We start from the raw sequence: 52,773 nt of genomic DNA on the forward strand, positions 1-52,773 counted from the left end.
GCGGCGGGGTCGGCACGTTGCCGGGCAGCATGGTGACGGCGGGCGGTGTGAGGCCCGGCTGGCGCGCCTGGGCAAGCGCCGCGGGATCGCGGGTGCCGGCCGGCGCGCCGCGCATGGTCAGGTCGAGCACATAGGTGCCCTCCTCCCGGAAGGCTCTCACGTCCGCCTGCGGCGACACCGCCATGCGGAAGACGAGCTCGTCGGTGCCGGTATCGGCCTCGATCTCGCCGACGAAAGGCGGCAGCGCGTCGCGCACGTGCCTGAGGTCCGAGGTGAAGGGCTTGGCGACGCGCAGCGTCAGCCGGTCACCGTTCCGGTCGATGGAGACGGCCGCCGGCTCGGGCAGGGAGAACACGAAGCGGGAGAAGGTCGGATGGTTGCCGACGCGCACCGTCACCGGCGGCATGGTGCGCGCCACGCGCTGGGATTCGGCGAGACGGGCGCGACGCTCGGCCTCGCGGGCCCGGCGTGTCAGCTCTTCCACCACGTCCACGGGGAGGCCCGGGGGCAGGCCCCGCCAGTTGTCCGGCATCATGTCGACGAAGAGCCGCTCGCCGGCCTCCATCGAGTTGACGGTGACGCGCTGGGCGAGCGCGAAGCGCAGCGACTTGCCGTCGGGGTCGCGGCGGACGGCGGTGACATAGTCGCGCAACAGGGTCGTCAGCTGGTTGACCTGCACGTCCACCGGCTGGGCGAAGGCGATGACGAGCACGCCGCCGGTGATCTTCACGTCGGCGGGGATCTGCTGGTCGAAATGGAAGACGAGGCGGGCGAAGCCGCCGGTGGTCGTTGCCGACAGCTCGGCCTTGCCGGCCGCGGCCCTCGCCTCACCGGCCGCGGGGGCGACGGCGGGCGCCTGCGCGACGGCGGGAGCCAGGGAGACGTGGCAAAGCAGGGCGGCTGCAAGGCCGGCCCGCGTCACACGCCATACGCACCACGCGTTCCCGTCCATGGGATCGCCACTCGCACCTTCCGCCGGCCCCGAGGGACCGGCTTGCGGCAGCTCCGTGCCACCGCTCGGACGGCATCATGGGCAATCGTGATTAACACGGCGTTTCGCCTCAGCGGCTCGGCCGGCCCTCGATCTTGGGCAGCGTATCGGGCGAGACGGCGCGCGGATCGGCGGCGGCCTGCTGGTTCGGGCGGCGGGCGAGTTCCGTCGTCAGGCGCTTGGCCTGCTCGGGCTGCATCTGGGCGATGACGTCGGCGAGCTTCGGCGGCCGCATGGCGCGCGCCACCTCGATCAGGACGCTCATGTCGAGACTGTCGAAGATGCGCGCCGCATCCTTCGGCCGCATGGATTCGTACATGCTGACGACGCCGCGGAAACGCGCCTGCTCGGCCTCGTCGCGACGCTGCTCCAGGCCGGAGATGCGCGTCTCGAGCTCGCGCAGCTCGTTGGCCCGCTGCTCCATGCGCCGCTCGGTGGCGCGCAGGAGGTTCTCCCGCATGTCGAGCTCGCGCTGGCGGGTGTCGAGCTCCTGGCGGCGCTCCTGCAGGCGCTCGAGGATCGCCCTCTCCGAGGCGGAGATGGCGGGTGCCTGCGGCTGGGTGGAGACCGGCGTCGGCTGCGGCGGGCGGGGGGCGGCAGCCGGCTGGGCCGGCGGCGCGGCGGCGGGGGTCGCACCCGTGATCAGGTTGGCGTCGCTGGGCGATTCGATGCCCGGGATGATGGTGTCCTGCGCCCGCACCTGGCGCGGTCCGGCGAGATCGCCGCTGAGCAGGCCTACCGCCTTCAGGAACAGGAGGCCGCCGGCCGCGAAGGTGACGATGGGAAGGAGGCGCAGGTCCCGCATCTGGCTCTCCCGTCAGGCCGCGCGCGTCTGCATGCGCGCCGCGAAGGCCTTGGCCGCCGCCAGCGTCGAGGCGGCGCTCGCATGCGAGGCCTCGCCGGGCTCGCGGACCATCACCGGCACGATGGGCTCGACGGCCGGGATCGGCGGGATGCGCGGCTTGCCGGCGTCCCGCGCGGCTTCCGTGATCCGGCTGATGCGCTCCACCACCGTCTCGCCCGCTTTCACCTCGCGCTCGATGTCGACGAGGAAGCGCTCGGCGGTGCGCAGGCGCTCCCCGAGGGTGCCGTCGCATTCGCGCACCGTCACCTTAAGGCCCTGGATGGCGCGCTCGGCGATCTCGGTGGCGGTGATGAGCTCGGCGATCGTCGCCTTCAGCGACTGCTCGTCCGAGCGCAGGCGCGTCAGGCGGCGGTTGAGCGTGATGCAGTAGCCGATGGTCGCCGCGAGAAGCCCGGCGACGAGGAGTTCGACCACCATGGACACAGTGAAGCTGGTCATCATTGCTCCTGTCCGCCTGACGAGATCTGCTCGAATTGCGTCATGCTCGTCCGCCCGCGCCTGAGCGGCTTCTGGATCCGGATGGCGACCTTGTCGCCCACCCGCCCCATCCGCCCCTCGGTGAGCGTTTCGTCTCCGCATCGCACCTTCACGAGCGCGTCCGGCTTCATGTCCAGCACCAGCGTGTCGCCGACCTTGAGGTTCATCAGCTTGCGCAGCGGGAACTTGTTCTCGTAGAGCACCGCCTCCACGTGGGTGCGGGCCTGGAAGATTTCGGTGGCGAGGTGCCCCTCCCAGACCGGATCGCGGCCGAGCTTCTCGCCGACGAAGGTCTGCATCAGGCGATCGCGGATCGGCTCCAGCGTCGCATAGGGCAGCAGCATCTCGATCGAGCCGCCGCGCTCTTCCATGTCGATGCGGAAGCGCACCAGGATGGCGGCGTTGTTGGGGCGCGAGATGGCGGCGAAGCGCGGGTTGGTCTCCAGCCGGTCGATCTTGAAGGTCACCGGCGAGATCGGACGGAAGGCGGCCTCGGCGTCGGCGAGGATCACCTCGATCATCCGCTTGACGAGGCCCATCTCGATGGTCGTGTAGGGCCGGCCCTCGACGCGGATGGCGGTGACGCCGCGGCGGCCGCCCAGCAGCACGTCGATGATCGAGTAGATGAGGCTCGAATCGACGGTGGCGATGCCGAAATTGTCCCATTCCTCCGCCTTGAAGATGGAGAGGATGGCCGGCAGCGGAATGGAGTTCAGGTAGTCGGCGAAACGGACGGCGTGGATGCGGTCGAGCGAGACCTCGACGTTGTCGGAGGTGAAGTTTCGCAGTGACGTCGTGAGCAGCCGCACCAGGCGGTCGAACACGATGTCGAGCATCGGCAGTCGCTCGTAGGCGACCATCGCCGAGTCGATGATGGCGCGGATGCCGCCGTTGTCGGAGAGCGCCAGATCCTCGATGGAGAAGCCGAGGAGGTTGTCGATCTCCTCCTGGTTGAGGATGCGCTCGGCGCCGCCCTTGGAGCCGGCACTGACATGCGCCATGCCGTCTTCGCCGACGGATTCCCATCCCTGCTCGGCATCCGACCCCGAGGAGCCCTGCTCCTCCAGCGCCATGCCCCATTCGGCGGCGAGGGCGTCCTGATCGATATCGCCAGCCATGTCAGACCGTCACTGCACGACGATTTCGCGGAACAGCACGGCATTGACCCGTGCCGGATGGACCGCGGTGTTCACGCGCCGGGTGAGTTCGTCGCGCAGCCGGAAGATGCCGGCCGAGCCCTCGATGTCCGAGGGGCGCATCTCGCGCAGGTAGAGCTGGAAGGCGTCGACCACGCGCGGCATGATCGGCTTGATCTGGTCGGCGACCTTGGAGTCGGTCACCTCCAGGGCGACCTTGACCCGCAGGTACTGCGGACGGTCCTGGCCGACCGACAGGTTGACCGTCATGTCCGGCAGGTCGACGAAGGCCGCGGGCTTTGCGGCCTCGACCGCCGGCGCGGCAGTCGTCTCCGGCTTCTTCTTCATGAAGAAGAACCAGCCGCCGCCACCCAGCGCGAGCACCGCGACGGCAGCGCCCGCCATCATGATCATCTTCTTCTTGCCGCCGCCGGCCTCGGGGGCAGCGCCCTCCTCGGCGTCATCGCCGTCGGCCTCAGGCTTTTTCGGTTTCTTCGCCATCACTTAGCGCCCCGGATTCTCTGAATGGGACATTGCCGCCCCAATGGTTAACGGGTCGTTTATTTTCGTTAAGCGCACGGCAAGATTTGCCGGGACGAAACCGCCGGGCTGACCTTTCGTGCCGCCCGCCTCGCTCCCTGCGATCATGGTTAACCAATTGATATTGCTTGCACAGGCCACTTGGCACGAAGGGTGCGAGGTGTTCTGCGGTCGCCCGGCCCGTTTGGGAGAACGAGCCTCAAGGCGACCGATGGGGAGCACCGCCTCGAAAGACCGTCTTGGGAGAGACGATCGGCGAGGCGGACACGAAGGGACTGGTCCGATGGAGAACATTGGTCTCGTCGGTCTCTCGCGGCAGGTCGCCCTGCAGCGCGAGCTCGATGTCATCGCCAACAATCTCGCCAACTTGAACACCACGGGGTTCAAGCAGGACGACGTTGTCTTCCAGGAATATCTGATGCCGGTCGCGCGGGACGATACGTTCCAGCGCGGCGCCGATCGTCGCATGTCCTTCGTCTGGGACCGGGCGACCACCACCAACCTGACCCAGGGCGGCATCACCCAGACCGGCAATTCGCTCGACGTCGCCATCAACGGCCGCGGTCTCTTCGTGGTCCAGACCCCCGAGGGCGAGCGCTACACCCGCAACGGCTCCTTCGAGCTCAACGCCCAGAACCAGCTCGTCAACAAGCAGGGCCACCTGGTCCTCGGCGAAGGCGGCCCCATCGCCTTCGAGGCCAACGACGTCGGGATCACGATCGGCCGCGACGGTTCGGTCGCCTCCTCCGGCGGCGCCCGTGGCCGCCTGCGGGTGGTGGACGGCAGCGCCCCGCGCGCCTTCGAAAAGGCCGGCGACAACCTCTTCCGCCTGCGTGACGGCACCCAGGCGGTGACCGTTCCCAACTCCGACATCCGCCAGGGCGCGCTGGAGAACTCCAACGTCACCCCCGTTCTCGCGCTGTCGCGCATGATCGAGGTGACGCGCTCCTACCAGTCCCTGGCCTCGAGCCTCGAGAAGCACGACCAGATGCGGCGGGACGCCATCCGTTCCCTCGGCAACCCGACGACCTGAGGAGGCTGAACCATGCGCGCGCTCCACACCGCCGCCAGCGGCATGAAGGCCCAGGAGCTCACCGTCGAGGTGATCTCCAACAACATCGCCAACATGCGCACCACCGGATTCAAGCGCCAGCGCGCCGAATTCCAGGACATGCTCTACGACCACCAGCGCCGGGCCGGCACGCAGAACTCGCAGCAGGGCAACCTGCTGCCGGTCGGCATCTCCATCGGCTCCGGCGTCAAGGCGGCCGGCACATCCCGCATCATGACCCAGGGCAACGTCCTCTCCACCGAGAAGGACTACGACGTCGCCATCCGCGGCGAGGGCTTCTTCCGCATCCAGCTGCCCGACGGCCGCACCGCCTACACCCGCGACGGCTCCTTCGAGCGCAACGCCGACGGCCAGCTCGTCACCGTCGACGGCTACCAGATCGAGCCGGGCATCACCGTGCCGAACAACGCCACCGCCGTGACCATCAGCTCGGCCGGCGTCGTCCAGGCGACGCTCCCCGGCCAGACTGCGGCCCAGACCATCGGCCAGATCCAGCTCTCCCGTTTCGTCAACAAGGCGGGCCTGGAATCGATGGGCGACAACCTGTTCCTCGAGACCGCCGCCTCGGGCCAGGCCATCACCACCACCCCCGGCAACGAGGGCATGGGCTCGCTGCTGCAGAAGAACCTCGAACAGTCGAACGTCACGGCGGTCTCGGAGATCTCCGACCTCATCGCCGCCCAGCGCGCCTACGAGATGAACGCGCGCATCATCTCGGCGGCGGACCAGATGCTGCAATCCACCTCGCAGTTGATGCGGTGAGGCTGATCATGTCCCGCGCCAGTCGCCTCCTCCTCGCCAGCCTCATCTGCGGCATCGCCCTGCCGGCGATGGCCGAACCGGCCCGTCCGGTCCTGCGCCTCGACGTCACCGTCGCCGGCGAGGTGGTGCGCCTCGGCGACCTCTTTGAGAATGCCGGCCGCCACGCCGACGTCGCCGTCTTCCGCTCTCCCGATCCCGGCCATACCGGTCAGGTCCCGGCCTGGCGGATCGTCGAGGCGGCGCGCCGCGCCGGCCTCGAGCCGGACTCGGCCGACCGCAACCGCGAGGTCACCGTCACCCGCGACGCCCGCATCGTGCCGCTCGCCGAGATGGAGGAGAAGATCGCCGCGAGCCTCGCCGGCACCCTCGGCCTCAGCGATTCCAGCCGCGTCCAGGTCGTCTTCGACCGCGGCACCCGGCCGATCACGGTGGAGCGCGAGGCCTCCGGCCAGATGGACATCCTGCGCATCGACCACGATCCCCGCAGCGGCCGCTTCGACGCCGTCCTCGGCATCCGCGGCTCCGGCAGGTCCGACCGCACCGGCGGCGCGCGCGTCGTCGGCACGGCGAACGAACTGGTCGAGTTCATCGTCCCCGCCCGCACCATCGGCCGCGGCGAGGTGGTGCGCGCCAGCGACCTCGTCGTCGACCGCAAGCCGCGCAACGCCCTGCCCGGCATGACGGCCGACACCGTCGTCAGCCTCGCGCAGGCGGTGGGACTGGCGGCCCGCCGTCCGCTCTCGCCCGAGCGCCCGTTCCGCACCGTCGACCTGATGAAGCCGGAGCTGGTGGAGCGCAACGCCAACGTCCTGATCGTTGTCGAGCTGCCCGGCCTGTCGCTGACCATGCGCGGCAAGGCGCTCGAGGCTGGCGCCGAGGGCGACGTCATCCAGGTCGAGAACATCCAGTCGCGCAAGAAGCTGCAGGCCGTGGTGACCGGCTTGAACCGCGTCTCGCTGGCGGCGCGGCCCGCCGCCCTCACCACCGCGGCGAGGGCCCCGTGATGGCCCGCCCGTCCTCTCCTCCCCCGTCCCGTTCCGTGTCAGGTCCCGCCATGCGAACCGCCCGTCCGCTCCTCGTCGTTCTCGCCGCCCTGACGACGGCCGCCTGCGGTGCACCGGATCGCCTGCGCAACGTCGGCCAGGCTCCCGCGCTCTCAGCAGTCGACAACCCGCAGACCCGCCCCGGCTACCGGCCCGTCTCCATGCCCATGCCCGAGCCGCAGCCGATCTCGCACAACCCCAACTCGCTCTGGCGCAACGGCTCGCGCGCCTTCTTCCGCGACCAGCGGGCCCAGCGCGTCGGCGACATCCTGACCGTCAAGGTCAAGTTCCAGGACCAGGCCAACATCCAGAACACCACCAACCAGTCGCGCACCGGCTCGCAGACCATGGGCACGCCGAGCCTCTTCGGCGCCGAGCGCCTCATTGCCCGCACCGGCGCGGATCCGTCGAGCCTCGTCTCCACCACCGGCACCAATTCCAACGAGGGCAAGGGCACCGTCACCCGCTCCGAAACCCTGACCACCAACGTCGCGGCCGTCGTCATGCAGGTCCTGCCCAACGGCAACCTGGTGCTCGAGGGCAAGCAGGAGATGCGCGTCAACTTCGAGGTGCGCGAACTCATCGTCGCCGGCGTCGTCCGCCCGGAGGACATCGAGAGCGACAACACCATCGATTCCAACAAGATCGCCCAGGCCCGCATCGGCTACGGCGGCCGCGGCCAGATCACCGACCAGCAGCAGCCGCGCTACGGCCAGCAGGTGCTCGACGTGCTCCTGCCCTTCTGACGATCCAGAGAGCTCCCAGCCGTCCCCGCTCCCCAGCGACCACGGCAAGTCCGGCGCCGTCCGCGTTCTCCCGACGCGGGCGGCGTCGGCGTTGGGGGAGGCCGAAGTGTCAAAGGCTGGCAGGAACGCCCCACCCGCACCCTCCCCGCGCTGCGCGCGGAGAGGGGACTTCGACCTCCCGCCCGATCATGACGCAGAATGCCGGGCACGACGCCGACAGATGGGCGGGCCAGATGCCCCGTCACCGGCGAAGGGCGACGCCGTCGTCCCCCTGCCCTCGCCCCGCGAGGGGAGGGTAAGGGCGGGGCCTTCCGTCTCTGTCGCACAGGGCCGGACGGGCCGCCCCAAAATGAAACGGCCGCCCCGAGGGGCGGCCGGATTGTCCCGACGCGGTGCGGCGGTCTACTCGTCGCGATAGACCCGCTCGCGGCGCTCGTGCCGCTCCTGGGCCTCCAGCGACAGCGTCGCGATGGGGCGTGCCTCGAGGCGCTTCAGCGAGATCGGATCGCCGGTCTCCTCGCAGAAGCCGTAGCTGCCGTCCTCGATCCGGGCGAGGGCCGCATCAATCTTGGCGATCAGCTTGCGCTGGCGGTCGCGCGCCCTGAGTTCGATCGCGCGGTCCGTCTCGGACGATGCGCGGTCGGCGATATCGGGATGGTTCTGGTTCTCGTCCTGCAGGTTCTGCAGGGTTTCCTTGGCCTCGCGGAGGATGTCGTCCTTCCAGGCGAGAAGTTTCTTGCGAAAATACTCTTTCTGCCGCTCGTTCATGAACGGCTCCGAGTCATTCGGGCGGTAGTCCGCTTCCAACTCCAACGTCATGCACCGAACCCCTCATGATTCACGGATGCAGGCCCCGTGTTTCGGCGCGCTCATAGCACTCGTCCCGGGGCCGTACAACCTGAAACCGGGTCATCCGGCCGTCATGGACGGGCAAGCGCACGACCCCGAAAGGCAGGAACCGTGCCAGAGGGGATGTTTTCCGGGAGTTTCAGGGGCTTGGCCAGAGGTGCCGGGGAGTTCACGCCTTGGCGGCGGCCTCGCGCTTGGCGAGTTCGACCTGGGCCCGGAGGTCGATTTCGGCGAGCACGCCGTCGAGGCCGGGATCGCCGGACTCCTCGAGGTTGCCGGCGGTCAGGCTGCGCAGCTTCAGGAGCACCGCCGGCAGCGGTTCGCCGGCGAGGAGGGACAGCTTCAGGTCGTCGAGGAGATCGAGCGATTGGCGCCCCCGCTGCATCGCGCGACGGCGCTTCTCGCGACGGTCCTCCGGCTGCATGCCCTGCACGGCCAGAAGCGTCTCGAGGCCGGCCGCAGCCATGGCGGGACGGGCCGAGGTGCCGGCAGGCGTCTCGGTCCGCGCACCGGGCAACTCGAACGCGGCGCGCGGCCGGTCGGCCTTCTGGGCCGGCTGGCCGGTGGTGACGGCTCCGATGGCAGGCGGCGTGATGATCCGCATGGGTCCCTCTCCGGAACGGCCGCTTCAGCAAGGCGCAACAGGTCTTTCGATGGCGTTAAGAAAGCCACGCCATGGTTAAGGGGCGGTTAATGCCCGGCAAGACTTGCCGGGCGGCAGCCGCGACGCCCCCCGCGGCTCGCCTTTCCCGAGAAAACTTCTTTTACGGATCAATGACTTGATACCGGCGCAGAGCTTGGCACGGCGCGTGCTGGTCTCATGCCTCATCAGGGGTATTCCATGATCCGCCGCCTCGTCCTACTTCTGAGCCTCCTCGCCCTGGCCGCACCGGCCGCGGCGACGACGTCGCGCATCAAGGATCTGGTCGATGTCGAGGGCATCCGCGAGAACCAGCTGATCGGCTACGGCCTGGTCGTCGGCCTCAACGGCACCGGCGACACGCTGAACAACTCGCCCTTCACCCGCCAGTCCATCCAGTCGATGATGGAGCGCCTCGGCGTCAACACGCGCGGCATGAACCTGCGCACCGCCAACGTCGCGGCGGTCATGGTCACCGCCAACCTGCCGCCCTTCTCCACCCAGGGCACGCGCATCGACATCAAGGTCTCGGCCATGGGCGATGCCCGCTCCCTGCAGGGCGGCGAGCTCCTGGTGACGCCGCTGGTCGGAGCCGACGGCGAGGTCTACGCGGTCGGACAGGGCGCCGTCGCCATCGCCGGCTTCCAGGCCCAGGGCGCCGCCGCCTCCATCACCCGCGGCGTACCGACCGTCGGCCGCGTCTCCAACGGCGGCATCGTCGAGCGCGAGGTGGCCTTCTCCATCAACCGCATGGCGTCCCTGAAGCTCGCCCTGCGCAATCCGGACCTCACCACCGCCCGCCGCATCGCCGCCGCCATCAACGACTTCATCGGCGCACCGACGGCCGAGCCGACCGATCCCGCCACCATCCACCTCAAGGTGCCGGCCCGCTTCGAGGGCAACATCGTCGCCCTCCTCACCGAGATCGAGCAGCTCCGGGTGCAGCCCGACCAGGTCGCCAAGGTCGTCATCGACGAGGCCTCCGGCATCATCGTCATGGGCAAGGACGTGCGGGTCTCCACCGTCGCCATCGCCCAGGGCAACCTCACCGTCACCATTTCCGAGCGGCCCCAGGTCAGCCAGCCGAACCCGCTCGCCCAGGGCCAGACGGTGGTTACTCCCCGCACGCAGATCCAGGCGACCGAGGAGGGCAAGCGCCTCGCCCTGGTCCGCGAGGGCGTCTCGCTCCAGGAGCTCGTCGACGGGCTGAACGCACTGGGCATCGGCCCACGCGACATGATCGCCATCCTGCAGGCCATCAAGGCGGCCGGCGCCCTCCAGGCCGAGATCGAGGTCCTCTGATGCGCAGCCAGACCCCCGAACGTCCGGCGATTAACGCCACCACGCCCGCCGCCGCCCGCGTCGCCGGCTCGCGCGAGCAGCGCGCCTGGTCGCAGGCGCAGAACTTCGAACAGGTGTTCCTCAACACCATGTTCTCGCAGATGTTCACCGGCATCGGCACGGAATCGCCCCTCGGCGGCAAGCAGAGCGAGGCCTGGCGCGGCATGCTCGTCGACGAATACGCCAAGTCCGTCACCGGTCAGGGCGGGGTCGGCCTCGCCAGCCACGTCTATCGCGAACTGATCGGCGCGCAGGAAGCCGCGCCGCGCCGCCTGCCGGCAAGGAACTGAGCCATGCAGCAGCCCGCCACCCGCCCCTCCCCGCCGCCCTTCGCCAGCCCGGCCGAGGCCCTCGCCTTCGTCGACGGGCTCCGCCAGACCATGGCCGAACTGCGCTCCGTCCTGATCGAGGAGACGGCGCTGGTCCGCGCCGCCAGGATCAAGGCCGCCCGCCCCTTCGAGCTGCGCAAGACCGAGCTGTCGCACCGCTATCTCGCCGACCTCACCCGCCTGAAGCTCCATGGCGCCGCCCTGCGCGCCCATGCCGGCTCCGCGCTCGCGGGCATCGAGGTCGAGCACGAGGCGCTGCAGGAGGCGCTGCAGGTCAACCTCGCGGTGCTCGCCACCGCCCACGCCGTCGCCGAGGGCATCATCCGCCACGTCTCGCAAACGGTGCAGGCGCGCCGCGCGCCCGCCGGCTACGGCGCCAATGGCCGCGCCCATGCCCCAGCCCCGCACGCCGCCGCCCCGGTTGCCGTGGTGCGCAGCCTCTGACGAGGCGTGGAGAGTCTTCGGCATTTTTTACAAGATGTCGCGCTGCAACATTTACCATATGTCCTAACGTGAGTTTAGGACTTCATCGTCATGCTCCGGCACTTGGGAGAAGAGGGATCATGAGGTTCCTCCCCCACAGGGAGTACCGGTCATGGACATTCCGTCCTCACGACCGGCCGTCGGAACGATTTCTACCGGGCGGCCGGATACCGTCCAGTACCGCGAGGCGGTACGGACGGAACTTCCCCGCGCCCAGCGGGTGACACAGCCTCCATCCAACGCCGCCGGCACCGCCGTCGACGACCGGCGGACCGGCGACATGGCGTCGCGTGACGATCGCATCCTCGCCGACCGTCGCGCGCGGATGGAGCGGATCGCCGACACGATCCGGGAATCCCTTCAGCGACGGATCGAGAAGGACGAGGCCGCCGGCCTCCTCGTCTACCGCACGGTGGACAAGGAGACGGGCGAGGTCATTCGTCAGTTTCCCGACGAGATGGTGCTGAAGCTCAAGGCCTATGCGCGCGAGATGGCGCGCAAGGAGGAGAGCGAGGCCGCCGACACGCCGCGGGTCGAACGGGTCGCCTGATCCATCGCCGCCCGACCAATGCCCGCAACCGCCCCCGAGGGCGGCTTTTGCCGTTGGCGCTCCGTCATGCCCGGACGCGCTTCGGCGCCAGAAGGATCAGCGCGACGCCGGCAAGCACAACCGCTGTTCCCGCGATCATCCGCATGTCGAAACTGTCGCCGGTGATGAGCACGCCGAGCCCGATGGCCATGAGCGGGCACATCAGCGTCAGGGTGGAGATGAGGTTCGCCTCGTATTTCATGATCAGCCTGAAGAACAGGCTGTGTCCCAGCAGCGAGACGAACATCGCCGTGTAGATCAGCGCGCCGAGGAAGGGCCAGCCGGCATGGGCCGCCCGCTCGAGCTGGTTCGTCTCCAGCGCCAGTGACCCGAAAGCCAGCGGAATGGCCGAGGCAAACCCCACCCAGGCCTGGAACTGCAGCGGCTGCACGTTGTGCATCTTCTTCATCAGGACGACGCCGAAGGCCGAGGCGAAGGCGCTGGCGAGCACGAAGACGAGACCGACCGACAGCACGAAGCCCTTCGGGTCGTACATGACCACGACCGCGCCGGCGAAGGCGAGCGCGATGCCGAGGCCGCGCCGCCAGTCGATCCGCTCGCCCAGCATCAAGACGGACAGCAGCGCCGTGATCGGCACGCCGAGCTGGGTGACGACCGCAGCGCTCGACGGGGTCGCCGTCATCAGGCCGATCGAGACGAGGCCGAAGCCCCCCGCCCCCATCATCAGCCCGACCACTGCGATCCGCCAGCGCGGCCGCGGCCAGGGCAAGAGCCAGGGCAGCGCCACCAGCAGAACCAGCACGAAGCGCAGCGAGGAGAACAGCAGAGGCGGAATGTCGAGATGGACGAGCGACAGCTTCGTCACGACGAAGTTGGTCGCCCAGATCAGGCAGACCAGCATCAGGAGGGCGAAGTCGCGAGCGAGCATGTCTCCGCTTGCGACAGCCCGGCGTGCGGCGCAACAGGCGCAGCCGCGCGGCAGTCATGCCGCGCCGGCCACGGATGGTAACGGGATCAGCCCGGCGCGATCATCTTGCGCGGATCCACGAGCAGATCGTAGTCCTCGGCGCTGACGAGGCCGGTCTTCAGCGCCTCTTCCTTCAGGGTCGTGCCGTTCTTGTGCGCGGTCTTCGCGATCTTCGCCGCATTGTCGTAGCCGATCTTCGGCGCCAGCGCCGTGACCAGCATGAGCGAGCGCTCGACGCCGGCGCGGATATTGTCCTCGCGCGGTGCGATGCCGACGACGCAGTTGTCGGTGAAGGACACCGCCGCATCCGCCATCAGCCGCACCGACTGGAGGAAGTTGTAGGCCATGACGGGATTGAACACGTTCAGCTCGAAATGACCCTGGCTTCCGGCGAAGGTCAGCGCCGCGTTGTTGCCGAAGATCTGCACGCAGACCTGCGTCAGGGCTTCGCACTGGGTCGGGTTGACCTTGCCGGGCATGATCGAGGAGCCCGGCTCGTTCTCCGGCAGGGCGAGCTCGCCGAGGCCAGCGCGCGGGCCGGAGCCGAGAAAGCGGATGTCGTTGGCGATCTTGAACAGCGAGGCCGCCACCGTGTTGATCGCCCCGTGCGAGAAGACCATGGCGTCGTGGGCGGCCAGCGCCTCGAACTTGTTGGGCGCCGAGGTGAAGGCGAGACCGGTGATGGCGGCGATGCGCGCGGCGACCTCCTCGGCGAAGCCGACCGGGGCGTTGAGGCCGGTGCCGACCGCGGTGCCGCCCTGCGCCAGTTCCATCAGCGCCGGCAACGTCTGCTCGATGCGGGCGATGCCGTTGGCGACCTGCTGCGCATAGCCGGAGAACTCCTGCCCGAGGGTCAGCGGCGTCGCGTCCTGGGTATGGGTGCGGCCGATCTTGACGATGTCGGCCCAGGCCTTCGCCTTCGCGTCGAGGGCGCCGTGCAGGTGTTTCAGGGCGGGGATGAGCCGGTGGACGATCTCCTCGGCGCAGGCGACGTGCATGGCCGTCGGATAGGTGTCGTTGGACGACTGGCTCATGTTGACGTGGTCGTTGGGATGGACCGGCTTCTTCGAGCCCATCTCGCCGCCCGCCATCTCGATGGCGCGGTTCGAGATCACCTCGTTGGCGTTCATGTTGGACTGGGTGCCCGACCCCGTCTGCCAGACGACGAGGGGGAAATGGTCGTCGAGCTTGCCGTCGATGACCTCCTGCGCCGCGGCGACGATGCCCTGCCCGATGACGGGGTCGAGGCGGCCGAGCGACATGTTGGTCTCGGCCGCGGCGCGCTTGACGATGCCGAGGGCGCGCACGATGGGCGCCGGCTGCTTCTCCCAGCCAATCTTGAAATTGCCGAGGGAGCGCTGGGCCTGCGCGCCCCAATAGCGGTCGGATGCGACCTCGATCGGGCCGAACGTGTCGGTTTCGGTGCGGGTTTTCGCCATGGGTCATTCCCTCCGGAGGCGTCCGGGCGTCGGACGGGCCATCGACGTCGCGGAGGCCCCGCGCGGTCTCGATCTGCCGGCCGGGATAGACCCGAAGCGCCCGCCGCGCAATCGACCGGGCGGTCGCAGACGCCCTCCCTCGACCACCCGGCAAATCCTGCCGGTTAACTCTTGCCGTGTCGGGGAGGACACACCCTCCCCGCCCAACCCTTTCAGAACACGCGAGATTTTGCCCGAGAGACGGAAATTAACCTTTGATTAGGGTTAACGGGGCAGGGTGCGTCAAAGGCCCGTGAGAATCGTCGGGCCCGGCCGAGGACCACCCATGAGCGACATCGTCCTTTCAAAAGGCATTCGCGGCAATCTTCTCTCGCTGATGAGCACCGCCGACCTGCGCGACCGGACGCAGTACCGTCTGTCGACGGGCAAGAAGGTCAACACCGCGCTCGACAATCCCGGCAACTTCTTCTCCGCCGCGATGCTGAATTCGCGCGCGACCGACATCACCAACCTGCTCGACGGCATCGGCACCGCCATCAAGACGCTGGAAGCGGCGGACAACGGCATCCGCTCCATCGTCCGCGTGGTCGAGAACGCCCAGGCCCTGGCCCGCCAGGCCCAGGGCTCGGCGGCCACCACCGCCCGCCTCGGCGGCGTCCTGCCCATCGTCGGCGGCGCCCAGGGCGCCATGACCATGCAGACGCCGCTGACCGACCTCGGCTTCGCCAATACCGAGACGATCACCATCAACACCGGCACCAACCGCTCGACGACGCTGACGATCGGCGCGGGCATGACGGTCGGCGACCTCGTCAACGCCATCAACGACAACACCTCGCTGACCCCCGCGAGCGGCGCCGGCGTCACGGTCGGCACCACCTCGGGCGCCGATGCCCGCGCCCTGCTCTCCCCCGACGGGCGCCTCGTCATCGAGGCCATCGGCACCCAGCCGATCACCCTGTCCTCGTCCAACGCCGGCGCGGCCCTGGACAACATGGGCTTCCGCCTCTCCGACCGGTCGAAGCTCGCCGGCGAGCTGAACGTCACCCGCTCCAACATCGCCGCCCAGTTCTCCGAGCTGCGCCGCCAGATCGACCAGCTCGCCAAGGACGCGGGCTTCAACGGCGTGAACCTTCTGAACGCCGACACGCTGCAGGCCATGTTCAACGAGCGGCAGACCTCCTCGCTGACCATCACCGGCGTGCGCTTCTCGGTGGAAGAGGATCTGGCCATCCGCGACCAGATGAACAACTTCCAGACCGACCGCGACATCAACGTCGCCATGCAGGACCTGTCGCAGGCCATGGCGAAGCTGCGCTCGCAGTCGAGCGCCTTCGGTTCGAACCTGGCCCTGGTGCAGATCCGCCAGAAGTTCACCCAGGAAATGGCGAACACGCTGAAGACCGGCGCCGACAACCTCGTCCTCGCCGACATGAACGAGGAAGGCGCCAACATGCTGGCCCTCCAGACCCGCCAGCAGCTCTCCACCCAGGCCCTCTCGCTCGCCAACCAGGCCGACCAGAGCGTCCTCAGCCTGTTCGGCTGAGGCGTCAGGCGGGCAATTGCATGCCGTGACCATCGGGCGTGGTATCGGCGACGGTACCGACGGTCGAGGCCGGCCAGTGGGTCTGGATGATCTGCATCATCCCCCGACCGTGCGGACCGGCGAAATCCGTGCCCAGCTCGGTCAGCGCGTTCAGCCAGCTCACTGGAACCGCTCCGGCCTGGATCAGGCGCATGATCGCCGCATCTTCCGCCAGCTTGCTGTTGGTGCTGGAAACATCGACGACGACGAAGACGCCGTAACCGTTGCGCAGCAGGTCCAGCGAGGTGTGCAGCGTGCAGTTGTCGATGGAAATCCCGCCGATCAGCACGTTCGTGCGCCCGGTCTGGCGCAGCCATTCCGCCAGTTCGGCCGTGTAGCCGGTCGGCGTCGACCGCGACTGGAACGTGCGCGCACCGGCGTCGATGAGCGCTTTGATCTCGGGCAGGAACGTCCCGTAATAATCGTTCTCCTCGCCCAGCACCCCCGTCGGCAGCCCGAACAGGCCGCTGAACTTCGCGAAGGCCGCGATGTTGTTGCGGTATTGTTTGCCGGGGATCGTCGTCATCAGGTTGTCGAGCCCGGTGACGTAGTCGACGTAGATGAGCGCGGTGTCCGCTGGGGTGAACCCGGCGAGGGCGGCGTTCTTCGGGGGCGTGGTCATGGCGGGGGGCCTTCTGTCCTGAGACGACGATGCTGCAGGAGATAGCTGGACCGTCCGTCCCGGAAAGTGCTTGGTTGGGTAACGTCATGTCCCATGAATGGAACGATGATGAATGCCGACGACCTCGTTCTCTTCGATGCGATCGTTGCTTCCGGAGGTGTGTCGGCTGCGGCGCGCCGGCTGGGACTGCCGAAGACGACGGTCAGCAGGCGCCTGGTACGCCTGGAGGCGACCCTCGGAATCGCCCTGTTCGACAGGACGGGCCGCAAGCTGCGGTTGACCCGGGCCGGTGAGACGCTGCGCGCTCCCGCCATGGCCGCCGGCCTCGCGCTGGCGGAGGCGCATGCGCTGGCTCTGGCCGAACGCGGGACGCCGCAGGGCGTCCTGCGGATCGTCTCGCCATTCCTGTTCGGACGGCTGATCCTGTCACCCTATCTCGGCCGCTTTCTGGCAGCAAACCAGGAGGTTACGGCCATCGTCAGGTTCGACAACGCACCCCTCGATCCGTTGCGCGAAAACGTCGACGTGGCGATCCGGATCGCCGAGCCGACGGAGCCCTATCTGATCTCGTCAAGGCTGGCCGAAGCCGAACTGAAGCTCTACGCCCCGGCCTCCTTCGCCCTGGGGATCGCGCGCCCCGCGGACCTCACCCCTCTGCGGCTGATCCAGGTCGCCAACCAGCACAGCCCCGAAGTCGTCCTGCGGCTGACGGGCCGCGGCGCCACCCATGAGATCCGGGTCAGGGTCGGCGTCACGGTCAACGACCCGGAAGCGGCCTGCACCATGGCCGCCGGCGGCGGCGGCTTCGCCGTCCTCCCCTCGTTCCTCGCCGAGGACTTCGTCAGGAAAGGCGCCCTCGTTCCCGTCCTGCCCGGCTTGGTCGCCGGACAGGTGGCGATCTTCGCGCTGCTCCCTCCGGGACGAAACGCCATTCCGATCGTCGCGCATTTCCTAAAGGGGTTGCGGCGGCAACTTGCGGACCAGCGGTTCGGCAAGTCACCGACGCCCTGAACATAGCCGCGGACCGCCTCGAAACGGGATCGACATGGCCGCCCGGAGTCGGACATGCTGGCGCGACAGGTTGACCTGTCATGATCTGCGCATGTGATAGCATCGCGTGTTGACGAATCGTGCGGAGGTGGGAATGGCGCTGAAGGTCGAATTGAAGCCCGGCGAGAAGTTCATTCTCGGCGACAGCGTCATCGTCAACGACGACCAGCGCACGCGGCTGACCATCGAGGGCGAGGCGCCGATCCTGCGCGAGAAGGACGTGATGACGGTGGAGGCCGCCGACACGCCCTGCAAGAAGATCTATCTGCTCGTGCAGCTCATGTATCTGTCCCGCGATCCCGCCCGCCACCACAAGATGTATTTCGACCTGGTCAACGACGTGGTGAAGGCGGCGCCGTCGACTCTCGGATTCATCGACGACATCAACAATCACATATTAACCGGTTCGCTGTACAAGGCTCTAAAGGCCACGAAGGGCCTGATCGAGTACGAAGGGACTCTGCTGGGTCATGCATCACGGAGCAGCGGCGTACGCGTCGACCGCTAAGGTCACGGCAACGACCAATCCCCGCGACCTGGAGGCGAGCCTGCTCTTGAAGGCGGCAGCCAGGCTGCAGTCGGTCAAGGACAATTGGGAGACGGGGCGCGGCGAACTCGGCCATGCCCTCGCCTACAACCGCAAGCTCTGGACGATCCTGTCGACCTCGGCGACCAAGCCCGAGAACCCGCTTCCGCTGCCGATCAAGAACAACATCGCCAATCTCGGCCTGTTCATCTTCCAGCGCACCATCGACATCGAGATCGAGCCGGCTCCCGAGAAGCTCGGCATTCTCGTCTCCATCAATTCCAACATCGCTGCGGGTCTCGCCGGTCGCGGCTGACCCCTGCCGCCGGGGCGGCGAACGAGAAAGGGCGCGGCCTCGACGGCCGCGCCCTTTCTCGTTCCGGGCCGCGCGGGGACGCGGCGCTACATGTAATTGACGATGGTGAGCTTGGAGAGCATCGAGCTCGTCTGGTAGCTCGCCTGCAGGTTGGTCTGCAGCGCCAGAATCTGCACCGTCACCTCGTTGTCGTCGACGCCCTCGATGTCGGCGAGAAGCCCGCCCAGCATCGAGCGGCGGTCGGAGTGGCGGGTCTTGGCTGAATCGGCCGCGGTATTGGCCGCGGCGATCTCGATCTGGATCGACTGAACCGTCTGGCTCGCATTGTCCATGCTGAGCCCCGAGACGACGCGTGGCGTCAGCGCCTGGAAGCGCTCGAGGCCGTTGGGGTCGCTCTCGCTGAAGCGCAGCGAACTCGCCACCGCCATATACTGGACCGCGGTGCGCAGCGCCTCCTCGTCGGCGCGCACGCCGTAGAAGACCGACTGTGAATTGTCGACCTCGGCCGACGCGGTCGCCCGCGGATTGGGCGAGACCCGGTCGCCCTGGTACCAGCGCACGGTGCTCGCTTCCGCATTCTGCGGCGTGTCGTAGGCGACGGCGTCCGCCATGGTCCCTGAGACACCCGGCACCAGGCGCTTCGGCACACCGGGTTCGATCACCGGCGGGCCGGCGAGCGCCGCCGCATTGGTCTCGCCGTGGAAGAAGTCGTCGCCGGCCTTCACCGCGGATGCGGCGGCGAGCTTCGAGCCGACCATCCGGCTCATTTCCGTCCCGAGCGCCGTGCGCATGTTGTCGAGCGTCTCGGCGGAAGTGGCCCCGACCCGGAACTGCCCCGCCGCCAGCAGATCGGCGTCGGCGGCGACGGCCGTCAGGGTGAGGTTCTCGACGCTACCGTCCGGCAGGGTGAACCCGACGGTCAGTGCCTGGTTCGGCGAGGCGTTGCCGGCACCGGCGGCAATCGAAAGCGAGGCCGGCGGCCCGGCCGTCTTCGTCGCGGTGATGCCGTCGACGGCGCCAGAGATGAGGCCGATCTTCAGGCCGAAGGCATGCGCACCGTCCTCGGCGAGCACGACGGGCTGGGTGCCCTGTGCCGTGACGGTCAACCGCCCGGTCGCGGCGGAGTTCGCCTCCGGATTGGCGCCAGCAACGCCGAGGTCGGCCTGCATGCGCTCGAGCAGGACCGTCTTGAACCCGTCCTTGGAATTGTCGCCGCCGAGGAAGATGGAGGGATCGAGCACCGGCGGCGTCGCCGACTTGCGCCCGCCGAAGACGTAGCGGGTGCCGTCGTTGGCGTTGAGCATGGAGACGACCGCGTTCAGGCCGTCGCCCGCCGCGACCTGACCGATGGTACGGCCCGAGGACAGCTTGTACTCGTTCGGCTGCAACGAGGTCTTGGTCGAGGAGACGGTCTTGGCGATGCCCGTCAGCGAGGTGTCGATGATGGAGATGCGGGTCGTCACCAGCGAGATGGACTGCTGCCAGGCGTCGATCTGGCTCATCGAGGCGCGGAAGGCGAGCGAGAAGCCGCGCTCGGGGCCGAGGCCGCCATAGGTTTCCGACTTCTGGCCCGAGCCGAGCTGGCGTTGCAGCTCGGAGAGCTGCGTCTTCATGCGCATGAAGTCGCTGGCGTTCAGTCCCGACAGGATTCCCGAGGTGCGGATGGACATGACGCGGCCTTACATTCTCTGGAGCACGTCCAGCATCTCGCGGACGGCGCTCATCACGCGCGCATTGGCGCCGTAGGCGGTCTGGAGCTGGATCAGCAGGGTCATCTCGTCGTCGATGTTCACCGCCGCGACGCTGTCGAACCGGGCCTGGAGCTGCGTCACCACCGCCTCCTGGCCCTCGGCCACCTGCAGGGCGCTGGCGGCGTCATTGGTCTGGGTGACGATGACGGAGCGGGCATAGGAGAGCACGGAACCCTGGAACGGGTTGGTGGTGGTGCCGAGGCTGCCGGCGGGGGCGAAGTAACGATCCGTGCTGCCCAGCGCCTTCACCAGGAACGAGGGGCGCGTCTCGTCGGATTCCAGCGTCGTCGCGTTGATCTTGACCAGGGCGCTCGGGTCGGCCTTGAGGGCGGCATTGACGTCGATGCGCGAGGCGAGGCCTAGATACTGCTTCCCGGCCCCGGAGATCTGATCGCTGTAGAGACCGCCGGCCGCCGCCGTATCGACGAAGAAGGGCAGCGCGCTGCCGCCGTCGGCAAGCGTCCGGGCGGTGACGTTGGCGGCGGCGCGGCCGACGCTGGCCCCGCCCGTGACGGTCGGGTCGGCGAGGACGCGCAGGTTCGTTCCGCTGACGGAGACACCGAATGCGCCGGCCGGTGCGCCGGCGCTGGCGGCCCACGTGTCGATTGCCGCCTGCATCTGGCTGGCATGGCCCGCGGCCGAGGAACCGGTGAGACGGAACACGATGTCGTCGGGATCGGCCGTCATGTCGTCGGACATGGGCACCGACGTGTCGTCCACCCGCTTGAACGTGATCTTCTTCGTCACGCCGTTGGCGGTGAGTTCGAGGGTCACCGTGTCGCCGTCGACCAGGCCGCTGCCGAGCGCCGTGTCGTAGCCGGCCGTCGGTCCCGGTCCGGTCACGGTGACGGGCGTCGACGTCGCGGTATTGCCCAGCGCCTGGGCGAGATTGGCGGCGATCTGGTCGAGCTGCGCCTGGGTGGCCGGCAGCGCCTTGTCGCGCAGTTCGATCAGGGCGGCGATCTTGCCCGAGGTGAAAACCCCGGCCGCGATCAGATCGACCGTTCCGGACGAGGTCGACGCCGTGATCGTTCCGACGGTCCGCTTCGTCGGGTCCTCGTCGTAGACGTTGGTCGGCCCGATGATGTCGCGGGAGTCGAAGGAGAGCTCCGACCGGCTGCTCGACAGGAGCACGAAGCCCGCACCGCCATAGAGCTGCACCGCGCCGCGATCGTCATAGACGGTGCGGACCTGCACGTAGTCGGCGATCTCCGACACCATGGCGTCGCGCAGGTCGAGGAGGCCGACCCGGCTCTCGTCGGTGAAGGCCACCGACAGGCGGGCGTTGATCTTGGACAGGTCCGTCAGCAGCGTGTTGAGACGCACGGTGGCGTCTGCGAGGCCGCTCTCGGCGTCGAGACGCATGTCCTGCGTGGCGCTGGACAGGCTGCGCAGGGTCTGCGCCACCACCGTCGCCGAGTTGATGACGCCCGACCGTGCCGTGTCGCTCTCCGGCGAGGTCAGCAGCGTCTGGAACGAGGACGAGAAGGTGTTGAGGACCGTGTCCAGCGCGCGGGCCGAGCCCGGCGCACCCATCATCTGGTCGAGCCGGGAGAGGAACTGCGAGCGCGTCGAGGCATAGCCGGCGTTGGAGCGCTCGCCGACCAGCTGGCGCTGCACGAAGGCGTCGTACTCGCGCCGGATCGAACCGACGGCGACGCCGGCGATCTGGTCGCCGGCGAGCGCGTCGACCGGATCGATCAGCTTGCGCGTGTAGCTCGGGTTCCCCGCATTGGCGATGTTGGCGCTGGTCAGCGCCGTCGCCGTGGAGGTGAAGCGCAGGCCGGACAGCGAATTGCTGAGGGCGCTGGTCAGGGTCATGCCCGGTCACTCCTTGCCGTGCGTCACGATCCGCTTCAGCGGATCATGTTGATCGTTTCCTGCAGCATCGAATTGGACGTCGTGACGATGCGCGTGTTGGCCGCATAGGCCTGCTGGGTGATGATCAGCTTGGTGAACTCTTCCGAGATGTCGACGTTCGAGCTCTCGAGGCTCTGCGAGACGATGCGGCCCGAGGCGCCGAGGATCGGCGGGCCCGAGCTGGACGTCTCGGAGAAGGCGCCACCGTCGAGGCGCTTGAGCATGTTGTCGCCGTTGAAGCTCGCGAGCGGGATGGAGAACAGGTCCACCGACTGGCCGTTGGAATAGTTGCCGCGGACGCGGCCGGCGTCGGTGATAGAGACGTTCATCAGCTCGCCGACGGCATAGCCGTTCTGGCCGATGTCCGTGACCTGAACGGTGCCGTCCGAGCGGGCATACTGGGAGAGGCCGTTGGTGCCGATGTCGAGCGTGACGTTGCCGACATTGGTGCCGTTGACGGTGAGGTTCGAGATCGTCGGGTTGGACGTCGGCGAGGTCAGCTGGCCCGTCGAGGAGAAGGTGAAGTTGCCACCGATGCGCGTCCAGGTCTCCGCGCCCGTGGCCGAGGAGGACTGGTAGTAGGCGCTCCAGGTGTCGGACACGGCGGGCGGGCCGGCGGCGGCGTTCGCCGTCTTCGCCCAGCGGACCTGCACGTTCACCTCGTTGCCGAGCGCGTCGTAGACGGTCTGCGAGCCGCCGGCGATGGAGGTCGCGACGAAATTGGCGGCGTCCGCCGAGCCGATCGTCGCCTGCCCGATGAGGGAGGTCTGCATCAGCTCGCTTCCCGGCGTGCTGTTGGCATTGGCGGTGGCAGGCGTCGTCGGAAGGCTGGCGCGGTACTTCAGGTTGTCGGTGGCGCGCGCCGGAATGACGTCGTTGGTGATCTGGATCGGCACCGGCGAGGATCCCAGCGGATTGCCCGTGGTGCGGTCCAGCGGCAGGCCGCGCAGATAGTAGCCGGCGCCGTTGACCATGTAGCCGTTGGCGTCGACCGTGAAGTCGCCGCGGCGGGTGTAGGCGTTCGAGGTCGAGAACGTCGGCTGGCCGTCGACGAAGCCCGACGGCTGCTGCACGACGAAGTAGCCGTCGCCGTTGATCGCGAGGTTGGTGGTGATCGAGGTCGCCGAGATCTGGCCCTGGATCGTGTTGGTGGCGCGCGAATAACCGGTGACGGAGCCGGAAAGCTCCCGCTTCGGCCCCGAGTCCGGGATGAGGTCGACGAAGCTCGTCTCGATCCGCTTGAAGGCAGTCGTCTGCGAATTGGCGATGTTGCCCGAAATGTTTTCCAGCGCGTAGGCCTGGGCGGAAAGGCCGCTGACCGCCGTCGTCATTGCACCGAAGATACCCATCGAACTTCCCTTCGCCGATGCCGGCGGTCCCGATCGCGACGGAACGCCGCCGCACTCTGTAACGATCTGTGCAGCCGCCATGCCAAAGGGCGCGCCGGGAAAACTGTCGATTTTCCAGTGCCTTGAATGGTTTACGAGAGGTTTACGCCGGCTGCCCGGCATAAACGCCTGTGCCGATCGGCATATTCTGCCGGGTGTTGCAGGCGTCAGGGCTCCCCCCTACCCTGCGGGCCGACCGTGGAGGCCGTCGCCTCCGCCACCCATCAGGACATGAGGCACATCACATGGCGTCCGGGCGTTTCGAGGGGACGAGCGGCTATGTCGCGACCGACGATCTCAAGGTGGCGGTCAATGCCGCGATCACGCTCCAGCGCCCGCTCCTGGTGAAGGGCGAGCCCGGCACCGGCAAGACGGTCCTCGCCATCGAGATCGCCAAGGCCATCGGCGCGCCGCTGATCGAGTGGCACGTGAAGTCCACAACCAAGGCGCAGCAGGGCCTCTACGAGTACGACGCCGTCTCGCGCCTGCGCGACAGCCAGCTCGGCGACGAGCGCGTCAAGGACATCGGCAACTACATCAAGCGCGGCAAGCTCTGGGAGGGCTTCACCGCCCCCGTGCGGCCGGTGCTGCTCATCGACGAGATCGACAAGGCCGACATCGAGTTCCCGAACGACCTCCTGCAGGAGCTCGATCGCATGGAGTTCTTCGTCTACGAGACCGGCGAGACGATCAAGGCGGACCAGCGGCCCATCGTCATCATCACCTCCAACAACGAGAAGGAGCTGCCGGACGCCTTCCTGCGCCGCTGCTTCTTCCACTACATCAAGTTCCCCGACGCCGAGACGATGCAGGCCATCGTCGACGTCCACTTCCCCGGCATCAAGCAGAAGCTGGTCGCCGAGGCGCTGCGCATCTTCTACGAGGTGCGCGATGTGCCGGGCCTGAAGAAGAAGCCCTCCACCTCCGAACTGCTGGACTGGCTGAAGCTGCTCATGGTGGAGGACATCTCGCCGGAGACGCTGCGCGAGAAGGACCCGCGCAAGGCCATCCCGCCGCTCCATGGCGCGCTCCTGAAGAACGAGCAGGACGTCCACCTCTTCGAGCGCCTGGCCTTCCTCGCGAAGCGCGGCTGAGTCATGGTGCGCCCGGCGCGACTGCGCCGAGTCGCACCGGATCGAGAGAGATGCCGACCGTGACCTTCCCGGGTGTCCGTGCAGCCGTGCTGCCGGCCCTCCTGTTCCTCGCCGGCTGTTCGGCCGGTCTCGACGCGAGCCCGCCGGGCGGGGTCGAGGCTTCCGCATGGTCCATCGAGCGCCAGGTGACGCGCTGCCGGGCCACCCAGTCGGGCGGCACCCGCGCCGGCATGGCGGGCGCCGGCGGCTTCGCCGTCTTCGGCTCCGTCACCGCCGTCTCGCGCACGGGATCGGCCGAGGACTGCCCCTCCATGCTCGCCCTCACCGACGAGGACCTCGGCGAGATCCGCACCCTCCTCCTCGCCACCGCTGCCAGCGCCCGCGGCATGGAGACCAACTGGCGCAGCCGCGCCGGCGCCCGCCGGGAGATCGTGCTGTCCGTCTACCCGGTCGAGGCGAGCCGCGGCCGCCCGTGCCGCGTCGTCGCCGCCACCCTGACCGTCTTCGGACCGGCCGACGGCCTCGTCGGCGCGCCGCCGCCGGTGCCCCTCGACGAGCAGCGCTTTTGCCGCGCCGCCACGGGGGCCTGGGAGCCCTCCTGATCCCGCGACACCCGCACCCTGCCCCGCCGCCACGCGGCTGAAACACCGCCACTGTGTCGTCGGCCCCTTGCAAGGAGCCGCATGGGCATGGCCACAACCCTGACGCTGATCCTCGCCGCCGGCGGCGGCTTTCTCCTTCTCGCCTGGGTGCTCGGGGACGTCTGGCAGGGCGGCGAGGCCTCCTCCACCGATGGTGGCGGGCCGGACAGTTCCGAGGGCGATGCCGGCGGGGGAGACGGCGGCGGCGGAGGGGACGGCGGCGGTGGCGGCGACTGACGAACAGCGCGAATTCCGGGCTTTGTCTTCGCGAAACGGCAAGGTTTTCGCGGTAGCTTGCCGCGCATGGAGCTGTTCGCCGGCGTCAACCTGATCACCCTCGCGGCGACGGCCGCGCTCCTCACGCTCGTCGGCGCCCACGTCTGGTACGACCGCTGGTGCGACCGCAACGGCGTCCCGCGCCCGTCGAGCTCGACGTCGGCCGACGGCCTCTCCTGCGGCGACGGGGACGGCGGCGACTGATCCGCCCAACGGCATGGGATGACGCGCGGCGCGGAGCGCTCTAAGCTGCCGCCATGTTCATCAATTTCTTCCACGACCTGAAGAAGGCGGGCGTGCCGGTGACGGTGCGCGAATACCTGACGCTCATGGAGGCGCTCGACGCCGACATCATCGAGCGCGCTCCGACCGACTTCTACTACCTCTCCCGCGCCACGCTGGTGAAGGACGAGCGCAACATCGACAAGTTCGACAAGGTTTTCGGCGCCACCTTCAAGGGCTTCGAGACCCTCGCCGAAGGCCTCGAGGTCAACGTCCCCGAGGAATGGCTGCGGAAGCTCACCGAGAAATTCCTCACCGAGGAGGAGAAGGCCCAGATCGAGGCGCTCGGCGGCTGGGACAAGCTCATGGAGACGCTGAAGAAGCGGCTCGAGGAGCAGAAGGGTCGCCACCAGGGCGGCAACAAGTGGATCGGCACCGGCGGCACCTCGCCCTTCGGCGCCTACGGCTACAACCCCGAAGGCGTGCGCATCGGCCAGGAGGGCAACCGCAACTTCCGCGCCGTGAAGGTCTGGGACAAGCGCGAGTTCAAGGACTACGACGACACGGTCGAGCTCGGCACCCGCAACATCAAGATCGCGCTGCGCCGCCTGCGCAAGTTCGCCCGCACCGGATCGCCCGACGAGCTCGACCTCGACGGCACCATCCGCGAGACGGCGCGCCACGGCTTCCTCGACGTGCAGATGCGGCCCGAGCGGCGCAACTCCATCAAGGTGCTGATCTTCTTCGACGTCGGCGGCTCGATGGACTGGCACATCCAGCTCTGCGAGGAGCTGTTCTCCGCCGCCAAGGCCGAGTTCAAGCACATGGAGTATTTCTACTTCCACAACTGCCTCTACGAGAAGGTATGGAAGAAGAACCAGCGCCGCTTCGACGAGACCATGCCGACCTGGGACGTGCTGCACAAATACGGCAACGACTACAAGGTCATCTTCGTCGGCGACGCCTCCATGAGCCCCTACGAGATCGCCCAGCCCGGCGGCTCGGTCGAGCATTTCAACGAGGAGGCCGGCGTCACCTGGATGAAGCGCGTCGCCTCGATCTACCCCTCCATGGTCTGGTTGAACCCGGTGAAGGAGAAGCACTGGGACTACACCCACTCCATCGGCATGATGCGCGACATCATGGAGCAGCGCATGTTCCCGCTCACCCTCACCGGCCTCGACAAGGCGATGAAGGAACTGGTGCGCTAAGCCCGTTCAGCCGCCCGCCTGTTCCAGCGACCGCGTGATGTGGTCCCTGAGCCGCGCGGCGGGTGTCGCCAGCGTCGCCGCCGTCAGCAGGGCGATCTCCGTGTCGGGCAGGTTCGGCAGCCCGACGCCGTCGAGCCGGGAGAGCCCCGGCGGCACCATCTCCTTCGGCAGCACGGTGATCCCGAGACCCGCCCGCACGGCGGCGATGGAGCCGGCCAGCGAGCCGCAGGTATAGGCGATGCGCCAGGCCCGGCCGACGGTCGCGAGGGCCTCCGTGGCGCGCTTGCGATAGACGCAGGGCGTCGGCGAGACGACGAGCGGCAGGGTCTCGCGCAGGGCGACCGCGGGTCCGTTGCCGACCCAGACCAGCGGCTCGCGCCAGACGCGGGTTCCGTCCATGCGGCGCCCCTGCTCGCGCTTCACCAGCACCATGTCGAAGGCGCCGTCGCGGAAGCCGTCGAGCAGGTTGAGGGTGAGGTCGCATGTCACCTCCAGATTGACGCGCGGATGCACCTCGGCGAAGCGCGCGAGCACGTCCGGCAGGTGGCTCGTGGCGAAATCCTCCGGCGTGCCGAGCCTGACGGTGCCCGCAAGGTCGGGCTCGTTGATCCGCGCCACGATCTCGTCGTTCAGCGCCACCATCTGCTGCGCCGCCGCGCTGAAGGCCTCGCCGCGCGGCGTCAGCGTGACGGAGCGCGGCGTCCGGTCGAGGAGGCGGTAGCCGAGGCTGTCCTCCAGCCGCTTGATCTGCAGCGAGATGGTCGACTGGGTCCGGTGCAGCTCGGCGCCGGCGCGCGAAAAGCTGCGCGTCCGCGCCACGGCCAGGAAGGACCGCAGGAGATCCACGTCGAGATTGGCCAGGCGCGTCATTGCAATCGTCAATCAATGAAACCGATACAATCAATTTCACAAATCTTGACCGGTCACGCAAGGGAGGTGCGTCCAACCACGGAGCTCAGCCATGTCCATCCACACCCCCGCCGCCGCCTTCCGGTCGCCGGCCGTTCCCGGCGCAACGCCGGTGACGGTCGCCTTCGGCGACGGCATCGGTCCCGAGATCATGAACGCCGCCCTGCAGATGATGCTCGCCGCCGGAGCCCGCCTCGCGGTCGAGCCCATCGTCATCGGCGAGACGGCCTATCGCGACGGGCACGGCTCGGGCATCCCGCCCGAGGCCTGGGACAGCATCCGGCGCACCGGCCTCCTCTTCAAGGCGCCGATCACCACGCCCCAGGGCGGCGGCTACAAGAGCCTCAACGTGACGCTCCGCAAGAGCCTCGGCCTCTTCGCCAACACCCGGCCCTGCCTGTCCTACGCCCCCTTCGTTGCCACCCGGCACCCGGTCATGGACGTGGTCATCATCCGCGAGAACGAGGAGGACCTCTATGCCGGCATCGAGCACCGGCAGACCGACGAGGTCGTCCAGTGCCTGAAGCTCGTCAGCCGGCCGGGCTGCGAGAAGATCGTCCGCTACGCCTTCGACTACGCCCGCGCCAACGGCCGGCGGAAGGTCACCTGCTTCACCAAGGACAACATCATGAAGATGACCGACGGGCTGTTCCGGAAGGTCTTCGACGAGGTTGCGGCCGACTATCCCGGCATCGCGAGCGACCACATGATCATCGACATCGGAGCGGCGCGGCTCGCAGCCCGGCCGGAAGAGTTCGACGTCGTCGTCACCCTGAACCTCTACGGCGACATCCTCTCCGACATCGCCGCCGAGATTTCCGGCTCGGTCGGGCTCGGCGGCTCCTCCAACATCGGCGAGCACGGCGCCATGTTCGAGGCGGTGCACGGATCGGCGCCGCAGATCGCCGGCCAGGGGATCGCCAATCCCTCGGGGCTGCTGCTGTCGGGCATCATGATGCTGGTCCATATCGGCCAGAGGGAGGTCGCCGAGCGGCTGCACCTCGCCTGGCTGAAGACCATCGAGGACGGCATCCACACGCCCGACATCTTCCGCGAGGGCGTGTCGGCGCGCCGGGTCGGCACCCAGGCCTTCGCCGACGCGGTGATCGACAGGCTGGGACATTCGCCGCGCACCCTGACCCGGCCCGATTACGCGGCGGCGACGGCCATCGTGCCTTTCACCCCGCCCCGGCGGCCCGCAGCCGACAAGCGCCTCGTCGGCATCGACGTCTTCGTCCATGCCGCCGGGACGTCTCCCGACACCCTCGCCGCCCGGATGCAGGCGGCGGCTTCGGGCCTGCTTGCCCTGACCATGGTGAGCAACCGCGGCGTCAAGGTCTGGCCGGAAGGCCAGCCGCAGACCTTCCTGACCGACCACTGGCGGTGCCGCTTCGAGATGCCGGCGCCGCGGCAGTTCACCAAGGCCATGGTTGCCGAACTGCTGGCGGCCCTCGCCCGCGCCGGGATCGACTTCGTGAAGACCGAGCACCTGTTCACCTTCGACGGCGTGCCCGGCTACAGCCTCGGCCAGGGGCAATAGAGGTCGCGCCCGCCGCTGGCGTTCAGCGGGCTGGACAAGGCGCTGAAGGGACTGGTGCAGTAGGTCGCGGCGCCGTCAGGCGGCGCGACCACCAGACCTGCCGGACCGAGGACGCTCCCCATGCTCACGCAGACCGCAAGGCTGCTCGCCTCCCTCCGGGCGCCGCGGACGCCCAGCGGCGAGATCGAGGTGCAGGTGCTGCGCGACCTGGTGCTGCGCTTCGGGTCCGGTGCCGATGCGGACGCCGTGCTGCCCTGGTTTCTCGACACGGCCGACGCTTTCGCGCTTCCGGTCCTCGAGCGCTTCGGCTCTGCCGAGACCGGGGCAAGGCTCTTCTCGGCGATGGTCGACCGTCGGGGACTGCGGGACGACTGCCCGGCCGAGGTGCTGCAGGCGATCGGTGCCACCGGCTATGCCCCGGCCGTCCCCGCGCTCTGGACCGTGGCCAGGGAGGCGCCGCATCACGAGTCCCGGGCAGCCTGTCTCGGGCTGATGGACCTGCCCTGCGGCTCCATCGCCGGCGAGATCGCCCGGAAGATCCGCAGCCTCGACGGGCAGGGCCTGTTCCCGGAGTTTCTGCCCAGCCTGGCCTTCAAGGGGGACCAGTCAGGCCTGCTGGACCTGCTGCCAAGGCTCGCCGCGCAAACGGCGATCGACAATATCGCCGGCATCATCCTGGGCCTCGCGGCCTTCGGCGCGCCGGGCGTTCCGCATCTGCGCCCCTTTCTGTTCGACCGGCGGTGGGAGGCCTTCTGCAATGCCACCGGCACCGCGCGCCATCTGCGCATGGGCGTGCTCGGCGCCGGACTGAGGGTCATCGATCTCTATGACGCATGGCGGGCCGACGCCCTCGCCGGTGCCCGCGGCGATGCGATGCTTTACCGGCTGTCCTGCCTGCTGGCCCTGCTTCCTGGCCCGCGGCTGTCCGACGACCTGCCGATCGGCTGGCCGCGGATCCTGCAACGCCCCGGCGAGGATCATGCGGAAATCTACGACCGCCTCTTCGCCAGCCCCTGCGACGGCGGCGCCGATCTCGACGACCTCGTCGCGCGACTGGCCACCGAACGCGACGGCGGCGAGCCGTTGCCCGACCTCGACGCCGCCGAAGCCGCCCTGGCCGGGCTCATAGGCCGGGAACAGATGATGTCCAGCCTCGGGGCCCCCCACGACCAGGGCGGCTGACGACGGGTCTCCACCCCTCCCCGCGCCGCCCGGCCATGCGCGTCCCGCCCTTGCGAAACGTTTGAAGACCCCGGCATCATTCCGCCAACGGCCTTCGACAACAATGGGAGGGGAAGTCGTGAAACTCGTTCGCTATGGCGCCAAGGGCAAAGAAAAGCCTGGCCTGATCGATCCCGATGGCAAGATCCGCGATCTCTCGGGCGTGGTGCCCGACATCGCCGGCGCGGCCCTCGGCAAGAAGGGTCTCGCCAAGATCGCCAAGGCCAATTGGGAGAAGCTGCCGCTGGTGAAGGGCCGTCCGCGCCTCGGCGCCTGCGTCGGCGACGTCGGCAACTTCATCGCCGTGGGCCTCAACTATGCCGACCACGCCGCCGAGACCGGCGCCGCCATTCCCACCGAGCCGATCCTCTTCAACAAGGCGCGCTCCTGCATCGTCGGCCCGAACGACGACGTCATGCTGCCGAAGAAGTCGGCGAAGACCGACTGGGAGATCGAACTCGCCATCGTCATCGGCGAGCGCGCCCGCTACGTCTCCAAGAAGGACGCCCTCTCCGTCGTCGCCGGCTTCTGCGTCTGCAACGACGTCTCCGAGCGCGAATACCAGATCGAGCGCGGCGGCCAGTGGATGAAGGGCAAGGGCTGCGAGACCTTCGGACCGCTCGGCCCCTGGCTCGTCACCACCGACGAGGTCAAGGACGTGCAGAAGCTCGCCATGTGGCTCGACCTCAACGGCGAGCGCATGCAGACCGGCTCGACCAAGACCATGATCTTCGACGTGAAGACCATCGTCTCCTACTGCTCCGAATTCATGGTGCTGGAACCCGGCGACGTCATCACCACGGGCACCCCGCCCGGCGTCGGCCTCGGCATGAAGCCGCCGCGCTTCCTCAAGGCGGGCGACGTCATGACCCTCGGCATCGAAGGCCTCGGCGAGCAGAAGCAGAAGGTCATCGCCTGGCAGTGAGCCGGTGCGGCGGGCGCCAACGCGTCCGCCCGCCATCGCTCCGCCGGACATGAAACCGTCCATGCTGAGAACCATCGCCCTCACCGCGACGGCGATGGTCGCCTTCGCGGCCAATTCGATCCTGGCGCGCCTCGCCCTCGCGGGCGGGGCCATCGACGACATGGGCTATACCGGCTGGCGCCTCGCCTCCGGCGCCCTGGTGCTGGCGCTCCTCTCGCAGATCGTCGGCCGGCGTCCGGGCGTTCCCGCCGTGGCGGGCAGCTGGGCGCAGGCGGCCGCGCTCTTCGTCTATGCCCTGGCGTTCTCCATCGCCTATCTCTGGCTCGGCGCCGCGGTCGGCGCCATCGTCCTGTTCGGTGCCGTCCAGTTCGGCATGATGGCCCGTGCCGTCGCGGCCGGAGAGCGGCCGGGCCCGCTGGAATGGGCGGGCCTCGCCGCCGCCTTCGCAGCCCTCGTCTGGCTGGTCGCGCCGGGCGTGTCGGCCCCCGCGCCCGCCGGCGTCGTGCTGATGGTCGCGGCGGGCCTGTCGTGGGCGGTCTATTCGGGCCTCGGGCGCGGGTCCACCGATCCTCTCGCCGACACCGCCGGCAACTTCCTGCGCTGCCTTCCCGTCGCGCTGGTCCTCATGGCTTGGGGCTGGCGCGTCCATCCGCCGGACCCGGCGGGCCTCGCCTATGCCGTCGCCTCGGGGGCGCTGGCCTCCGGCCTCGGCTATGCCGTCTGGTATGCCGTCCTGCCCGCACTGCCGCGCGTCACCGCGGCCTCGATCCAGCTCACCGTCCCGGCCATTGCCGCGGCGGGCGCCGTCGTCTTCATCGGCGAGGCGCTGACGGCGCGCCTCGTCCTCGCCTCCGCCGCCATGATCGCCGGCATCGCGCTGGTCATCCTCGCCGGCGAAAGGCGCCGGCGCGGCAGCTGAATCGAAACGTGAAGGACTGGAATCTCCGCTTCAGGACGAGGGCCGAAAGCGATTCCGCGTCAGGGACTTGGGCCAGACCGATGAGACGGGGCGCAAAGGCGGCCCGTCACTCCATCACGGCGGCCTTGAGGATGCAGACCATCACAGCGTGGGCGGGCCCCGTGCCGACGTTGCGGATGACGTGGCGGCCGTCGCAGCGGTAGCGCGCGCTCTCGCCCGCCCCGACGATCTCGACCCGGTCGCCGACCTCCACCTGCAACTCGCCCTCCAGCACCGACAGGCTCTCGATGGAACCGCGCTGGTGCCCCTCGCTCTCCAGCATGCCGCCGGGGTCGCACTGGAAGTCGTACCACTGCAGCCACTCGACGGTCTTGATCCAGCCGATGATCGAAAGGCGGCACTTGCCGTCGTCGGAGACCAGCAGCGGCGTGTCGGCCCGAGACAGCTTCTCCAGGAAGGGTTCTTCGGTGGCGGTCGCCAGCACGCGTTCGATGGATACGTCGAGGGCCTGGCTCAGTCGCCAGATGGTCGCGAGCGTCGGGTTGGTCTCGTTGCGCTCGATCTGGCTGATGATCGATTTGGCGACGCCCGACTGTTCCGACAGCTCCGACAGCGACAGGTTGTAGGCCTTGCGCAGCCGCTGCACGGTCTTGCCGAGATTGCCGGACAGCACATGGGCTCCGGCATCCATCTCGATCTTCTTGGGGTCGCGGTCGGCCATTGGCAGGCGTTCGTCTCGGGCTTCGGATCGAACGAAACGTTCGTTCAGACACTCATAGGGACCCCCTCCCCGCGGTGCAAGGCGATGAGGCCGGTGGAAGCGCGACCCGAAGAAACTGCATCCGCCAAAACAATTCACATATGCTTGCATTCGGAAACATAGTGGATCACATAAGGAAACATGACACACGATTCCTTTGCCGCCGTCCTCCACCTGTTCAAGGCCCATGCCGTTCTCGAAGAGCGCATCGCCGGTGAGCTTGCCTCCATCCACGGCCTCGCCCTCAAGGATGCGCTGCTGCTGATGCAGCTCGCCCGCGCGCCGCTCGCCCGCCTGAGCCGCGTGGAACTTGCCCGACGCCTGAACGCCAGTCCTTCGACCATCACCCGGACCTGCATGCCGCTCGAAAAGCTGGGGCTCGTCGGCCGCGAGGACGACCAGCGCGACGCGCGCCTCTCCTACGTCGTCCTCACGCCGGCCGGCGCCACGCGCGTCGCCGAAGCGGAGGCGACCCTCCGGCAGAAGGCCTCGGACCTGTTCAGCGACCGCTGGAGCGCGACGGAAATCGGCACTCTCGCCGACCTTCTCGGCCGGCTGACCGTCGGCCAGCCCGGCCGTCTGTCCTGAGCCGAGGCCGCGACCGCAGCAGACCTGACGGCGCCTAGACCTCGCGGGCGCCGAGCGCCGCATGCGTCGAGATGCGCGTCCACGGGCCGATGCGCCCCTGGAAGGCGGTGTAATGGGCGGCGATCTTGCCAGCCACCGGGCTGCGTCCGGCGAGTTCGCCGAGGAGGTCTCCGGCGTGGCGGCGGGCGAGCTGCACCATCGGCGTCGGGAAGCCGCGCAGCCGGACGCCGTGGGTCGACACCATGGTCGCCAGCGCCTCCATGTTGAGGATCTCGATCTCGGCGAGCGCCACCGCCTGCTCCGCCTCGCTCGCCGCCGCCACGACACCCTTCAGGTCCGCCGGCAGCCCGTCCCACAGGGCCTTGTTGACGACGAGTTCGCTCGATCCGTTCGGCTTGTTGAAGCCGGGCGCATAGTAGAAGGGCGCCACCCGCCACAGCCCCAGCTGGATGTCGGAACCCGGCGCGGTGAACTCGGCCCCGTCGATGGCGCCGCGCTCCAGCGCCGGGTAGATGTCGCCGGGCGGCACTGCGATGGCCGTGGCGCCAAGCCGCTGGAACAGCTCCGCCCCGAGGCCCACCATGCGGATGGTGAGCCCCTTCACGTCCTCCGCCGACTGCAGCTCGCGCCTGAACCAGCCGCCCATCGAGACCCCGGTATTGCCGCCGAGGAAGGGCTTCACGCCGAAGCGCGCCGCCGCCTCGTCCCACAGCGCCTGCCCGCCGCCCTTCAGCACCCAGGCATTGTGCTCGGGCGGCGTCAGGCCGAAGGGGATGGCGGTGAAGAAGGCGAGGCCCGGCTCCCGCCCGATGGCGAAGAAGGATGCGGTATGGCCGAGTTCGACGGTGGCGTTGCCCACCGCCTCGTGGACGGCGAAGGCCGGCACCACCTCGCCGGCGGCGAAGACCTGCACCTCGATCCGCCCGCCCGACAGGAGCTTGATCCGGTCGGCGATGCGCTGGGCCGAGAAGGCGGGGCCGGGCAGGTTGCGCGGCCAGGAGGTGACCAGGCGCCAGCGCAAGGCCTGGGCCCGCGCGACGCCGGGCGCGGCAAGGACCCCGGCGGCGCCGACGGCGAGGGCGGAACGGCGATTGAACGTCATGTCACCACCAGGCGTGGAAATGATGGGTGGGCCCGTGCCCCTCGCCGACCGCGAGCCGGTCGGCCGCGGCGATGGCGGCCGTCACGTAATCCTTGGCCTCGCTCACCGCCTGCCCGAGCGGGAAGCCCTTGGCGAGCCCCGCCGCGACGGCCGAGGAGAGCGTGCAGCCGGTGCCGTGGGTGTTGCGGGTGGCGACGCGCGGCGCCTCCAGCCTGACCGCGCCCGCCGGCGAGACGAGGAGGTCGACGCTGGTCTCCCCCGTCGCATGGCCGCCCTTCATCAGGACCGCTCGCGCGCCCTGGCGGAGCAGCGCCTGCCCCTGGGCGAGCATGTCGTCCTCGCCGCGCGCCACCGGCTGGTCGAGAAGGGCCGCCGCCTCGAGCAGGTTCGGCGTGACGAGCACGCAGCGCGGGAACAGGAGCCGTCTCAGCGCCGAGACCGCATCGGGGTTGAGAAGCCTGTCGCCCGACGTTGCGACCATCACCGGATCGAGCACCACCTGCCCGACGCGGTGCCGGTCGAGCCCAGCGGCCACCGTCTCGATGACGGCCACCTGCGACAGCATGCCGATCTTGGCCGCCCCCACCTTCAGGTCGGAGAAGACCGAATCCATCTGCGCCGCGATGAAGTCCGGCGGCACGTCGTGGATCGCCTGCACGCCGCGGGTGTTCTGGGCGGTCAGCGCCGTCACCACGCTGGCGCCGTAGACGCCCAGCGCCGAGAAGGTCTTGAGATCGGCCTGGATGCCGGCGCCACCGCCGGAATCCGAGCCTGCAATAGTGACGGCGATGGCGGTCATGAAGTCGTCTCCAGCGCTTGATCGACGATGGTGCGAAGGTCGCGGGCGGCACGGGCCGGGTCCACGGCGGCCATGACGGCAGAGACCACGGCGATCCCCTGCGGCCCGGCCGACATGACCGCCGCCGCATTCCCGGCCCCGATGCCGCCGATGGCGACGACGGGCAAGGGACTGAGCGTAACGACCGAGGCAAGGCCGTCGCAGCCGATGGCGGCTCCGGCGTCCTTCTTCGTCGTGGTCGCGAAAACGGGACCGGCGCCGATATAGTCGACGGCAGCAAGATGGTGCTGCGAGGCCTGCCATTCCGCCGGTGAGCCCACCGAGAGCCCGATGATCTTGCGCGGCCCGAGCATGGCGCGGACGGTGACCGCGTCGATGTCGCTCTGGCCGACATGAACGCCGTCGGCATCGACAGCGAGCGCCACATCGACGCGGTCATTGACGAGGAGCGCGACGCCGAGCGGGGTGAGCAAGTCCTTCAGCGCGCGGGCCTCCTCGACGAAGGAGCGGCCGGTTGCCCCGGGTGAGCGCACCTGAACCAGCGTGACCCCACCGGCGACGGCCGCGGCCACCGTGTCGATGACGCCGCGGGGTCCTGCGAGGCCCCGATCGGTGACGAGATAAAGCCGGAGGTCGAGGCCGGGCGTCATGGCCGGTAGAGCTCGACGCGGGAGCGGGCGGCGATCACCGCGGCGTCCAGGCCATGCAGCGCATCGCAGAGCTCGGCCGGGAAATGGCCGGGCCCGCGGGGGCAGCGTTCCCCGGCAAGGCTCCCGGCGCTCGCATAGGCGGACAGCGCGGCGACCGTCGCCCCGAGCGGCGGCGCGACGGTCGCGAAGGCTGCGACGGTGGCGGTGAGGGCACAACCGATGGCGGTCGAGAGCGGCATCAGGGCATGGCCGCCCGAGATCGCGAAGACGTCGTCGCCGTCGGTGACGTAATCCGTCTCTCCGGTGATGGCGACGACGGCGCCGCTCGACCGCGCCAGCGCCCTGCCGGCGTCGATCGCAGCATCGGAGCCGGCCAGCGAATCGACGCCCCTGGAAGCCGCGCCGCTCGCCCCGGCCAGCGCCAGGATCTCGCCGGCGTTGCCGCGCACGATGGTCGGCCGCAGCGCCAGAAGGTCCGTGGCTGCGCGGGTTCGCAGGGTCGTCGCGCCGCAGGCGACGGGATCGAGCACCCAGGGCTTGCCGGCGGCCGAGGCGGTCGAGGCCGCAAGCTGCATCGAGTCGATCCAGGCGGGCTGCAGGGTGCCGATATTGATCACCAGGGCGTCGATGTGGCGGCCAAACTCGTCGACCTCCTCGATGCTGTGCACCATGGCCGGCGAGGCGCCGAGCGCCAGCAGCACATTGGCCGAAATCGTCATGGCGACGTAATTGGTGATGTTCTGCACGAGCGGGCGCTTGGCGCGGAGGGCGTCTTGCAGGGCGGCGATCTGGTCGGGGGTGACGCTGGCCATCGACGGTCTCCGGTCTCACCGGGTAGGCCAGGCAGAGAAAATGGGGTGGCGGCCTTAGCCGCCTCGTCATCCCAATCCCTCCGCCGGCATAATCCGGATCAGGTTCGACGGGTTGACCGTGACCGGCCTCTCAGCCCCGAGGGGCACCCCGATGAGATGGTCCAGAGTTACGCGAGGCCCCTCGCCGGCGCAAGCCGGCCAAGCTCGGCCTTCGGGGGGATGACGCGCGCGCCCTTTGATGGCATGGGAAAGGCCTGCATGCCGCGAGGGTCCCCATGATCGCCTTCTTCGTCCAGATCAAATGCCAGCTCGGCAAGGCCTATCAGGTGGCCGCCGCTCTCGCCGACCGCGAGATCGCTTCGGAGATCTATTCCACGGCAGGCAACTTCGACCTGCTGGTGAAGTTCTACGTCGAGCCCGGCACCGACATCGGCCATTTCGTCAACGAGCAGGTGCAGCTTATTCCGGGCATCCAGGACACCCACACGATCATCACCTTCAAGGCCTTTTGACCGTTCACTTCTGCCGCTGCTTCCAGATCTGGAAGACGCCGAAGGCGAGGGTGATCATGCCCGCATACCAGAGAACCGGCACGTAGCGCGGGATCGACCCTCGGATCTGGGCCTGGAAGAAGGCGCATTCCGGCGTCGCAAAGCCGATGCACGCGAGCTTGAGGCCGAGAAGGCCGAAGGCTCCGCCGTACTGTGCATAGTAGGCGAACCACCAGGCGGCGGAGGCCAGGCAGAAGGCGAGGCCGAGATAGACGGCGGGGGGCGTGGAGGACGGCTGCTGCTTCACGCGACGCGGGTCATCCGGCCCTGGGGAGAAGCCGCAGCGAGCGGACGAACAACGAGCCGCCGTCGAGGACGCTGCCTTCAACGGCGACCGGCAGAGCCATCGACGCCATGTCGGGGGTGCCATTCGCCCGCTTCGTTGGAACCCGGAACAGGGCCTCGGCCTTGGCACTGAACGCGCCTTCGCGATCGAGAACGAAAGCATCGGAGCTGACCGACAGCGCGAAAGGCTCGATTTCGGGATAGAGCATCGCGAGCTCCAGCCAGATCGAGCCGTCCGCCTTGAGAAACTGCCGCAGCAATGCGAGCCCCTGAACCCTTTCGGCTGCAGAAGCGTCGTCGGCGATCGGCGTCAACACGTCAGAATCAGGATAGCCCATCTGATGAGAACGCTCAGCGCTAGCGGAAGGTTGCGATTCGCCGACGGCAGATGCGGAGAGAGCGAAGGACATCATGGCACTCACCTCAGAGGTTGTTGATATAGGCCCAACCCAACGCACTGCACAATCCATCGAGGTCCACCATCAACCGGTGGCGCTCGAACCCGACCTGGTAAAGAGCCCTCCGGAAGAAGCCTTTGGACGCTCCGGGTATAACGAAATGGTCGTGAATCATCCCTGAAGCCGCCGGGACCCAGGGAGTGGTGGGACGACAATGGACGGAAAAAAGACCCTGTTGGGCCGTGATCCGGGCAGCAACCGCCGGCACCCTCGCGAGGAATGGGTCAGTCGTCCCGGTGAAGAGACCGGGCATGGGCCGTGCCGGATCCTCCTCGTCGAAGATGTCGTCGGGATCGACTTGAATCACGTGCACGACGGCATCGACATCATCTTTGGCGTTCACCGCATACCACGCGGCGGTGAGGGGGTTGGTGGTCCAGTCGAGCAGACGGGTGGGCAATCCGTGGTGCTGGGCCAGCGCAATCCACGCCAGGTCAGAGAAGCCGAGCCCTGGCTCGTACCGCCGCGCCTCCCGTTTAAAAGATAGAAGAAGCTCCCGTTCGGCGGCCTGTGACCAACCGCCGGGTGGCGTGCGGTCTGGTCGTCCGATTCCGGGAATCAGGTCGTAGGAAGCGTCCGCGTGGCCCCGGAAATAAACGTACCGCTGGTTCCTGAGAGCTGCGAAGTCGAGAAAATCGAGCCATACGGGGTCCGTAGTCGACATCGGAGCAGCCAGGGAGGGGAGACATTCAGAGGGGGAAACAACCTTCGCGCGCAACGAACGCAACGTCAACCTCTGAGCCCTGTCGCGTCAACCTTCGAGCCCTTTCAGCCATGCGCCGGCCGGCGGCGCCCCTGCTGATGGCAAGGCTTGCCTCGCAGCCTCGAAGCGTTCCATTCTGCGCCCCGAGTTCCCCGGAGCACGCGACATGACGCCGACGAAATTCGGAATGGGCCAGGCTTTGAGCCGGGTCGAGGACGCCCCGCTGATCAAGGGCGAGGGGCGCTTCGTCTCAGACCTCGTGCCCGAGGGGGCGCTGGTCGGCTACGTGCTGCGCTCGCCCTTCGCCTTCGCCGATTTCGTCATCACCGACACCAGCGCGGCCCGTGCCATGAAGGGCGTCAAGGCGGTGTTCACCCACGCCGACCTCGAAGGCATCGGCAACCTGCCCTGCCTGTCGCAGGTGCCCTCGGTGAACCCGATCCCCAATCCGCCCTGGGAAGTGCTCTGTTCCAAGACCGTGCGCCACGTCGGCGACGGCATCGCCTTCGTCGTCGCCGACACGATCGACCGGGCCAAGGACGCGGCGGAAGCGATCGCCATCGAGTGGACGGCCCGCGAGCCCATCGTCGACGCGGTCGACGCCCTGCAGAAGGGCGCGCCGCAGGTCTGGCCCGACATCCCCGGCAATCTCTGCGGCGAGGTCCATCTCGGCGAGGCGGAGGCGACCGAGAAGGCCTTCGCCAAAGCCCATCGCACGGTGTCGCTGACCATCGTCAACAACCGCCTCGTCACCAACTACATGGAGACGCGCGGCTGCCTCGCCGAATATGATTCGAAGACCAAGGGCTTCACGCTCACCCTCGGCAGCCAGGGCAGCCACGGCATCCAGAACACCCTGGCGACCAAGATCTTCAACCTGCCGAAGGAGAAGATCCGCGTCATCACGCCGGACGTTGGTGGCGGCTTCGGCACTAAGACCTTCATGTTCCGCGAATATCCGCTCTGCATGCTGGCCGCCCGCAAGCTGAAGAAGCCGGTGGCCTGGGTGCAGGACCGCGGCGACCACTTCGTCAATTGCAGCCAGGGCCGCGACAACGTCTCGACCGCCACGGCGGCGCTCGACAGGCGTGGCAAGGTGCTGGCCGTGAAGGTCGACACCGTCGCCGACATGGGCGCCTACCTCTCCCAGTATGCGACCTTCATCCCCTATGTCGGCGCCCTCATGCTGGCCGGCGTCTACGCCTTCCCGGCCATGCACGTGAGGCTGAAATACGCCTACACCAACACCGTGCCGGTGGACGCCTATCGCGGCGCCGGGCGCCCGGAGGCGGCCTATCTCATCGAGCGCCTGATGGACCGCATCGCCATCGAGACCGGCATGAGCCCGGCCGAGGTGCGCCGCCGCAACTTCATCGCGCCCGACCAGTTCCCCTGGAAGACGCCGGTGGGCCGCACCTACGATTCCGGCGAGTTCGACGGCCACATGACCCGCGCCATGGACGTCGCCGGCTGGGACACGTTCAAGGACAGGCTCAAGGCGGCGAAGAAGGCCGGCAAGATCCGCGGCATCGGCATGGCCACCTATATCGAGGCCTGCGGCGGCGGCGCCCCCGAGAACGCCTGGATGAGCCTCGAGAAGGACGGCTCGGTCACCATCAAGATCGGCACCCAGTCCAACGGCCAGGGTCACAAGACGGCCTATGCCCAGCTCGCCTCGCAGCATCTCGACATCCCCGTCGAGAAGATCACCGTCCTGCAGGGTGACACCGACCTGATCCCCACCGGCACCGGCACGGGCGGCTCGCGCTCGCTGCCCGTCGGCGGGGCGGCGGTCGACGTCGGCGCCCGCGCGTTGGCCGACGTCATCAAGGACATGGCGGCGACCGAGATGGAGGTCGGCGTCGCCGACGTCGAGATCGTCGGCGGCGCGGTCCGCGTCGTCGGCACCGACAAGGCGATCTCCTACGAGAAGATCGCCTCCCTCCCCGGCGCCGAGGAGAAGCTGAAGAGCCACGGCACCTGGCGCCCGCCGGAGCCGACCTTCCCGAACGGGACGCACATCTGCGAGGTGGAGATCGATCCCGACACCGGCGCCAGCGAGATCGTCGGCTACACGGTCGTCGACGACTTCGGCGTCACGATCAACCCGACGCTGCTCGCCGGCCAGGTCCATGGCGGCATCGTCCAGGGCATCGGCCAGGCGCTGCTGGAGCGCACCGTCTACGACAAGGAGAGCGGTCAGCTGCTCACCGCATCGTTCATGGACTATGCCATGCCGCGCGCCGACCACATCCCGAACTTCCACTTCGAGACGCGCAACGTCCCCTGCGTGACGAACCTGCTCGGCATCAAGGGCGCCGGCGAGGCCGGCACCATCGGCGCCTGCCCCTCCGTGATGAACGCCATGGTCGACGCCCTGTGGCGGGCCTACGGCATCAAGGAGATCGACATGCCGGCGACGCCGGCCCTCGTCTGGCAGACGATCCAGCAGGCCAGGGCAGCCAAGGCGGCCTGAGCCCTTCCCGCCGGACCGGGCCGACCCACGGCCCGGTCATTTGCACAAGGGCAAGCGGGAAATTGCGCCAGCGCAATGAACTGCGGCGAGATAACGCAGGCGTGATCACTCCCGCGCAATTGGGGGATACCCGGCTGCGGGGTCCCTAGTGTGGAATGGTTCCAGTCGGCACAGGGCCGACGGATCGTCCTCACCGAGGACACCCAGGGGGAAAAGACTCATGAAGCGCTTCATCATGGCCGCGGCGGTCCTCGCCATCGGCACGTTCGCCGTCACGGCCCAGGGCACCGACCCCATCGCGGCGCGCAAGGAATCGATGAAGGCCGTCGGCCAGCAGACCGGCCTCGGCGCCCGCATGGCGCGCGGTCAGGCGGCTTTCGACCTGACCCAGGCCAAGGCGATCTTCGCCGCCTACGAGCAGTCGGCCGCGACCTATGCCAACCTCTTCCCCGAGGGCAGCCAGACCGGCGGCGACACCGCGGCCCTTCCCGCCATCTGGGCCAACCGTGCCGACTTCAACGCCCGCGTCGCCAAGTGGGCGGCGGACGCCCGCACCGAGGGTGCCAAGGTGACCGATCTCGCCACCTTCCAGGCCGCCTTCGGCGAGGTGACCAAGAACTGCGGCTCCTGCCACGAAACCTATCGCGCCCGCCGCAACTGAGCGCGCGCCATACGCATGCGTCGCGCGGGTCCCGGTGGCCCGCGCGACGAACCGTTGAAGAGGGTGAGGCATGATCAGGCGGCTGCTGGTGCTCGTGGCGGTTCTCGGCGTCGTCGGAGGCGCCGCCTTCTGGTGGTTGACGGCGCCCTCGCGCCTCGCCCCTTCCGCCCTCGCCGGGCCGGCACCGAACGTCGAGAACGGCAAGCTCGTCTTCGCCGCCGGTGGCTGCGCCTCCTGCCATGTCACCGAGGGCCAGGCCGACCGCACCCGCATGGGCGGCGGCCACGGGCTGAAATCGCCCTTCGGCACCTTCTACGCCCCGAACATCTCGCCCCACCCCGAGCGCGGCATCGGCCGCTGGTCTGAGGCCGATTTCGCCAACGCCATGCTGAGGGGCGTCTCGCCCGCCGGCGAGCACTACTACCCGGCCTTTCCCTACACCTCGTACCAGCGCATGACGGTCGGCGACGTGCGCGACCTCTTCGCCTACATGAAGACCCTGCCGGCCGATGCCACGGCGAACCGCCCGCACGACCTGCCCTTCCCCTTCACGGTGCGGCGCGGCCTCGGCCTGTGGAAGCTCGCCTTCCTCGACGGCGAGCCCTTCCGTCCCGACCCCTCGAAGCCGGCCGCCTTGAACCGGGGCGCCTATCTCGTGGAGGGCCCCGGCCATTGCGCCGAGTGCCATTCGCCGCGCGCTTTTACCGGCGCCATCACCGCCGACCGCCGCTTCGCCGGCGGACCCAATCCGGAAGGCGCCGGCTGGGTGCCGAACATCACCCCCCACCGCGACGGCATCGCCTCGTGGTCGGCGGACGAGATCGCCTCCTTCCTCGCCGATGGCTTCACGCCGGGGGGCGATTCCACCGGCGGTGCCATGGCCTCGGTGATCCGCAACACCTCCCAGCTCTCCGACGCGGACCGCGCCGCCATGGCGGCCTATCTCAAGGCCCTGCCGGCGCGCGAGGGACGGGCTCCGCCCCGCCGCTGAGGCCCCAGACCCTCACGCAGCCGTGATCCGTGACTGCGATCTTGTGTGCGCACAAGTCGCCCCCCGAGGTGGTCACCGCGAGGTAACCGTCTGGCACCGCACATGAAAAAGGCCGCGAGCGCCAGGGCGACTCGCGGCCGTCGTCGTCACAGGACGTGACGGATCGGGATCAGGGATTGTTCGAGCGCTGGGCGTCGACGCTCCACGGACCCGGGCCGGCGAAGACCAGGTAGAGGAAGGTGAAGCAGTACATGATGGCGAGGCTGCCACCGTTCTGGATGGGGAAGAACCCGCGGCCGGCATGGCCGATGAAATAGGCCGCAGCCATGGTGCCGGCGAGGATGAACGCGGCCGGGCGGGTGAAAAAGCCGAACAGAATCAAAAGCCCGGTGACGAGCTCGATGCAGGCGGCGATCCACGGCAGCGAGCCGACCGGGGCGAAGTTGACGCTCATCGGGAAGCCGAAGAGCTTCACGAAGGCATGCTGCAGCAGCACGAGCGCGGCCATGATGCGCAGGATCGAGAGCACGCGCGGCGCCCAGGCGTTGAGGGTCGGATTGAGGCTGTCCATGAAAGGTCCCGTTGAGTGACGATGAGATCGTGGCACCACCTCTTGCAGGGTGGTGCTGCGACCTTAACCGCCGCGACCTTCCGCGCAACCGACCGCCCCGGCGGGAAAAGGGCGGCGCCATGGCCGGGACCGGGCCGAACCGGGGTCGCGCCGCAGGGCATGCGTGCAGCATTGGCCCTGCCTGAATCCGCGCCGGCATGGTTGAAGGGAGAGGAGAAAAATCCCTCCCGAGCCCCTCCCCGCTTCATGCCCGTCCTGTCCCGCGCCGCCACGGGAATCCTCTTCAAGCTGATGTCGACGGTGGCCTTCACCTCCATGTCGACGCTGGTGCGCGTGGCGGGCAAGGAAATCCCGGTCGGCGAGGTGGTGTTCTGCCGCTCCTTCTTCGCCCTCATCCCGCTCTTCCTCATGCTCGCCTGGCGGCACGAGGTGATGGACGCCTTCCGCTATGTGAGTTTCCGCTCCCACATGAAGCGCGGCGTCATCGGGGCCACCGGCATGTTCTCCGGCTTCGTCGGCCTGACCCTGCTCCCGCTCGCCGATTCCACCGCCATCAGCTACGCCGCCCCCCTGATGGTGGTTCCGCTGGCCTATTTCATCCTCGGCGAACAGGTGCGGGTCTATCGCTGGTCGGCGGTCGCCGTCGGCTTCGTCGGGGTGCTCGTCATCCTCTGGCCCCATCTCGACGTCGGCGCCTTCGGCAACCGCCCCGACAGCCAGCGCACCGGCGCCATGTTCGCCCTCGGCGGCGCGGTCTGCGCCGCCTTCGCCACCATCCAGGTGCGCCGGCTCGTCAACACCGAGACGACGGCCGCCATCGTCTTCACCTTCATGGCGCTCTGCGCCACCCTCGCCCTCCTCACCTGGCCGCTCGGACAGGTGCTGCCGGTCATCGGCCAGTGGGTCGTCCCGACGCCGCTGCAGGCGTTCATCCTCGTCATGGTGGGCGTCACGGGCGGCCTCGGACAGATCTTCCTGACGCTGAGCTACCGCTACGCAGACACCTCGCTGATCGCGCCCTTCGACTATTTCTCGATGATCTGGGCGGTGATCATGGGGTATCTCGTCTTCGCCGACCTCCCCAGCGCCTATGTGATCACCGGCGGCTCCATCGTCGTCGCCTCCGGCATCTTCGTCATCTGGCGCGAGCACAAGCTCGGCATCGAGCGCGCCCGCCAGCGCAAGGTGACGACGCCGCAGGGCTGAGGCGACGGGAGGCTCAGCCGGAGATGCCCCGTCTCAGGCGCTTGAGATCGGCCATGAACTGCTTGCCGAAGAGCAGGACGAGAACCAGGCCATAGGACGCGCCGCCCACCACCAGGAGAATGGCGAGCGCCAGCTTCGGGTCGAGGCCCGGGCCCGGCAGGCTCGCCATGATCGTGCTGGAGACGACGAGCGCGAGCGTCAGCACGGCGAAGGCCACCGCGATCTGCGGCAGCACGGTGCGGGCGCGCGAATCCAGCGTGAACAGGTCCTTCCGGCGCGCGAAGACGAGAAGCAGCGTCACGTTGATCCAGGCGCCGACGCTGGTGGCGGTGGCAAGCCCGACATGGCCGAGCGGCCCCATCAGCGCGAATTTCAGCGCCACGTTGACGGCGATCGCCACCGCCACGGCGATGACGGGTGTCGTGGTGTCGCCGCGCGCGTGGAAGGTGACGGTCAGCGGCCGGATCAGCACCAGCGCGGCGAGGCCCGTGCCATAGGCGGCGAGCGCGCGGGCCGATTGCACCGCGTCGTTCTCGGAGAAGGCCCCGCGCATGAAGAGCGCCTTCATCAGGATGTCCGGCACCACGACGAAGGCGGCGACCGCCGGCAGGGTGAAGACGAAGGTGAGCTCGATGGCGCGCAGTTGCGCCGTGCGGGCGCCTGCCTCGTCGCCCGCCGAGACCCGCCGGCTCATTTCGGAGAGAAGCACCGTACCGACGGCGATGGAGATGACCCCCATCGGCAGCTGGTTCAGCCGGTCGGCATAGTAGAGCCAGGAGACGGAGCCCGCGACGAGATAGCTCGCCACAACCGTGTCGGCGAGCACGGCGATCTGGGTGCCGGCGGAGCCGAGCGTCGCCGGCACGAAGGTCTTCCAGAAGCGCTTCACCTCCGGCGTCACCTTCGGCAGGCGCAGTTCCACCATGACGTCGGCCCTGAGCGCATCCACCGAGACGAGGACGAACTGCAGGATGCCGGCGACGATGATGCCCCAGGCGGCGGCATGGGCGGGCGTCGGGAAATGGTGCGCCAGCAGGAGACCGCCGATGATGCCGAGGCTGAGGACGACCTGCGTCGCCGCCGCCGCGGCGAACCGCCCGACCGCGTTGAGGACGCCGCTGACCAGGATCACCAGCGACACCAGCGCCAGATAGGGAAAGGTAATGCGGGTGAGTTCGACCGCGGCGGGAAAGCGTACGGGATCGTCGGCGAAACCCGGCGCCATAAGCGACACCACCGTCGGCATGAAGATGAAGGCGACGGCCAGCAGCACGAGCTGGGCGAGGATGAGATAGGCGAAGATCCGGTCGGCGAAGACGAGGGCGGCGTTCTGTCCCCGCTCGGCCGCGACCTTGGCGAAGCCGGGCACGAAGGCCGAGGAAAAGGCGCCCTCGGCGAAGATGGAACGGAACTGGTTGGGAATGCGGAAGGCGACGAAGAAGGCATCGGCCAGGGGTCCGGCGCCGAGGATGGCGGCGAACATCAGGTCACGGATGAACCCGAACAGCCGGCTGAGCAGCGTCAGCGCCGAGACCGAGAAGATGTTCCTGATCACGACCGACGGGATCCTTGTGAGCGCCATGGCGGTTCGGGCCGCCGACGCCGAAGGGCGCTAGCCGCCCATTCCGGCCGAATGAAGGTTTAGACGAGGAGAAGCGATTCGGCGTGGGTCAGCCGGCCGCGATCGGCGGCCCGCCGCGCAGGAGATGCGGCGCGCCGTCCGGCTTGAACAGGCGGAAGATGGCCGTCGTGGTGGCCACCAGCGTCTCGCCGGCCAGCACCTCGCCGTCGATGAAGGCCATGGATCCCGTGAGCCGCCGCATGGCGATCCGCCCGGTGATCCAGTCGCCGGCCCGACCGCCGGCGAGGAACTGCGTGTTGAGCGCGATGGTGGCGCAGCGCCGCCCGGTGACGCGGATCACCTCGTAGCCTAGCACCGTGTCCATGAAGGTGGTGATGGAGCCGCCGTGCAGAACGCCGTTCGGGTTGCCGTGGCGCAGTTCGGCGGGAAAGCCGTAATCCACCGCACCCGCCGCGGTCGGGCGCCAGTAGTAGGGCCCGGCGAGGCCGATGAACCCTTCGGTCTCGCCGAGCCGGACGAAGCCCGGCGGTATCGCCTGATCGAGGGGAATCGCGCCATCCATGGTGCCATTTCGCCCCGCCCCGCCGCCGGCCTCAACCCCGGCATTCGGCGGGGGCCGGCCTCAGACGTCGAGCGTCAGGCCGGCGGCCTTGGCGTCGGCGACGAAGCCCTTCACCGTGTCGAGCGAGATGTCCTCGGGCGCGCGGCCGAGGCCCTCCAGCTTCTTCAGGATGTCGGCCGGCGCGGTGATGATGTGGCAGCCGATGCGATCGGCCTCGATGACGTTCCACACCTCGCGGGTCGAGGCCCAGATGACTTCGATCGTGTCGGTGCCGCGGGCGAGGCCCACCGCGTAGGTCATGACCGGCATGTAGTCGTGGCCCGCATCGCCCAGGCGGCCGGCGAAGACCGAGATGATGGAGGGCGCCCCGCCCTTCAGCGCCTCCACCGAGGCCTTGATCTGCTCGGCGGTGTAGAGCGCGGTGAAATTGATCTTCACGCCCTCGCGGGAGAGCTTGTGGATCAGGTCGTAGAGCGGCTCGCCCTTCGAGTTCGTCACCGGCAGCTTGACGTAGACGTTCTTGCCCCAGGTGGCGATGACGCGGGCCTGCGCCTCCATTTCCTTCAGGTCGTCGGAAAAGACCTCGAAGGAGATGTGATGGTCCGGCACGGCCGCCACGAGGTCCTTCGCATAGGCGGCATAGTCGGAGACGCCGGCCTTCTTCAGGAGCGAGGGGTTGGTGGTGAAGCCCTGGATCCACGGCTTCTTCGCCATCTCGACGATGGAGGCCTTCTCGGCCCCGTCCGTGTAGAGCTTGACCTTAAGGTCGGCGATGGCCGGCATATGCGTCTCCCGGTGTTTGAGGCTGCTGGTTTTAGGGCTGCGGGCGGCGGGTGTCCAACCGCCGTCTCCGCTTGCAGGCCCTGCCACGCGCCAACATGATCGGCGCCAGCGCTGCCTCCCGATGCCGGAGACGCCATGCCCGAGCCTCCCGATGCCCCGCTCGTCGCCCGGTTCGACCGCAAGACCTACGAGCAAGGATCCTATGTCCTCGTCACGGTCCTCGTCCTGGCTCTGATCTACTCCTGGTGGACCGGCGAACCGCGTGACTTCATCATCGGAATGGTCGCCTTCGCGGTCATTCTGGTCGTCCTGTACTTCGAGCAGCGCCGGATCCAGAACTCGCCCGGCCCCCAGCTCATCATCGACGCGGACGGCATGGCGATGCCCGACCATTTCGTCCACCGGCTGCCGTGGGAGGCCATCACCAGCGCCGGGGTGACCAAGACTTACAAAGGCGGGGACATTCTGGCCGTGAACGTCGCGAGTGCGGCGCCATTCGGCCCCCTCGGCGGCACCTGGGAGTACGGGATACGCACCCGCAACGGCGGCGACGAAATCGTGATCAACATCAACCATTTCGATGTCGACAGCACCCAGATCCAGACCGCCTTCGCCCGCTTTGCTCCGGACAAGGCGAAGCCAGCCGACTGAAGCCCGTGCGCCAATCCACCCTCGCGGCGCCGATGGTGGCGTGCCGATGCGCCGGGGCCGGCGCGTTCCTATATCACCGCTGCCCTGCTCTCCGTCCGGATCGAAACGCCATGGGACCCATCCGCCTCGTCCTCAACATCCTCTGGTTCGTCCTCGGCGGTCTCCTCGCCGGCCTCGCCTGGTTCGTCGCCGGGGCAATCGCCGCGATCACCATCGTCGGCCTGCCCTGGGCCTTCGCTTGTTTCCGCATCGGCTCCTACACGCTCTGGCCCTTCGGCCGCGACGTGGTCTGGGCGAGCGAACTCACCGGTCGCCCGGCCGGGGCCATGGGCGTGCTGCGCTTCATCGGCAACGTCATCTGGTTCGTGCCCATCGGCTTCACGCTGATGGTGATCCACGTCGCCGCTGCGCTCGCCTGCTTCGTCTCCATCATCGGCATCCCGTTCGGCTGGGCCCACCTGAAGCTCGCCGCGGCCTCGGTCTTCCCGCTCGGGCAGCGGATCGTCGCCGCCGACGTGGCCGACCTCGCCCGCCGCCAGTCGGCCGCCACGGCGCTTGCCGGCTGGCGACGCTGACATGGCCCGTCACCCTTCGTGATCGGGCCCGGTTTGCGCTGCCCCCGCGCGAAATCGTATAGGAGCGGCAGCAGGTGGCCTTGCCGCCGCCCGTAAATTGATTCCCGAGGCCCGTTCATGACCCAGTCCACCTCCGCCGGATCCTCCCTGCGTGTCGGCGTCGTCGGCCTCGGCGTCATGGGCAAGAACCACGCGCGGGTGCTGGCGGAGCTGCCGGGCGTCACCCTCGCCGGCGTCGCCGATCCCGATGCGGCGCAGGTCGAGTTCGTCACCTCCCGCCTCGGCTGCCCGGGATTTGCCACGCTCGATGCCCTGATGGATGCCGGCATCGACGCCCTCACCATCGCCGCCCCCACCCAGCTCCACACGCCCATCGCGCTGGCCGCCATCGCCCGCGGCATCCATGTCCTGGTCGAGAAGCCCATCGCCCAGTCCGTCGAGGAGGGCCGCCGCATCATCGACGCGGCCGAGCGGGCCGGCGTGACGCTGATGATCGGCCATGTCGAGCGCTTCAATCCGGCAGTCCAGTCGATCCGCCAGGCGATTGCCGGCGACGACATCCTGTCGATCCAGATCACCCGCGTCGGCCCCTTCCCGCCGCGCATGTCCGACATCGGCGTCGTCATCGACCTCGCCGTCCACGACATCGACCTCATCCGCTGGTTCACCGGCTCGGAGATCGCCGAGATCCAGCCGCAGACCAATTCCATCCATGCCGAGCGCGAGGACATCGCGCTGCTGCAGTTCCGCACCGCCTCGGGCGTGCTGGCCCACATCAACACCAACTGGCTGACGCCCTTCAAGGCGCGCACGGTGCATGTCGCCACCCGCAACAAGTACATTTCCGGCGACCTGATCACCCGCCAGGTCACCGAGTGCTTCGACTACAAGCCCGACGGCTCCTATTCGATGCGCCACCTCTCCGTCGCCTATGCCGAGCCGCTGCGCGCCGAACTCGTCGCCTTCATCGACAGCGTGCGCACCGGCAAGGCGCCGGTGACCGGCGGCGCCGACGGCCTCGCCTCCCTCGACATCGCCATGCGCTGCCTGGGCGAGCGCCCGGCTCCCGTGGTGCAGCCGAAGCTCGTGGCGGGCGGGCGCGCATAACTCCCTTCCCCTTGCGTCCCTTGCCTCGGCGCGCCGCCCTCCCGACACTCCCTCCCCGGACGGCGACGCCCGATCGCCCGGAGGAGGCAGGCCCATGGACTACCGCACGCTCGGAGGCTCCGGCCTCAAGATCCCCGCGCTGACGTTCGGCACGGCCACCTTCGGCGGCGGCAGCGAGTTCCTGCGCAAATGGGGCGCCACCGACGTCGCCGAGGCGACCCGCCTCGTCGACATCTGCCTCGAGCTCGGCTGCACCATGTTCGACACCGCCGACGGCTATTCCGCCGGCCTGTCGGAGGAGATCCTCGGCCAGGCGATCAGGGGGCGGCGCGACGCGGTCATCGTCGCCACCAAGACCGGCATGCCCATGGGCCCCGGCCCCAACGAGATCGGCACCTCCCGGTCCAAGATCATCGCCTCCTGCGAGGCGAGCCTGAAGCGCCTCGGCACCGATTACGTCGACCTGTTCCAGCTCCACGCCTTCGACGCCCTCACCCCCATTGAGGAGATGCTGGCCGCCCTCGACGCGCTGATCCGCGCCGGCAAGATCCGCTATTTCGGCGTCTCCAACTATTCCGGCTGGCACCTGATGAAGATGCTGGCGCTCGCCGACCGCCATGGCCTGCCGCGTCCCGTCACCCACCAGGCCTATTACACGCTGGTGGCGCGCGACTTCGAATGGGAGCTGATGCCCCTCGGCCTCGACCAGAACGTCGGCACCCTCGTCTGGTCGCCGCTCTCCGGCGCCAAGCTCTCCGGCAAGATCGGCCGCAACCGTCGCCCGCCGGAGGACTCGCGGCTCGCCACCGACGCCAGCTGGCCTGTGCCGGAGGACCGGCTCTATGCCGTCACCGACGCGCTGGAACAGGTCTGCGCCGAGGTCGGCCGCTCCATGGCGCAGGTGGCCCTCGCCTGGCTTCTCGCCCGCCCCACCGTCTCCTCCATCGTCATCGGAGCCCGCAACGAAAAGCAGCTGCGCGACAATCTCGCCGCCTGCGAGCTGAAGCTGACCGCCGACCAGACCGCCCGGCTCGATGCCGCCAGCGCCATTCCGCCGGCCTATCCCTACTGGCACCAGCGCCGCACCATGATGACCCGCAATCCGCCCCCGGTCGCGTGAGGGCGGCGGGGCGCCTGTCGTCCCGCTGTCACCTTGCAGTGCTTTGCCGAAGGGGAGCGGCGGGAATCATCGCACCCCGCCCGGCGAGGCACCCGCCATGCAGGATCGCGCGAAGCCCATCACCATCGTCGGCGCCGGCTATGTCGGCCTCGTCACCGGCGCCTGTCTCGCCGCCATCGGCCACCGGGTCGTGGTGGTGGACCGCGACGCCGGCAGGATCGCGGGCCTGCGCGCCGGACGCATGCCGATCTACGAGGAGGGCCTCGCCACACTCGTCGCCGGCGAGGTGGCGGCCGGCCGCCTGTCCTTCGCAACCGACCTCGCGACCGCGGTTCCGGGCGCTTCGGCCGTCTTCATCTGCGTCGGCACCCCACCCCGCCCGTCCGACGGCCATGCCGACATGGGCCAGGTCATGGGGGCGGCCGCCGGCATCGCGCCCCATCTCGCCCCCGGCGCCGTCGTCGTCGTGAAGTCGACCGTGCCGGTGGGCACCGGCGACGAGGTCGAGGCTCTCGTGGCGGCGATCACCACCACGCCGGGCCTCGCGGTCGTCTCCAACCCGGAATTTCTGCGCGAGGGCGTCGCCATCGCCGATTTCATGCGGCCGGACCGCATCGTCGTCGGGACGAGCGATCCCCGCGCCGCCGCGGTGATGGCGGCGCTCTACCGGCCGCTGACGGAGGCTGGCGCACCCCTCCTCGTCACCGACAGGCGGGCCGCCGAGCTGATCAAATATGCCGCCAATTCGTTCCTCGCGCTGAAGATCACCTACATCAACGAGATCGCCAATCTCTGCGAGGAGATCGGCGCCGACGTGGGCGACGTCGCCCGCGGCATCGGCCTCGACCCGCGCATCGGCGCGCAGTTCCTGAAAGCAGGCCCCGGCTTCGGCGGATCCTGCTTCCCGAAGGACATGCTGGCGCTGATGAAGACCGGCCAGGATCACGGCGTGCCGCTGCGCTCGGTCGAAACGGCAGTCGCCGTCAACGATGCCCGCAAGGGCGAGATGGTGCGCAAGATCGTCCGCGCCGCCGGCGGCTCGGTGGCAGGGAAAACCATCGCCGTCCTCGGCCTCACCTTCAAGGCCGGCACCGACGACATGCGGTCGGCCGCATCCCTCGTCATCCTGCCGCAGTTGCAGAAGCAGGGCGCCCGCATCACCGCCTTCGATCCCGCCGGAATGGCCGAGGCCGCCCCCCTCCTGCCCGGTGTCGCCATGGCGACGAGCGCCATGACCGCCGTCGCCGGCGCCGACCTCGTGGTGATTCTGACCGAATGGCCGGACTTCGCCGCGATGGACCTCGCCGCCGCCGCGCGGGCGATGCGCGCGGCCGTGATGGTCGACCTGCGCAACCTCTTCGATCCCGAAGCGGCCACCCGCGCCGGTTTCGCCTATCGCTCCGTCGGCCGCACCGCCCGCGACGCCGCCGCCCGCCGGGAGGCGGTGGCCGCTCCCGTTCGCACGGGAGTCCCCGTCTTGGAACTTTCTTGACC

57 protein-coding genes, 1 pseudogene and 1 riboswitch are annotated in these 52,773 nt (G+C 68.7%); of the genes and pseudogenes, 32 read left to right on the forward strand and 26 right to left on the reverse strand.

Annotated elements, in window-relative coordinates; translation table 11 throughout:
* From ACT6XY_RS06445 to fliL, 5 genes and pseudogenes are all read right to left on the reverse strand, one after another.
* A pseudogene (locus ACT6XY_RS06445) lies at positions 1-952 on the reverse strand (tetratricopeptide repeat protein); the annotation flags it as partial.
* A 109-nt stretch (positions 953-1,061) separates the two neighbouring features.
* Positions 1,062-1,796, reverse strand: coding sequence for a MotE family protein (locus ACT6XY_RS06450; RefSeq protein WP_444747511.1), 735 nt, complete (start codon positions 1,794-1,796; stop codon positions 1,062-1,064).
* Between the two features lie 12 nt (positions 1,797-1,808).
* Complete coding sequence (locus tag ACT6XY_RS06455; RefSeq protein ID WP_444747512.1) at positions 1,809-2,294, reverse strand: DUF6468 domain-containing protein; 486 nt, start codon at positions 2,292-2,294, stop codon at positions 1,809-1,811.
* Positions 2,294-3,451, reverse strand: coding sequence for a flagellar motor switch protein FliM (gene fliM, locus ACT6XY_RS06460; protein WP_444747513.1), 1,158 nt, complete (start codon positions 3,449-3,451; stop codon positions 2,294-2,296). The genes ACT6XY_RS06455 and fliM overlap by 1 nt, the downstream gene beginning before the upstream one ends.
* 9 nt (positions 3,452-3,460) lie before the next feature.
* Positions 3,461-3,970 carry a flagellar basal body-associated protein FliL gene (fliL, locus tag ACT6XY_RS06465; RefSeq protein ID WP_444747514.1) on the reverse strand — a complete coding sequence of 170 codons (510 nt, stop codon included), beginning with the start codon at positions 3,968-3,970 and terminating at the stop codon, positions 3,461-3,463.
* 322 nt (positions 3,971-4,292) lie between these two features.
* Here fliL and flgF point away from each other — a divergent pair, with 322 nt between their 5' ends.
* Genes flgF through flgH form a run of 4 tightly spaced genes read left to right on the forward strand, consistent with a single transcriptional unit; the run spans position 4,293 to position 7,632 of the window.
* Positions 4,293-5,042: a flagellar basal-body rod protein FlgF gene (flgF, locus tag ACT6XY_RS06470; RefSeq protein ID WP_444747515.1), complete on the forward strand. Its 750-nt coding sequence runs from the start codon at positions 4,293-4,295 to the stop codon at positions 5,040-5,042.
* Positions 5,043-5,054: 12 nt separating this feature from the next.
* The gene (gene flgG / locus ACT6XY_RS06475; protein WP_444747516.1) at positions 5,055-5,843 is read left to right on the forward strand and encodes a flagellar basal-body rod protein FlgG; all 789 of its coding nucleotides are present in this window, start codon (positions 5,055-5,057) and stop codon (positions 5,841-5,843) included.
* Positions 5,844-5,851: 8 nt separating this feature from the next.
* Positions 5,852-6,847, forward strand: a complete 996-nt coding sequence (gene flgA / locus ACT6XY_RS06480) for a flagellar basal body P-ring formation chaperone FlgA (protein ID WP_444747517.1) — start codon at positions 5,852-5,854, stop codon at positions 6,845-6,847.
* 50 nt (positions 6,848-6,897) lie between these two features.
* Positions 6,898-7,632 (forward strand): flagellar basal body L-ring protein FlgH, encoded by a 735-nt coding sequence (flgH, locus tag ACT6XY_RS06485; RefSeq protein ID WP_444747518.1) that lies wholly within the window; start codon positions 6,898-6,900, stop codon positions 7,630-7,632.
* Positions 7,633-8,034: 402 nt separating this feature from the next.
* On the opposite strand, the gene dksA is transcribed toward flgH, so the two are convergent.
* Positions 8,035-8,451, reverse strand: a complete 417-nt coding sequence (gene dksA / locus ACT6XY_RS06490) for an RNA polymerase-binding protein DksA (protein ID WP_106748810.1) — start codon at positions 8,449-8,451, stop codon at positions 8,035-8,037.
* 199 nt (positions 8,452-8,650) lie between these two features.
* On the reverse strand, positions 8,651-9,085 hold the full coding sequence (locus ACT6XY_RS06495; RefSeq protein ID WP_444747519.1) for a flagellar assembly protein FliX: 435 nt from the start codon (positions 9,083-9,085) through the stop codon (positions 8,651-8,653).
* A 216-nt stretch (positions 9,086-9,301) separates the two neighbouring features.
* Between ACT6XY_RS06495 and ACT6XY_RS06500 the strand changes: the two genes are divergently transcribed.
* The 4 genes from ACT6XY_RS06500 to ACT6XY_RS06515 all read left to right on the forward strand — a co-directional run bounded on the left by ACT6XY_RS06500 (position 9,302) and on the right by ACT6XY_RS06515 (position 11,824).
* Positions 9,302-10,423 carry a flagellar basal body P-ring protein FlgI gene (locus tag ACT6XY_RS06500; RefSeq protein ID WP_444747520.1) on the forward strand — a complete coding sequence of 374 codons (1,122 nt, stop codon included), beginning with the start codon at positions 9,302-9,304 and terminating at the stop codon, positions 10,421-10,423.
* Positions 10,423-10,752: a rod-binding protein gene (locus ACT6XY_RS06505; protein ID WP_444747521.1), complete on the forward strand. Its 330-nt coding sequence runs from the start codon at positions 10,423-10,425 to the stop codon at positions 10,750-10,752. The genes ACT6XY_RS06500 and ACT6XY_RS06505 overlap by 1 nt, the downstream gene beginning before the upstream one ends.
* A 3-nt stretch (positions 10,753-10,755) precedes the next feature.
* A complete protein-coding gene (locus tag ACT6XY_RS06510) occupies positions 10,756-11,235 on the forward strand; it encodes a hypothetical protein (RefSeq protein ID WP_444747522.1) in 480 nt (159 codons plus the stop codon).
* Between the two features lie 151 nt (positions 11,236-11,386).
* Positions 11,387-11,824: a flagellar protein FlaG gene (locus ACT6XY_RS06515; protein ID WP_444747523.1), complete on the forward strand. Its 438-nt coding sequence runs from the start codon at positions 11,387-11,389 to the stop codon at positions 11,822-11,824.
* A gap of 64 nt (positions 11,825-11,888) precedes the next feature.
* Here ACT6XY_RS06515 and ACT6XY_RS06520 read toward each other — a convergent pair whose 3' ends face one another.
* Both ACT6XY_RS06520 and fumC read right to left on the reverse strand, forming a co-directional pair.
* Entirely contained in the window at positions 11,889-12,752 is an 864-nt protein-coding gene (locus ACT6XY_RS06520; protein WP_444747524.1) for a DMT family transporter, read from the reverse strand.
* Between the two features lie 86 nt (positions 12,753-12,838).
* On the reverse strand, positions 12,839-14,230 hold the full coding sequence (gene fumC, locus ACT6XY_RS06525; protein ID WP_444747525.1) for a class II fumarate hydratase: 1,392 nt from the start codon (positions 14,228-14,230) through the stop codon (positions 12,839-12,841).
* Between the two features lie 325 nt (positions 14,231-14,555).
* On the opposite strand from fumC, the gene ACT6XY_RS06530 reads away from it, so the two are divergent.
* The gene (locus tag ACT6XY_RS06530; RefSeq protein WP_444747526.1) at positions 14,556-15,776 is read left to right on the forward strand and encodes a flagellin N-terminal helical domain-containing protein; all 1,221 of its coding nucleotides are present in this window, start codon (positions 14,556-14,558) and stop codon (positions 15,774-15,776) included.
* A gap of 4 nt (positions 15,777-15,780) precedes the next feature.
* Here the strand turns inward: ACT6XY_RS06530 and ACT6XY_RS06535 are convergent, their stop codons facing one another.
* Complete coding sequence (locus ACT6XY_RS06535; protein WP_444747527.1) at positions 15,781-16,437, reverse strand: isochorismatase family protein; 657 nt, start codon at positions 16,435-16,437, stop codon at positions 15,781-15,783.
* A gap of 105 nt (positions 16,438-16,542) precedes the next feature.
* On the opposite strand from ACT6XY_RS06535, the gene ACT6XY_RS06540 reads away from it, so the two are divergent.
* The 3 genes from ACT6XY_RS06540 (at position 16,543) to flaF (ending at position 18,329) form a co-directional block, all read left to right on the forward strand.
* The gene (locus tag ACT6XY_RS06540; protein ID WP_444747528.1) at positions 16,543-17,448 is read left to right on the forward strand and encodes a LysR family transcriptional regulator; all 906 of its coding nucleotides are present in this window, start codon (positions 16,543-16,545) and stop codon (positions 17,446-17,448) included.
* Between the two features lie 133 nt (positions 17,449-17,581).
* A complete protein-coding gene (gene flbT, locus ACT6XY_RS06545) occupies positions 17,582-17,995 on the forward strand; it encodes a flagellar biosynthesis repressor FlbT (RefSeq protein WP_444747529.1) in 414 nt (137 codons plus the stop codon).
* On the forward strand, positions 17,958-18,329 hold the full coding sequence (gene flaF / locus ACT6XY_RS06550) for a flagellar biosynthesis regulator FlaF (RefSeq protein WP_444747530.1): 372 nt from the start codon (positions 17,958-17,960) through the stop codon (positions 18,327-18,329). Before flbT ends, flaF begins: the two co-directional genes overlap by 38 nt.
* 86 nt (positions 18,330-18,415) lie before the next feature.
* Here flaF and ACT6XY_RS06555 read toward each other — a convergent pair whose 3' ends face one another.
* Genes ACT6XY_RS06555 through ACT6XY_RS06565 form a run of 3 tightly spaced genes read right to left on the reverse strand, consistent with a single transcriptional unit; the run spans position 18,416 to position 23,289 of the window.
* On the reverse strand, positions 18,416-19,999 hold the full coding sequence (locus tag ACT6XY_RS06555) for a hypothetical protein (protein ID WP_444747531.1): 1,584 nt from the start codon (positions 19,997-19,999) through the stop codon (positions 18,416-18,418).
* Positions 20,000-20,008: 9 nt separating this feature from the next.
* Positions 20,009-21,901 (reverse strand): flagellar hook-associated protein FlgK, encoded by a 1,893-nt coding sequence (flgK, locus tag ACT6XY_RS06560; protein WP_444747532.1) that lies wholly within the window; start codon positions 21,899-21,901, stop codon positions 20,009-20,011.
* A gap of 35 nt (positions 21,902-21,936) precedes the next feature.
* On the reverse strand, positions 21,937-23,289 hold the full coding sequence (locus ACT6XY_RS06565; RefSeq protein WP_444747533.1) for a flagellar hook protein FlgE: 1,353 nt from the start codon (positions 23,287-23,289) through the stop codon (positions 21,937-21,939).
* 284 nt (positions 23,290-23,573) lie between these two features.
* Here ACT6XY_RS06565 and ACT6XY_RS06570 point away from each other — a divergent pair, with 284 nt between their 5' ends.
* From ACT6XY_RS06570 to ACT6XY_RS06590, 5 genes are all read left to right on the forward strand, one after another.
* Positions 23,574-24,422: an AAA family ATPase gene (locus ACT6XY_RS06570; RefSeq protein ID WP_444747534.1), complete on the forward strand. Its 849-nt coding sequence runs from the start codon at positions 23,574-23,576 to the stop codon at positions 24,420-24,422.
* Positions 24,423-24,472: 50 nt separating this feature from the next.
* Positions 24,473-25,024: a hypothetical protein gene (locus ACT6XY_RS06575; protein WP_444747535.1), complete on the forward strand. Its 552-nt coding sequence runs from the start codon at positions 24,473-24,475 to the stop codon at positions 25,022-25,024.
* An 87-nt stretch (positions 25,025-25,111) separates the two neighbouring features.
* Positions 25,112-25,300: a hypothetical protein gene (locus ACT6XY_RS06580; RefSeq protein ID WP_444747536.1), complete on the forward strand. Its 189-nt coding sequence runs from the start codon at positions 25,112-25,114 to the stop codon at positions 25,298-25,300.
* A gap of 66 nt (positions 25,301-25,366) precedes the next feature.
* The gene (locus tag ACT6XY_RS06585; protein WP_444747537.1) at positions 25,367-25,543 is read left to right on the forward strand and encodes a hypothetical protein; all 177 of its coding nucleotides are present in this window, start codon (positions 25,367-25,369) and stop codon (positions 25,541-25,543) included.
* Positions 25,544-25,596: 53 nt separating this feature from the next.
* Positions 25,597-26,772, forward strand: coding sequence for a vWA domain-containing protein (locus tag ACT6XY_RS06590; protein ID WP_444747538.1), 1,176 nt, complete (start codon positions 25,597-25,599; stop codon positions 26,770-26,772).
* 6 nt (positions 26,773-26,778) lie between these two features.
* On the opposite strand, the gene ACT6XY_RS06595 is transcribed toward ACT6XY_RS06590, so the two are convergent.
* The gene (locus tag ACT6XY_RS06595; protein WP_444747539.1) at positions 26,779-27,642 is read right to left on the reverse strand and encodes a LysR substrate-binding domain-containing protein; all 864 of its coding nucleotides are present in this window, start codon (positions 27,640-27,642) and stop codon (positions 26,779-26,781) included.
* A gap of 91 nt (positions 27,643-27,733) precedes the next feature.
* On the opposite strand from ACT6XY_RS06595, the gene ACT6XY_RS06600 reads away from it, so the two are divergent.
* The 4 genes from ACT6XY_RS06600 (at position 27,734) to ACT6XY_RS06615 (ending at position 32,286) form a co-directional block, all read left to right on the forward strand.
* Positions 27,734-29,221 (forward strand): NADP-dependent isocitrate dehydrogenase, encoded by a 1,488-nt coding sequence (locus tag ACT6XY_RS06600; protein ID WP_444747540.1) that lies wholly within the window; start codon positions 27,734-27,736, stop codon positions 29,219-29,221.
* Between the two features lie 120 nt (positions 29,222-29,341).
* Positions 29,342-30,403, forward strand: a complete 1,062-nt coding sequence (locus ACT6XY_RS06605) for a hypothetical protein (RefSeq protein ID WP_444747541.1) — start codon at positions 29,342-29,344, stop codon at positions 30,401-30,403.
* 118 nt (positions 30,404-30,521) lie between these two features.
* Positions 30,522-31,367, forward strand: coding sequence for a fumarylacetoacetate hydrolase family protein (locus ACT6XY_RS06610; protein ID WP_444747542.1), 846 nt, complete (start codon positions 30,522-30,524; stop codon positions 31,365-31,367).
* Positions 31,368-31,428: 61 nt separating this feature from the next.
* A complete protein-coding gene (locus tag ACT6XY_RS06615) occupies positions 31,429-32,286 on the forward strand; it encodes a DMT family transporter (protein WP_444747543.1) in 858 nt (285 codons plus the stop codon).
* A 106-nt stretch (positions 32,287-32,392) separates the two neighbouring features.
* Here the strand turns inward: ACT6XY_RS06615 and ACT6XY_RS06620 are convergent, their stop codons facing one another.
* The gene (locus ACT6XY_RS06620; protein WP_444747544.1) at positions 32,393-33,007 is read right to left on the reverse strand and encodes a helix-turn-helix domain-containing protein; all 615 of its coding nucleotides are present in this window, start codon (positions 33,005-33,007) and stop codon (positions 32,393-32,395) included.
* 180 nt (positions 33,008-33,187) lie between these two features.
* Here ACT6XY_RS06620 and ACT6XY_RS06625 point away from each other — a divergent pair, with 180 nt between their 5' ends.
* A complete protein-coding gene (locus ACT6XY_RS06625; protein WP_444747545.1) occupies positions 33,188-33,634 on the forward strand; it encodes a MarR family winged helix-turn-helix transcriptional regulator in 447 nt (148 codons plus the stop codon).
* A 34-nt stretch (positions 33,635-33,668) separates the two neighbouring features.
* On the opposite strand, the gene ACT6XY_RS06630 is transcribed toward ACT6XY_RS06625, so the two are convergent.
* Genes ACT6XY_RS06630 through thiM form a run of 4 tightly spaced genes read right to left on the reverse strand, consistent with a single transcriptional unit; the run spans position 33,669 to position 36,997 of the window.
* Complete coding sequence (locus tag ACT6XY_RS06630) at positions 33,669-34,736, reverse strand: TRAP transporter substrate-binding protein (RefSeq protein ID WP_444747546.1); 1,068 nt, start codon at positions 34,734-34,736, stop codon at positions 33,669-33,671.
* Between the two features lies 1 nt (position 34,737).
* Positions 34,738-35,535 (reverse strand): bifunctional hydroxymethylpyrimidine kinase/phosphomethylpyrimidine kinase, encoded by a 798-nt coding sequence (thiD, locus tag ACT6XY_RS06635; RefSeq protein ID WP_444747547.1) that lies wholly within the window; start codon positions 35,533-35,535, stop codon positions 34,738-34,740.
* Positions 35,532-36,185, reverse strand: coding sequence for a thiamine phosphate synthase (gene thiE / locus ACT6XY_RS06640; RefSeq protein ID WP_444747548.1), 654 nt, complete (start codon positions 36,183-36,185; stop codon positions 35,532-35,534). The genes thiD and thiE overlap by 4 nt, the downstream gene beginning before the upstream one ends.
* Complete coding sequence (gene thiM, locus ACT6XY_RS06645; RefSeq protein ID WP_444747549.1) at positions 36,182-36,997, reverse strand: hydroxyethylthiazole kinase; 816 nt, start codon at positions 36,995-36,997, stop codon at positions 36,182-36,184. Before thiM ends, thiE begins: the two co-directional genes overlap by 4 nt.
* A gap of 58 nt (positions 36,998-37,055) precedes the next feature.
* Positions 37,056-37,158: riboswitch (TPP riboswitch) on the reverse strand.
* Positions 37,159-37,272: 114 nt separating this feature from the next.
* Here thiM and ACT6XY_RS06650 point away from each other — a divergent pair.
* Complete coding sequence (locus tag ACT6XY_RS06650) at positions 37,273-37,509, forward strand: Lrp/AsnC ligand binding domain-containing protein (protein WP_106748835.1); 237 nt, start codon at positions 37,273-37,275, stop codon at positions 37,507-37,509.
* 4 nt (positions 37,510-37,513) lie between these two features.
* Here ACT6XY_RS06650 and ACT6XY_RS06655 read toward each other — a convergent pair whose 3' ends face one another.
* Genes ACT6XY_RS06655 through ACT6XY_RS06665 form a run of 3 tightly spaced genes read right to left on the reverse strand, consistent with a single transcriptional unit; the run spans position 37,514 to position 38,955 of the window.
* Positions 37,514-37,795 carry a hypothetical protein gene (locus tag ACT6XY_RS06655; protein WP_444747550.1) on the reverse strand — a complete coding sequence of 94 codons (282 nt, stop codon included), beginning with the start codon at positions 37,793-37,795 and terminating at the stop codon, positions 37,514-37,516.
* Between the two features lie 10 nt (positions 37,796-37,805).
* The gene (locus tag ACT6XY_RS06660) at positions 37,806-38,246 is read right to left on the reverse strand and encodes a hypothetical protein (protein ID WP_444747551.1); all 441 of its coding nucleotides are present in this window, start codon (positions 38,244-38,246) and stop codon (positions 37,806-37,808) included.
* Between the two features lie 10 nt (positions 38,247-38,256).
* On the reverse strand, positions 38,257-38,955 hold the full coding sequence (locus ACT6XY_RS06665) for an FRG domain-containing protein (RefSeq protein ID WP_444747552.1): 699 nt from the start codon (positions 38,953-38,955) through the stop codon (positions 38,257-38,259).
* A gap of 205 nt (positions 38,956-39,160) precedes the next feature.
* On the opposite strand from ACT6XY_RS06665, the gene ACT6XY_RS06670 reads away from it, so the two are divergent.
* From ACT6XY_RS06670 to ACT6XY_RS06680, 3 genes are all read left to right on the forward strand, one after another.
* Positions 39,161-41,470 carry a xanthine dehydrogenase family protein molybdopterin-binding subunit gene (locus ACT6XY_RS06670; protein WP_444747553.1) on the forward strand — a complete coding sequence of 770 codons (2,310 nt, stop codon included), beginning with the start codon at positions 39,161-39,163 and terminating at the stop codon, positions 41,468-41,470.
* Positions 41,471-41,690: 220 nt separating this feature from the next.
* Positions 41,691-42,131 (forward strand): c-type cytochrome, encoded by a 441-nt coding sequence (locus tag ACT6XY_RS06675; RefSeq protein ID WP_444747554.1) that lies wholly within the window; start codon positions 41,691-41,693, stop codon positions 42,129-42,131.
* A gap of 70 nt (positions 42,132-42,201) precedes the next feature.
* Positions 42,202-43,122 carry a c-type cytochrome gene (locus ACT6XY_RS06680; RefSeq protein ID WP_444747555.1) on the forward strand — a complete coding sequence of 307 codons (921 nt, stop codon included), beginning with the start codon at positions 42,202-42,204 and terminating at the stop codon, positions 43,120-43,122.
* A 169-nt stretch (positions 43,123-43,291) separates the two neighbouring features.
* On the opposite strand, the gene ACT6XY_RS06685 is transcribed toward ACT6XY_RS06680, so the two are convergent.
* Positions 43,292-43,693, reverse strand: a complete 402-nt coding sequence (locus ACT6XY_RS06685; RefSeq protein ID WP_444747556.1) for a DoxX family protein — start codon at positions 43,691-43,693, stop codon at positions 43,292-43,294.
* 246 nt (positions 43,694-43,939) lie between these two features.
* On the opposite strand from ACT6XY_RS06685, the gene ACT6XY_RS06690 reads away from it, so the two are divergent.
* Positions 43,940-44,899, forward strand: a complete 960-nt coding sequence (locus tag ACT6XY_RS06690) for a DMT family transporter (RefSeq protein WP_444747557.1) — start codon at positions 43,940-43,942, stop codon at positions 44,897-44,899.
* A gap of 13 nt (positions 44,900-44,912) precedes the next feature.
* Here the strand turns inward: ACT6XY_RS06690 and murJ are convergent, their stop codons facing one another.
* The 3 genes from murJ to ACT6XY_RS06705 all read right to left on the reverse strand — a co-directional run bounded on the left by murJ (position 44,913) and on the right by ACT6XY_RS06705 (position 47,826).
* Entirely contained in the window at positions 44,913-46,454 is a 1,542-nt protein-coding gene (gene murJ, locus ACT6XY_RS06695) for a murein biosynthesis integral membrane protein MurJ (protein ID WP_444747558.1), read from the reverse strand.
* 115 nt (positions 46,455-46,569) lie between these two features.
* Complete coding sequence (locus ACT6XY_RS06700; RefSeq protein WP_444747559.1) at positions 46,570-47,043, reverse strand: PaaI family thioesterase; 474 nt, start codon at positions 47,041-47,043, stop codon at positions 46,570-46,572.
* Between the two features lie 60 nt (positions 47,044-47,103).
* Entirely contained in the window at positions 47,104-47,826 is a 723-nt protein-coding gene (locus tag ACT6XY_RS06705; RefSeq protein ID WP_444747560.1) for a transaldolase, read from the reverse strand.
* A gap of 135 nt (positions 47,827-47,961) precedes the next feature.
* Between ACT6XY_RS06705 and ACT6XY_RS06710 the strand changes: the two genes are divergently transcribed.
* The 5 genes from ACT6XY_RS06710 to ACT6XY_RS06730 all read left to right on the forward strand — a co-directional run bounded on the left by ACT6XY_RS06710 (position 47,962) and on the right by ACT6XY_RS06730 (position 52,771).
* Complete coding sequence (locus ACT6XY_RS06710) at positions 47,962-48,477, forward strand: hypothetical protein (protein WP_444747561.1); 516 nt, start codon at positions 47,962-47,964, stop codon at positions 48,475-48,477.
* Positions 48,478-48,587: 110 nt separating this feature from the next.
* Positions 48,588-49,052: a YccF domain-containing protein gene (locus ACT6XY_RS06715; protein ID WP_444747562.1), complete on the forward strand. Its 465-nt coding sequence runs from the start codon at positions 48,588-48,590 to the stop codon at positions 49,050-49,052.
* Positions 49,053-49,169: 117 nt separating this feature from the next.
* Entirely contained in the window at positions 49,170-50,159 is a 990-nt protein-coding gene (locus ACT6XY_RS06720; RefSeq protein ID WP_444747563.1) for a Gfo/Idh/MocA family protein, read from the forward strand.
* Between the two features lie 94 nt (positions 50,160-50,253).
* Positions 50,254-51,279 carry an aldo/keto reductase gene (locus tag ACT6XY_RS06725; protein WP_444747564.1) on the forward strand — a complete coding sequence of 342 codons (1,026 nt, stop codon included), beginning with the start codon at positions 50,254-50,256 and terminating at the stop codon, positions 51,277-51,279.
* 97 nt (positions 51,280-51,376) lie between these two features.
* Positions 51,377-52,771, forward strand: coding sequence for a UDP-glucose dehydrogenase family protein (locus ACT6XY_RS06730; RefSeq protein ID WP_444747565.1), 1,395 nt, complete (start codon positions 51,377-51,379; stop codon positions 52,769-52,771).
* Positions 52,772-52,773: the final 2 nt, after the last annotated feature.

Origin of the sequence: Phreatobacter sp. (assembly GCF_052440005.1) — a bacterium.
Taxonomy (GTDB): Bacteria; Pseudomonadota; Alphaproteobacteria; order Rhizobiales; family Phreatobacteraceae; genus Phreatobacter.

What these genes read in the sequence shown, in the direction of transcription:
- ACT6XY_RS06450 (WP_444747511.1), bottom strand. Translation starts at nt 1,796, where the DNA reads ATGCGGGACCTGCGCCTCCTTCCCATCGTCACCTTCGCGGCCGGCGGC.
- ACT6XY_RS06455 (WP_444747512.1), bottom strand. Translation starts at nt 2,294, where the DNA reads ATGACCAGCTTCACTGTGTCCATGGTGGTCGAACTCCTCGTCGCCGGG.
- fliM (WP_444747513.1), bottom strand. Translation starts at nt 3,451, where the DNA reads ATGGCTGGCGATATCGATCAGGACGCCCTCGCCGCCGAATGGGGCATG.
- fliL (WP_444747514.1), bottom strand. Translation starts at nt 3,970, where the DNA reads ATGGCGAAGAAACCGAAAAAGCCTGAGGCCGACGGCGATGACGCCGAG.
- flgF (WP_444747515.1), top strand. Translation starts at nt 4,293, where the DNA reads ATGGAGAACATTGGTCTCGTCGGTCTCTCGCGGCAGGTCGCCCTGCAG.
- flgG (WP_444747516.1), top strand. Translation starts at nt 5,055, where the DNA reads ATGCGCGCGCTCCACACCGCCGCCAGCGGCATGAAGGCCCAGGAGCTC.
- flgA (WP_444747517.1), top strand. Translation starts at nt 5,852, where the DNA reads ATGTCCCGCGCCAGTCGCCTCCTCCTCGCCAGCCTCATCTGCGGCATC.
- flgH (WP_444747518.1), top strand. Translation starts at nt 6,898, where the DNA reads ATGCGAACCGCCCGTCCGCTCCTCGTCGTTCTCGCCGCCCTGACGACG.
- dksA (WP_106748810.1), bottom strand. Translation starts at nt 8,451, where the DNA reads ATGACGTTGGAGTTGGAAGCGGACTACCGCCCGAATGACTCGGAGCCG.
- ACT6XY_RS06495 (WP_444747519.1), bottom strand. Translation starts at nt 9,085, where the DNA reads ATGCGGATCATCACGCCGCCTGCCATCGGAGCCGTCACCACCGGCCAG.
- ACT6XY_RS06500 (WP_444747520.1), top strand. Translation starts at nt 9,302, where the DNA reads ATGCCTCATCAGGGGTATTCCATGATCCGCCGCCTCGTCCTACTTCTG.
- ACT6XY_RS06505 (WP_444747521.1), top strand. Translation starts at nt 10,423, where the DNA reads ATGCGCAGCCAGACCCCCGAACGTCCGGCGATTAACGCCACCACGCCC.
- ACT6XY_RS06510 (WP_444747522.1), top strand. Translation starts at nt 10,756, where the DNA reads ATGCAGCAGCCCGCCACCCGCCCCTCCCCGCCGCCCTTCGCCAGCCCG.
- ACT6XY_RS06515 (WP_444747523.1), top strand. Translation starts at nt 11,387, where the DNA reads ATGGACATTCCGTCCTCACGACCGGCCGTCGGAACGATTTCTACCGGG.
- ACT6XY_RS06520 (WP_444747524.1), bottom strand. Translation starts at nt 12,752, where the DNA reads ATGCTCGCTCGCGACTTCGCCCTCCTGATGCTGGTCTGCCTGATCTGG.
- fumC (WP_444747525.1), bottom strand. Translation starts at nt 14,230, where the DNA reads ATGGCGAAAACCCGCACCGAAACCGACACGTTCGGCCCGATCGAGGTC.
- ACT6XY_RS06530 (WP_444747526.1), top strand. Translation starts at nt 14,556, where the DNA reads ATGAGCGACATCGTCCTTTCAAAAGGCATTCGCGGCAATCTTCTCTCG.
- ACT6XY_RS06535 (WP_444747527.1), bottom strand. Translation starts at nt 16,437, where the DNA reads ATGACCACGCCCCCGAAGAACGCCGCCCTCGCCGGGTTCACCCCAGCG.
- ACT6XY_RS06540 (WP_444747528.1), top strand. Translation starts at nt 16,543, where the DNA reads ATGATGAATGCCGACGACCTCGTTCTCTTCGATGCGATCGTTGCTTCC.
- flbT (WP_444747529.1), top strand. Translation starts at nt 17,582, where the DNA reads ATGGCGCTGAAGGTCGAATTGAAGCCCGGCGAGAAGTTCATTCTCGGC.
- flaF (WP_444747530.1), top strand. Translation starts at nt 17,958, where the DNA reads ATGCATCACGGAGCAGCGGCGTACGCGTCGACCGCTAAGGTCACGGCA.
- ACT6XY_RS06555 (WP_444747531.1), bottom strand. Translation starts at nt 19,999, where the DNA reads ATGTCCATCCGCACCTCGGGAATCCTGTCGGGACTGAACGCCAGCGAC.
- flgK (WP_444747532.1), bottom strand. Translation starts at nt 21,901, where the DNA reads ATGACCCTGACCAGCGCCCTCAGCAATTCGCTGTCCGGCCTGCGCTTC.
- ACT6XY_RS06565 (WP_444747533.1), bottom strand. Translation starts at nt 23,289, where the DNA reads ATGGGTATCTTCGGTGCAATGACGACGGCGGTCAGCGGCCTTTCCGCC.
- ACT6XY_RS06570 (WP_444747534.1), top strand. Translation starts at nt 23,574, where the DNA reads ATGGCGTCCGGGCGTTTCGAGGGGACGAGCGGCTATGTCGCGACCGAC.
- ACT6XY_RS06575 (WP_444747535.1), top strand. Translation starts at nt 24,473, where the DNA reads ATGCCGACCGTGACCTTCCCGGGTGTCCGTGCAGCCGTGCTGCCGGCC.
- ACT6XY_RS06580 (WP_444747536.1), top strand. Translation starts at nt 25,112, where the DNA reads ATGGCCACAACCCTGACGCTGATCCTCGCCGCCGGCGGCGGCTTTCTC.
- ACT6XY_RS06585 (WP_444747537.1), top strand. Translation starts at nt 25,367, where the DNA reads ATGGAGCTGTTCGCCGGCGTCAACCTGATCACCCTCGCGGCGACGGCC.
- ACT6XY_RS06590 (WP_444747538.1), top strand. Translation starts at nt 25,597, where the DNA reads ATGTTCATCAATTTCTTCCACGACCTGAAGAAGGCGGGCGTGCCGGTG.
- ACT6XY_RS06595 (WP_444747539.1), bottom strand. Translation starts at nt 27,642, where the DNA reads ATGACGCGCCTGGCCAATCTCGACGTGGATCTCCTGCGGTCCTTCCTG.
- ACT6XY_RS06600 (WP_444747540.1), top strand. Translation starts at nt 27,734, where the DNA reads ATGTCCATCCACACCCCCGCCGCCGCCTTCCGGTCGCCGGCCGTTCCC.
- ACT6XY_RS06605 (WP_444747541.1), top strand. Translation starts at nt 29,342, where the DNA reads ATGCTCACGCAGACCGCAAGGCTGCTCGCCTCCCTCCGGGCGCCGCGG.
- ACT6XY_RS06615 (WP_444747543.1), top strand. Translation starts at nt 31,429, where the DNA reads ATGCTGAGAACCATCGCCCTCACCGCGACGGCGATGGTCGCCTTCGCG.
- ACT6XY_RS06620 (WP_444747544.1), bottom strand. Translation starts at nt 33,007, where the DNA reads ATGGCCGACCGCGACCCCAAGAAGATCGAGATGGATGCCGGAGCCCAT.
- ACT6XY_RS06625 (WP_444747545.1), top strand. Translation starts at nt 33,188, where the DNA reads ATGACACACGATTCCTTTGCCGCCGTCCTCCACCTGTTCAAGGCCCAT.
- ACT6XY_RS06630 (WP_444747546.1), bottom strand. Translation starts at nt 34,736, where the DNA reads ATGACGTTCAATCGCCGTTCCGCCCTCGCCGTCGGCGCCGCCGGGGTC.
- thiD (WP_444747547.1), bottom strand. Translation starts at nt 35,535, where the DNA reads ATGACCGCCATCGCCGTCACTATTGCAGGCTCGGATTCCGGCGGTGGC.
- thiE (WP_444747548.1), bottom strand. Translation starts at nt 36,185, where the DNA reads ATGACGCCCGGCCTCGACCTCCGGCTTTATCTCGTCACCGATCGGGGC.
- thiM (WP_444747549.1), bottom strand. Translation starts at nt 36,997, where the DNA reads ATGGCCAGCGTCACCCCCGACCAGATCGCCGCCCTGCAAGACGCCCTC.
- ACT6XY_RS06650 (WP_106748835.1), top strand. Translation starts at nt 37,273, where the DNA reads ATGATCGCCTTCTTCGTCCAGATCAAATGCCAGCTCGGCAAGGCCTAT.
- ACT6XY_RS06660 (WP_444747551.1), bottom strand. Translation starts at nt 38,246, where the DNA reads ATGATGTCCTTCGCTCTCTCCGCATCTGCCGTCGGCGAATCGCAACCT.
- ACT6XY_RS06665 (WP_444747552.1), bottom strand. Translation starts at nt 38,955, where the DNA reads ATGTCGACTACGGACCCCGTATGGCTCGATTTTCTCGACTTCGCAGCT.
- ACT6XY_RS06670 (WP_444747553.1), top strand. Translation starts at nt 39,161, where the DNA reads ATGACGCCGACGAAATTCGGAATGGGCCAGGCTTTGAGCCGGGTCGAG.
- ACT6XY_RS06675 (WP_444747554.1), top strand. Translation starts at nt 41,691, where the DNA reads ATGAAGCGCTTCATCATGGCCGCGGCGGTCCTCGCCATCGGCACGTTC.
- ACT6XY_RS06680 (WP_444747555.1), top strand. Translation starts at nt 42,202, where the DNA reads ATGATCAGGCGGCTGCTGGTGCTCGTGGCGGTTCTCGGCGTCGTCGGA.
- ACT6XY_RS06685 (WP_444747556.1), bottom strand. Translation starts at nt 43,693, where the DNA reads ATGGACAGCCTCAATCCGACCCTCAACGCCTGGGCGCCGCGCGTGCTC.
- ACT6XY_RS06690 (WP_444747557.1), top strand. Translation starts at nt 43,940, where the DNA reads ATGCCCGTCCTGTCCCGCGCCGCCACGGGAATCCTCTTCAAGCTGATG.
- ACT6XY_RS06700 (WP_444747559.1), bottom strand. Translation starts at nt 47,043, where the DNA reads ATGGATGGCGCGATTCCCCTCGATCAGGCGATACCGCCGGGCTTCGTC.
- ACT6XY_RS06705 (WP_444747560.1), bottom strand. Translation starts at nt 47,826, where the DNA reads ATGCCGGCCATCGCCGACCTTAAGGTCAAGCTCTACACGGACGGGGCC.
- ACT6XY_RS06710 (WP_444747561.1), top strand. Translation starts at nt 47,962, where the DNA reads ATGCCCGAGCCTCCCGATGCCCCGCTCGTCGCCCGGTTCGACCGCAAG.
- ACT6XY_RS06715 (WP_444747562.1), top strand. Translation starts at nt 48,588, where the DNA reads ATGGGACCCATCCGCCTCGTCCTCAACATCCTCTGGTTCGTCCTCGGC.
- ACT6XY_RS06720 (WP_444747563.1), top strand. Translation starts at nt 49,170, where the DNA reads ATGACCCAGTCCACCTCCGCCGGATCCTCCCTGCGTGTCGGCGTCGTC.
- ACT6XY_RS06725 (WP_444747564.1), top strand. Translation starts at nt 50,254, where the DNA reads ATGGACTACCGCACGCTCGGAGGCTCCGGCCTCAAGATCCCCGCGCTG.
- ACT6XY_RS06730 (WP_444747565.1), top strand. Translation starts at nt 51,377, where the DNA reads ATGCAGGATCGCGCGAAGCCCATCACCATCGTCGGCGCCGGCTATGTC.